The 57,671-nt window shown below is 64.1% G+C and carries 47 protein-coding genes, 1 tRNA gene, 1 other RNA gene and 2 pseudogenes; 31 read left to right on the forward strand and 20 right to left on the reverse strand.

The genetic code is table 11. The features are described 5' to 3' along the window. Positions 1 to 77: 77 nt before the first annotated feature. Entirely contained in the window at positions 78 to 539 is a 462-nt protein-coding gene (locus GTW58_RS08905; RefSeq protein ID WP_157980499.1) for a hypothetical protein, read from the forward strand. On the opposite strand, the gene mgtE is transcribed toward GTW58_RS08905, so the two are convergent. Beyond that, complete coding sequence (gene mgtE, locus GTW58_RS08910; protein WP_119933090.1) at positions 536 to 1,876, reverse strand: magnesium transporter; 1,341 nt, start codon at positions 1,874 to 1,876, stop codon at positions 536 to 538. The two genes, GTW58_RS08905 and mgtE, sit on opposite strands and share 4 nt — an antisense overlap. A gap of 143 nt (positions 1,877 to 2,019) precedes the next feature. Continuing rightward, a complete protein-coding gene (locus tag GTW58_RS08915; protein WP_119933102.1) occupies positions 2,020 to 4,053 on the reverse strand; it encodes an FAD-binding monooxygenase in 2,034 nt (677 codons plus the stop codon). A gap of 151 nt (positions 4,054 to 4,204) precedes the next feature. On the opposite strand from GTW58_RS08915, the gene GTW58_RS08920 reads away from it, so the two are divergent. From GTW58_RS08920 to GTW58_RS08950, 7 genes and pseudogenes are all read left to right on the forward strand, one after another. Then, the gene (locus GTW58_RS08920) at positions 4,205 to 4,927 is read left to right on the forward strand and encodes an IclR family transcriptional regulator (RefSeq protein ID WP_119933101.1); all 723 of its coding nucleotides are present in this window, start codon (positions 4,205 to 4,207) and stop codon (positions 4,925 to 4,927) included. A 91-nt stretch (positions 4,928 to 5,018) separates the two neighbouring features. Further along, positions 5,019 to 6,554, forward strand: a complete 1,536-nt coding sequence (locus GTW58_RS08925) for a fumarylacetoacetate hydrolase family protein (protein ID WP_119933089.1) — start codon at positions 5,019 to 5,021, stop codon at positions 6,552 to 6,554. Position 6,555: 1 nt separating this feature from the next. Beyond that, on the forward strand, positions 6,556 to 7,251 hold the full coding sequence (locus tag GTW58_RS08930) for a GntR family transcriptional regulator (RefSeq protein ID WP_119933088.1): 696 nt from the start codon (positions 6,556 to 6,558) through the stop codon (positions 7,249 to 7,251). Beyond that, positions 7,244 to 8,766, forward strand: a pseudogene (gene hpaE, locus GTW58_RS08935) (5-carboxymethyl-2-hydroxymuconate semialdehyde dehydrogenase). Before GTW58_RS08930 ends, hpaE begins: the two are co-directional and overlap by 8 nt. Positions 8,767 to 8,813: 47 nt before the next feature. Continuing rightward, a complete protein-coding gene (hpaD, locus tag GTW58_RS08940) occupies positions 8,814 to 9,938 on the forward strand; it encodes a 3,4-dihydroxyphenylacetate 2,3-dioxygenase (RefSeq protein ID WP_119933087.1) in 1,125 nt (374 codons plus the stop codon). A gap of 107 nt (positions 9,939 to 10,045) precedes the next feature. Continuing rightward, a pseudogene (locus tag GTW58_RS08945) lies at positions 10,046 to 10,522 on the forward strand (fumarylacetoacetate hydrolase family protein); the annotation flags it as partial. Next, on the forward strand, positions 10,507 to 11,301 hold the full coding sequence (locus GTW58_RS08950) for an HpcH/HpaI aldolase family protein (protein WP_119933086.1): 795 nt from the start codon (positions 10,507 to 10,509) through the stop codon (positions 11,299 to 11,301). The pseudogene GTW58_RS08945 and the gene GTW58_RS08950, both read left to right, overlap by 16 nt. Before the next feature lie 75 nt (positions 11,302 to 11,376). Here GTW58_RS08950 and GTW58_RS08955 read toward each other — a convergent pair whose 3' ends face one another. Then, a complete protein-coding gene (locus GTW58_RS08955) occupies positions 11,377 to 11,805 on the reverse strand; it encodes an LbetaH domain-containing protein (protein ID WP_198673431.1) in 429 nt (142 codons plus the stop codon). Positions 11,806 to 12,036: 231 nt separating this feature from the next. Here GTW58_RS08955 and prfB point away from each other — a divergent pair, with 231 nt between their 5' ends. From prfB to GTW58_RS08975, 4 genes are all read left to right on the forward strand, one after another. Beyond that, on the forward strand, positions 12,037 to 13,158 hold the full coding sequence (prfB, locus tag GTW58_RS08960) for a peptide chain release factor 2 (RefSeq protein ID WP_047689937.1): 1,122 nt from the start codon (positions 12,037 to 12,039) through the stop codon (positions 13,156 to 13,158). A 37-nt stretch (positions 13,159 to 13,195) separates the two neighbouring features. After that, positions 13,196 to 13,681 carry an SsrA-binding protein SmpB gene (gene smpB / locus GTW58_RS08965; RefSeq protein WP_119933085.1) on the forward strand — a complete coding sequence of 162 codons (486 nt, stop codon included), beginning with the start codon at positions 13,196 to 13,198 and terminating at the stop codon, positions 13,679 to 13,681. Positions 13,682 to 13,785: 104 nt separating this feature from the next. After that, positions 13,786 to 14,154: a transfer-messenger RNA gene (gene ssrA / locus GTW58_RS08970) on the forward strand. A 314-nt stretch (positions 14,155 to 14,468) separates the two neighbouring features. Further along, complete coding sequence (locus GTW58_RS08975; RefSeq protein WP_119933084.1) at positions 14,469 to 16,166, forward strand: AIPR family protein; 1,698 nt, start codon at positions 14,469 to 14,471, stop codon at positions 16,164 to 16,166. Positions 16,167 to 16,392: 226 nt separating this feature from the next. Here the strand turns inward: GTW58_RS08975 and GTW58_RS08980 are convergent, their stop codons facing one another. From GTW58_RS08980 to GTW58_RS08990, 3 genes are all read right to left on the reverse strand, one after another. Further along, complete coding sequence (locus tag GTW58_RS08980; protein ID WP_119933083.1) at positions 16,393 to 16,749, reverse strand: hypothetical protein; 357 nt, start codon at positions 16,747 to 16,749, stop codon at positions 16,393 to 16,395. A gap of 791 nt (positions 16,750 to 17,540) precedes the next feature. Next, positions 17,541 to 17,693, reverse strand: coding sequence for a hypothetical protein (locus tag GTW58_RS15115; protein ID WP_425338843.1), 153 nt, complete (start codon positions 17,691 to 17,693; stop codon positions 17,541 to 17,543). Further along, complete coding sequence (locus tag GTW58_RS08990; protein WP_119933081.1) at positions 17,690 to 18,106, reverse strand: hypothetical protein; 417 nt, start codon at positions 18,104 to 18,106, stop codon at positions 17,690 to 17,692. Before GTW58_RS08990 ends, GTW58_RS15115 begins: the two co-directional genes overlap by 4 nt. Before the next feature lie 199 nt (positions 18,107 to 18,305). Here GTW58_RS08990 and GTW58_RS08995 point away from each other — a divergent pair, with 199 nt between their 5' ends. Beyond that, positions 18,306 to 19,133, forward strand: coding sequence for a DUF4190 domain-containing protein (locus GTW58_RS08995; RefSeq protein ID WP_119933080.1), 828 nt, complete (start codon positions 18,306 to 18,308; stop codon positions 19,131 to 19,133). 139 nt (positions 19,134 to 19,272) lie between these two features. Here the strand turns inward: GTW58_RS08995 and hisN are convergent, their stop codons facing one another. From hisN to GTW58_RS09015, 4 genes are read right to left on the reverse strand one after another with little or no spacing between them, the layout of a single operon-like run. Then, entirely contained in the window at positions 19,273 to 20,064 is a 792-nt protein-coding gene (hisN, locus tag GTW58_RS09000) for a histidinol-phosphatase (RefSeq protein ID WP_119933079.1), read from the reverse strand. Between the two features lie 23 nt (positions 20,065 to 20,087). Continuing rightward, on the reverse strand, positions 20,088 to 21,227 hold the full coding sequence (rsgA, locus tag GTW58_RS09005) for a ribosome small subunit-dependent GTPase A (protein ID WP_119933078.1): 1,140 nt from the start codon (positions 21,225 to 21,227) through the stop codon (positions 20,088 to 20,090). Further along, the gene (gene aroA / locus GTW58_RS09010; RefSeq protein ID WP_119933099.1) at positions 21,224 to 22,639 is read right to left on the reverse strand and encodes a 3-phosphoshikimate 1-carboxyvinyltransferase; all 1,416 of its coding nucleotides are present in this window, start codon (positions 22,637 to 22,639) and stop codon (positions 21,224 to 21,226) included. Before aroA ends, rsgA begins: the two co-directional genes overlap by 4 nt. A gap of 55 nt (positions 22,640 to 22,694) precedes the next feature. Continuing rightward, positions 22,695 to 23,252, reverse strand: a complete 558-nt coding sequence (locus GTW58_RS09015) for a DoxX family membrane protein (protein ID WP_119933077.1) — start codon at positions 23,250 to 23,252, stop codon at positions 22,695 to 22,697. A gap of 514 nt (positions 23,253 to 23,766) precedes the next feature. On the opposite strand from GTW58_RS09015, the gene GTW58_RS09020 reads away from it, so the two are divergent. Next, the gene (locus GTW58_RS09020) at positions 23,767 to 24,519 is read left to right on the forward strand and encodes a sigma-70 family RNA polymerase sigma factor (RefSeq protein ID WP_119933098.1); all 753 of its coding nucleotides are present in this window, start codon (positions 23,767 to 23,769) and stop codon (positions 24,517 to 24,519) included. A gap of 9 nt (positions 24,520 to 24,528) precedes the next feature. Beyond that, positions 24,529 to 24,894 (forward strand): mycothiol system anti-sigma-R factor, encoded by a 366-nt coding sequence (gene rsrA, locus GTW58_RS14995; protein WP_119933076.1) that lies wholly within the window; start codon positions 24,529 to 24,531, stop codon positions 24,892 to 24,894. A gap of 137 nt (positions 24,895 to 25,031) precedes the next feature. Here rsrA and GTW58_RS15120 read toward each other — a convergent pair whose 3' ends face one another. The 3 genes from GTW58_RS15120 to GTW58_RS09035 all read right to left on the reverse strand — a co-directional run bounded on the left by GTW58_RS15120 (position 25,032) and on the right by GTW58_RS09035 (position 29,934). Continuing rightward, positions 25,032 to 25,106 carry a 50S ribosomal protein bL37 gene (locus GTW58_RS15120; RefSeq protein ID WP_012359748.1) on the reverse strand — a complete coding sequence of 25 codons (75 nt, stop codon included), beginning with the start codon at positions 25,104 to 25,106 and terminating at the stop codon, positions 25,032 to 25,034. 185 nt (positions 25,107 to 25,291) lie between these two features. Further along, positions 25,292 to 25,891: a DUF459 domain-containing protein gene (locus tag GTW58_RS09030; RefSeq protein WP_119933075.1), complete on the reverse strand. Its 600-nt coding sequence runs from the start codon at positions 25,889 to 25,891 to the stop codon at positions 25,292 to 25,294. A 179-nt stretch (positions 25,892 to 26,070) separates the two neighbouring features. Further along, positions 26,071 to 29,934, reverse strand: coding sequence for a multifunctional oxoglutarate decarboxylase/oxoglutarate dehydrogenase thiamine pyrophosphate-binding subunit/dihydrolipoyllysine-residue succinyltransferase subunit (locus tag GTW58_RS09035; RefSeq protein WP_342453303.1), 3,864 nt, complete (start codon positions 29,932 to 29,934; stop codon positions 26,071 to 26,073). Between the two features lie 408 nt (positions 29,935 to 30,342). Here GTW58_RS09035 and guaB1 point away from each other — a divergent pair, with 408 nt between their 5' ends. From guaB1 to GTW58_RS09055, 4 genes are all read left to right on the forward strand, one after another. Next, positions 30,343 to 31,890: a GMP reductase gene (guaB1, locus tag GTW58_RS09040; RefSeq protein WP_119933097.1), complete on the forward strand. Its 1,548-nt coding sequence runs from the start codon at positions 30,343 to 30,345 to the stop codon at positions 31,888 to 31,890. 112 nt (positions 31,891 to 32,002) lie between these two features. Then, positions 32,003 to 33,064, forward strand: coding sequence for a metal ABC transporter substrate-binding protein (locus GTW58_RS09045; RefSeq protein WP_232818047.1), 1,062 nt, complete (start codon positions 32,003 to 32,005; stop codon positions 33,062 to 33,064). Further along, a complete protein-coding gene (locus GTW58_RS09050) occupies positions 33,061 to 33,879 on the forward strand; it encodes a metal ABC transporter ATP-binding protein (protein ID WP_119933073.1) in 819 nt (272 codons plus the stop codon). The genes GTW58_RS09045 and GTW58_RS09050 overlap by 4 nt, the downstream gene beginning before the upstream one ends. Next, complete coding sequence (locus GTW58_RS09055; RefSeq protein ID WP_119933072.1) at positions 33,876 to 34,808, forward strand: metal ABC transporter permease; 933 nt, start codon at positions 33,876 to 33,878, stop codon at positions 34,806 to 34,808. The genes GTW58_RS09050 and GTW58_RS09055 overlap by 4 nt, the downstream gene beginning before the upstream one ends. On the opposite strand, the gene GTW58_RS09060 is transcribed toward GTW58_RS09055, so the two are convergent. Further along, on the reverse strand, positions 34,754 to 35,740 hold the full coding sequence (locus GTW58_RS09060) for a diacylglycerol/lipid kinase family protein (RefSeq protein ID WP_157980497.1): 987 nt from the start codon (positions 35,738 to 35,740) through the stop codon (positions 34,754 to 34,756). The two genes, GTW58_RS09055 and GTW58_RS09060, sit on opposite strands and share 55 nt — an antisense overlap. After that, positions 35,737 to 36,186, reverse strand: a complete 450-nt coding sequence (locus GTW58_RS14640) for a Fur family transcriptional regulator (protein ID WP_119933070.1) — start codon at positions 36,184 to 36,186, stop codon at positions 35,737 to 35,739. Before GTW58_RS14640 ends, GTW58_RS09060 begins: the two co-directional genes overlap by 4 nt. A gap of 264 nt (positions 36,187 to 36,450) precedes the next feature. Between GTW58_RS14640 and GTW58_RS09070 the strand changes: the two genes are divergently transcribed. Both GTW58_RS09070 and GTW58_RS09075 read left to right on the forward strand, forming a co-directional pair. Then, complete coding sequence (locus GTW58_RS09070) at positions 36,451 to 37,125, forward strand: MBL fold metallo-hydrolase (protein ID WP_119933069.1); 675 nt, start codon at positions 36,451 to 36,453, stop codon at positions 37,123 to 37,125. Positions 37,126 to 37,209: 84 nt separating this feature from the next. Next, positions 37,210 to 37,638 carry an HIT family protein gene (locus GTW58_RS09075; protein WP_119933068.1) on the forward strand — a complete coding sequence of 143 codons (429 nt, stop codon included), beginning with the start codon at positions 37,210 to 37,212 and terminating at the stop codon, positions 37,636 to 37,638. Positions 37,639 to 37,723: 85 nt separating this feature from the next. Here GTW58_RS09075 and hrpA read toward each other — a convergent pair whose 3' ends face one another. Together hrpA and GTW58_RS09085 are read right to left on the reverse strand one after the other, a co-directional pair. Beyond that, positions 37,724 to 42,019 (reverse strand): ATP-dependent RNA helicase HrpA, encoded by a 4,296-nt coding sequence (gene hrpA / locus GTW58_RS09080; RefSeq protein WP_119933067.1) that lies wholly within the window; start codon positions 42,017 to 42,019, stop codon positions 37,724 to 37,726. 37 nt (positions 42,020 to 42,056) lie between these two features. Beyond that, a complete protein-coding gene (locus GTW58_RS09085; RefSeq protein ID WP_157980496.1) occupies positions 42,057 to 42,245 on the reverse strand; it encodes a hypothetical protein in 189 nt (62 codons plus the stop codon). Between the two features lie 84 nt (positions 42,246 to 42,329). Between GTW58_RS09085 and GTW58_RS09090 the strand changes: the two genes are divergently transcribed. Next, positions 42,330 to 42,740, forward strand: coding sequence for a hypothetical protein (locus GTW58_RS09090; RefSeq protein WP_119933066.1), 411 nt, complete (start codon positions 42,330 to 42,332; stop codon positions 42,738 to 42,740). A gap of 94 nt (positions 42,741 to 42,834) precedes the next feature. Here GTW58_RS09090 and GTW58_RS09095 read toward each other — a convergent pair whose 3' ends face one another. Then, positions 42,835 to 43,077 carry a hypothetical protein gene (locus GTW58_RS09095; protein WP_119933065.1) on the reverse strand — a complete coding sequence of 81 codons (243 nt, stop codon included), beginning with the start codon at positions 43,075 to 43,077 and terminating at the stop codon, positions 42,835 to 42,837. 89 nt (positions 43,078 to 43,166) lie between these two features. After that, a tRNA-Arg gene (locus GTW58_RS09100) sits at positions 43,167 to 43,239 on the reverse strand. Positions 43,240 to 43,370: 131 nt separating this feature from the next. Here GTW58_RS09100 and argS point away from each other — a divergent pair. The 9 genes from argS (at position 43,371) to GTW58_RS15125 (ending at position 56,548) form a co-directional block, all read left to right on the forward strand. Further along, on the forward strand, positions 43,371 to 45,023 hold the full coding sequence (argS, locus tag GTW58_RS09105; protein ID WP_119933064.1) for an arginine--tRNA ligase: 1,653 nt from the start codon (positions 43,371 to 43,373) through the stop codon (positions 45,021 to 45,023). Between the two features lie 83 nt (positions 45,024 to 45,106). Continuing rightward, a complete protein-coding gene (locus GTW58_RS09110; protein WP_189587272.1) occupies positions 45,107 to 46,684 on the forward strand; it encodes a diaminopimelate decarboxylase family protein in 1,578 nt (525 codons plus the stop codon). A gap of 81 nt (positions 46,685 to 46,765) precedes the next feature. Next, entirely contained in the window at positions 46,766 to 48,145 is a 1,380-nt protein-coding gene (locus GTW58_RS09115; RefSeq protein WP_119933063.1) for a homoserine dehydrogenase, read from the forward strand. Positions 48,146 to 48,218: 73 nt separating this feature from the next. Further along, positions 48,219 to 49,328, forward strand: coding sequence for a threonine synthase (gene thrC / locus GTW58_RS09120; RefSeq protein WP_119933062.1), 1,110 nt, complete (start codon positions 48,219 to 48,221; stop codon positions 49,326 to 49,328). 43 nt (positions 49,329 to 49,371) lie between these two features. Then, positions 49,372 to 50,337, forward strand: a complete 966-nt coding sequence (gene thrB, locus GTW58_RS09125) for a homoserine kinase (RefSeq protein WP_047688155.1) — start codon at positions 49,372 to 49,374, stop codon at positions 50,335 to 50,337. Between the two features lie 338 nt (positions 50,338 to 50,675). Then, the gene (rho, locus tag GTW58_RS09130; RefSeq protein WP_119933061.1) at positions 50,676 to 52,874 is read left to right on the forward strand and encodes a transcription termination factor Rho; all 2,199 of its coding nucleotides are present in this window, start codon (positions 50,676 to 50,678) and stop codon (positions 52,872 to 52,874) included. A gap of 162 nt (positions 52,875 to 53,036) precedes the next feature. Next, complete coding sequence (prfA, locus tag GTW58_RS09135; RefSeq protein WP_119933060.1) at positions 53,037 to 54,122, forward strand: peptide chain release factor 1; 1,086 nt, start codon at positions 53,037 to 53,039, stop codon at positions 54,120 to 54,122. A gap of 6 nt (positions 54,123 to 54,128) precedes the next feature. Beyond that, the gene (gene prmC / locus GTW58_RS09140) at positions 54,129 to 55,094 is read left to right on the forward strand and encodes a peptide chain release factor N(5)-glutamine methyltransferase (protein ID WP_232818046.1); all 966 of its coding nucleotides are present in this window, start codon (positions 54,129 to 54,131) and stop codon (positions 55,092 to 55,094) included. A gap of 5 nt (positions 55,095 to 55,099) precedes the next feature. Next, a complete protein-coding gene (locus GTW58_RS15125; protein ID WP_370448277.1) occupies positions 55,100 to 56,548 on the forward strand; it encodes an L-threonylcarbamoyladenylate synthase in 1,449 nt (482 codons plus the stop codon). A 117-nt stretch (positions 56,549 to 56,665) separates the two neighbouring features. Here GTW58_RS15125 and GTW58_RS09150 read toward each other — a convergent pair whose 3' ends face one another. Continuing rightward, positions 56,666 to 57,628: an NAD-dependent epimerase/dehydratase family protein gene (locus GTW58_RS09150; RefSeq protein ID WP_119933058.1), complete on the reverse strand. Its 963-nt coding sequence runs from the start codon at positions 57,626 to 57,628 to the stop codon at positions 56,666 to 56,668. Between the last annotated feature and the right edge of the window lie 43 nt (positions 57,629 to 57,671).

Raw genomic sequence — 57,671 nt, forward strand, 5'->3', positions numbered from 1 at the left:
CCCAGACCTCACAACACACCCCTCGAGACGCCCACGCGCACACCGCTACCCATGCTCATCTGTGAAGGGCCGCTTTGGTGTCAATTGTGATTGTGATTGATGATCTCTTCCATATTCACGAGAAAGGCGGGGAATACCTGGCAGTGGCTTGGGAACTGCAGCCGGCCTTTCGACTCCGGAACGTGGACTTCGGCGAATTGATCGTGTGGGCTGCGATCGGCACGGTCCTGTTGATTCCACTGGTCACCGGCCATCTGCGGGCCAACAAGTGGGCCAGGCGCCAGTCGTGGACTCTGCTGGGCCTCCTGGCGCTGCTTGCGGTCTTTGCGGTGGGCGTGGACATGCTCATCATCATGATTTATTGGGATGTTCCCCGATTTGTGATCCGTCTGCTGGCATTGACTGAGACCGCAGGTGAGATCGTGCCCATGGCGTTGTATCTGACCTTTGTCATCAAGCTCGCCCTCATGCCCGACCAGCCCATATTCAAACGCCGTTCCCCGGCTGGAGAGCGGGGCAGTGTGGGTGCACAGACCTAAAGTCCCAGCAGCGCAATGGCCACCGTGAAGTACACCAACAAGCCGGTGGCGTCACAGAACGTGGAGATGAACGGTGTGGAGCACACCGCCGGATCCACCTTGCAAGCGCGTGCCACCAGGGGAATGACCCCGCCCACAGTTGCAGCAATGGGGCAGTTGAGCATCAGGGTCACAGCTATCACTGCGCCGATGTCCATGCCGTAAACGGCGGAGGTGATGGCAAAAGCCAGAACCGCCAGAATGGCGCCCAGCAGAATGCCTGCCCGAACTTCCTTGAGCGCGACCTTCCACACGTCGCCTGTTCCGACGTCACCCACGGCAACGGCGCGGGTGACCGTGGTGGCCGCCTGGGCGCCCGTGTTGCCACCGATACCGATCAACAACGGAATAAACAAGGCCAGGGCGACCCGCTGGGAGAGGGTGTCCTCAAAGAGTTCAAGGACCTGCACCGTCAGTGCCGCTGAGATGGCCAGGACCAGCAGCCACACCACGCGGGCACGGGCGATGGTGCGCACGGAGGTCAGCAGGTAGGGGCGGCGCAGAGGCTCGCTGGCTCCCGCACGAGCTTGGTCCTCGGCCACGGCATTGCGGTCGATTCGGGCGGCATCGGCAATGGGCAGCACGCCCACCAGGCGTTGCTCACTGTCCACCACAGGCAGCAGGAGGTCGCCGTCGTCGAGCTGCCGCCGGGCCACGTGCTCGGCGTCCTGATCGGTGAAGGCGAAATCGGGATGGTCGTCCATGACGGTCTCGACCAAGGCCTCTGGCTGCGCGGAGAGGAGGTCGGCCAGTTCCACCACACCCACCAGTTTGCGATCCGATGCGATCACCGGCAGCCGGCAGGCCATCTCCGTGTCCGTGGCACCTGGACGGATCTTCTCAAGAATGCCGGCCGCACTTTCACCCGGGGAGCAACGCACGGGGGCTGGGGACATGCGCCGCCCCACGGACTGCGGGGTGTACCCCAGCAGCGTGTTGGCGGCCTCCATGTCCTCGGCTTCAAAGGCATCCACCAAGCGCTTGGCCACCTTGGCGGGAACCTCGTCCAGCAACCACGCTTTGTCCTCGGGGTCCAGGGCACCGAACACATTGGCGATCTGGGACTGCCCGAATTCAGCAACCAGTTCGGTCTGCGCACCGGAGTCGAGTTCATCGAACACGGCCACTGATTCGTTCTTGTCCAGCAGCCGGAACACAATCGCCGCCTCCGGTGTTGGCAGCGCCTCCAACAGATCGACGACGGCGCCCGTCTCCATGGGGCGCACGGTCTGGGCGAGTTCTTTGAGGTCGCGGTCTTGAATCAGGGCATGGACGTTCGCGGGAGCTACGGCAGGCACGGCCCCGAGTCTAGGGGACCGGCGAACTGGCGCAGAGAGGGAAAGGTTGAGAGTGCCCCCTCCGATTGGGTGCGAACCCTCACGGCACCACGTCATCAGGCGCTGATGACGTAGTGCCGTGAGGGTTCGTACTGTCGTGGAACTCAGCGTTCGACTGTGAAGATCGCGCGGTAGAACTCCGCCAACCCATCATGGACACTCAGTGGCAGGACCGCGGCCACGTACTGATCCGGGCGGACCACCACCACCGCACCCTCCGCTCTGATGCCTGGAGCCTGGAAGATGCTCTCGTGGGGGTGCTCGGCGTAAACCTTCTCCCAGGTGTGCAGACCGAACGGCCCGACCTTGGGCTTGAAGATCTGCGGCACCTGGTTGATGTCGATGTCGTGATGCGACCTAGGGTAGATCACGCGGAGGTCGAACAGGGCGTCCTCGTCGGCGGTGCGGCCGAAGCCTGCGGTGTGGGCCACCACCGGGGAATCGGGAGAGGTGCCCAACCAGTCACCCAGCGCGTGGGCGGCCGGGGCTGCTGCTGCCAGGTCACGGGATGCCGGATCGGGGGCTTGCGTGGTTGGCGTTGCCGGGTCACCGCCGGCCACGGCACCCTCCGGAGCGGCAACGTTGGCGGCATCAACCACGGTGGCCCCGGCGTCCAAGGGCTGCTGAGCGGCGTCGGCGAACACGTAGATCCGCCACCGTCCATCGGCCACCGCTTGGTGCCCCAGGTGTAACGGGTTGCCGTCACTCACGCGGGAAACTTGAGCGGACTTGAAGCGTTTGCCCACCGGGAATCCCGTGGCCAGGCACTGGTGTTCGGTACCGCCGGTGATCATTGAGGGCTGGTACTCGGTCATGAAGCCGGCCGGGAACTCGGCGGTTTTCACGTAGAAGTCTTCCAAGTAGGACGGGTCCTCCAAGTCCTCGGGCTTGGTGGCCATCAAGGTGGACCATTCCTTGTCAAAGTCGATCAGGTTCTTGGCGATCACCTGACGCTCACCGGAATAGGTGCGCAACAGGGATTCCGGGGAGCGGCCCACCACCACGTGCCCCAACTTCCACGCCAGGTTCCAGCCATCTTGCATGGACACGTTCATGCCCTGCCCGGCCTTGGCCGAGTGCGTGTGACAGGCATCGCCGGTGATGAAAACCCGTGGTGTCCGGGCATCCGATCCGGAGGGGGTGTCGCCCACGTCGTCGAAAGCGTCGGTGAGCCGGTGACCCACCTCGTAGACGCTCTTCCACGCCACGCCCTTCACATCCACGGTGTAGGGGGCCATGATCTGGTTGGCGCGCTCGATGATCTGCTCAATGGTGGTGGCCCGAACCGCGGCACTGCCTTCCAGCGGCACTTCACCCAGGTCCACGTACATGCGGAACAGGTGACCGCCTTCGCGGGGGATCAGCAGGATGGAACCGCCGGATCGGGACTGGATGGCGCACTTGGTGCGGATGTCCGGGAAGTCGGTCACGGCCAGCACGTCCATCACGTCCCAGGCGTGGTTGGCCTGATCACCGCTCAGGGTTCGGCCGATGGATGAGCGCACGCCCGATCGAGCGCCGTTGGCGCCCACCACGTACTTTGCGCGGACCGTGCGTTCCTCGCCGGTGTGGGGGCCGGCCGTGTGGCGGACGGTCACCTCAACGGGGTGTTCGCCGCGGTTGTGAACCGTCAGGTCCACGAATTCGATGCCGTAGTCCGGAGCCACACGCCCGGGGGAGAGCATGGCGAATTCCGCAAAGTAGTCCAAGATGCGGGCCTGATTGACAATCAGATGAGGTAACTCGCTGACACCGTCCGGATCGTCCAGCGTGCGCGCCGCGTGCACGATGTGCTCCGGGTCGGTGGGATCCGGCTTCCAAAAGTTCATTTCGGTGATGTGATAGGCCTCGTCAATCAGGCGATTGGCGAATCCAAAGGCCTGAAAGGTCTCCACGCTGCGGGCCTGAATCCCATCGGCCTGACCGATTTCCAGACGGTGCGGCCGCTTTTCGATGATGCGGGTGTTCACGCCCGGGAACTGGGCCAGCTGAGCGGCCGTCATCATTCCCGCAGGGCCGGTACCCACGATCAGCACGTCCATGACCTCCGGCAGGTCAGCCGGACGGTCGATCCCGTGGCCGGCGGCGGGCTGGATCCTGGGATCCGTGGAGACGTAGCCGTGATGGTGGAACTGCATGGTCATTGCGGACGCCCCTTGCCAAAGGGTGTTCGATAATAGAATATCGTTGTTGAATATCGAATTGTGAACTGGATCATATACGGCCCGCGTTGAAGCAACAAGGGTCTGGTCCGCGCGTGATGCGCATCGGGAGGATGTTGTGGACGGCATGAAGGCAGGCGGAGGCAAGGCGGTTGTGGGGTCGCAGACACTGAGCCGCGGGATCCAGATTCTGGAGACTCTGGCCACTGCGGGTGGCCCACTGCGGACCGACGACGTCGCCGCTCACCTTGGCGTTCATCGCTCCGTTGCGTATCGGTTGATTCGTACGCTCGAAGCTCACGGCCTGGTGCAGCGCACGCCCGCCGGTGGACTGTCATTGGGCTTGGGCCTGGCTGCACTTGCGGCAGGTGTGGAGGTCGATCTGCGGGCCCTGGCAATTCCTGTCCTGCGCTCCAGTGCTGAGACTCTGGGATTGACGTGCTTCATGGCCATGCAGGACGGCGATGAAGCGGTGACCCTGGCCAGTGTTGAACCCCCGCGTGCCGTGGCGGTTGTGGCGCAGCGGCCCGGCACTCGGCATTCCCTCACTCGTGGCACCACGGGTCGGGCGATTCTTTCGCTGCTGCAGGACCGTGCGGGGGTTCAGTCCCTTGCGATCCCTGATGAGCTAGCCACTCAAATCCAGCAGGTCCGCAGCCGGGGCTGGGCAGAAACCGCCGATGAAGTGATCCCGGGACTGCATGCCGTGGCGGTTCCGATTCAGCTGCCGGATGGTCGGGCGGCAGCGGTGGCATCACTGTCCGTGGGGGCCGATCAGCGCACTGAACTGCGGGTTCAGGTGTTGCGGGAGGCGGTTATCAAGCTCCAAGGATCCCTGCAAAAAATGTGAGGCACGCTACTTGTTGGCCGGAATCCGATCATATACGATCCGATTTCAGAAGCTGACTCAAGCCTCATCCGTCAATCAGAAGAGGCGCATCATGGCTGAGACACCGGCACCCGTGACCCCCGGCAAGGTGATTGCGGTTCATGTGGCCTATGAATCCCGCGCCGCACAGCGCGGCCGCCGTCCTTCCCAGCCGTCCTACTTCTTGAAGACCACCAGCTCCGTGACCGGCTCCCGTTCCGGCGTGGTACGCCCGGAGGGAACCGAGCTGTTGGCGTTTGAAGGGGAGATTGCCCTGGTGATCGGCACGCCGGCACGTCGCGTCAGCGTGGATCAGGCCTGGAGCCACGTGTCCCACGTGACGGGATCCAATGACCTTGGTATTTACGCCTACCGCGCACCGGACAAGGGCTCCAACCTCCGGTCCAAGGGCAGGGACGGCTACACGCCGATTGGCCCGGAACTCATTGACGCTCGCGCGGTGGAGCCCGAGCAGCTGCGTATCCGCACCTGGGTCAACGGAAGCCTGGTCCAAGAGGACACCACGGGACCGGACCGCCTGATCTTCCCGCTGGCGCAGTTTGTTGCAGATCTCTCTCAGCACATGACCCTGGAGACCGGTGACGTGATCCTTACGGGGACACCTGCAGGATCCTCGGTGATCGCCCCGGGCGACGTCGTGGAGGTGGAAGGGGACGCCCCCGCAGCCAAGGGTGCTCCGAGTTCGGGGCGGCTGGTGACCACTGTTGTGGAAGGTCCCGGCGATTTCGATCCAGACATGGGCACGCTTCCGCACGTGGATGACGCCCAGCGGGAGGATGCCTGGGGGTCCCGGCAGGCAGCAGGTCTGGCGGAAGACCCCAACGCGTTGCCGGAGATCTTGCGTGCCCAGCTCATGGCCGCACCCACCGCGGGGATTTCGGCTCAGTTGCGCAAACGCGGACTCAACCAGGTGGTCATTGAAGGCGTCCACCCAGCCCTGCCCGGCACCAAGATGGTGGGTGTGGCCAAGACCCTGCGGTTCCTGCCCGGCCGCGAGGACCTGTTCACAACTCACGGCGGTGGCTACAACGCTCAGAAACGGGCGTTTGAAGCCGTGCGCCCCGGAGAAGTCCTGGTGATCGAGGCCCGCAATGAGCCGGGTTCCGGAACCCTGGGGGACATCTTGGCCCTGCGTGCCCACCACAACGGTGCTGCCGGGGTGGTCACGGACGGTGGCGTGCGGGACAGCGCGGCCGTCACGGAGATCGGCCTGCCCGTATTTTCTCGGACCAGCCACCCAGCCGTGCTGGGCCGCAACCACGTCCCGTGGGAGTCGGACATCGCCATTGGCTGCGGCAATACCACCGTGATCCCGGGGGACGTGATCGTGGGCGACGACGACGACGGCGTCGTCGTGATTCCGCGGGCACTGGCCCAAGAAGTGGCCGAGGAGGCGTTGACCAAGGATCACGAGGACTCGTGGGTGTTCGACCGCGTTGCCGAAGGCCACCCGGTGGACAACCTGTTCCCGCCGGCGGGTCAGTGGAAGCAGAAGTTCCAGGAGTGGTTGGCCCAGAACCCGGTACCTGAGCCCTCAGCGCAGGGAACTCAGGGAGCACAGGGAACACAGTCGGAAGGGCAGGACTGAGATGACCACCGCTGTCTCTGCCTCCGGCACACCTGTACCCGCCGCCAACCTGAGCAAGGCCCAGACCGCCTATCACTGGATCAAGGAGCGGATCTCCACGCAGGAGTACGCCCCGGGATACCGGCTGGTGTTGAGCACTATCGCCACGGATCTTGAGATGAGCGTGGTTCCGGTCCGGGAGGCCATCCGCCAGCTGGAAGCCGAGGGTCTTGTGACGTTCACCCGCAACGTGGGCGCGCACGTGTCCATGGTGGACGGTTCCCGGTACCGCGCCTCCATGGAAACTCTGGGTGTGCTGGAAGGGGCTGCCACGGCCATGGCCGCGCCGCACATCGATCCTGAAGATCTGGAGAAGGCCAGGGAGCTCAATGCACGGATGGAGGCATCCCTGACGGATTTTGATCCCCACACCTTCACGGAAACCAATCACCAGTTCCACCGCGTGCTCTTCGACCGTTGCCCCAATGAACGCCTCAATGAACTGGTCAACGCCGAGTGGGAACGCCTGGGTCATCTGCGGGACTCCACGTTCACGTTTGTCCCGGACCGCGCCCGCGAATCAGTCCAGGAGCACACCCGAATTCTGGAGCTGATCGAATCCGGAGCACCCGCGCACCAGATCGAACAAGCCGCCCGGGAACACCGCACCAGCACTTTGCGCAGCTACCTGCAAGCACAGGAGGACAGCCATGACTGAGAACAACCGCAGGCCCACCAACGCTCACGCCCGTCCGGACGGTTTGCCGGAGCGTATCCAGCACTACATCAACGGCCAATTCGTGGATTCCGCCGGTGGCGCCACCTTTGACGTGATCGACCCCGTGACCAATGAGCCCTACATCAAGGCTGCGGCCGGCCAGAAGGAAGACATCGACGACGCGGTGGCCACGGCCCAACTGGCATTCCAGGAAGGGCCCTGGCCCAAATGCTGCCGCGGGAGCGCTCCCGTGTGCTGAACAAGATCGCGGACATCGTGGAGTCCAGGGAGCAGCGCTTGGCGGAGATGGAGTCCTACGACTCCGGGCTGCCCATCAAGCAGGCCCTGGGCCAGGCTCGCCGTGCTGCGGAGAACTTCCGGTTCTTTGCAGATTTGATCGTGGCTCAGATCGACGAGGCTTACAAGGTGCCCGGCCGTCAGGCCAACTACGTCAACCGCAAGCCGATCGGTGTGGCCGGGCTGATCACGCCTTGGAACACCCCGTTCATGCTGGAGTCCTGGAAGTTGGCACCGGCCATTGCCACGGGCAACACCGTGGTACTCAAACCGGCCGAGTTCACACCGCTCTCCGCCTCCCTGTGGGCCGGGATCTTTGAGGAGGCCGGGCTGCCCCAAGGTGTGTTCAACCTGGTCAACGGCTTTGGCGAGGAGGCAGGGGATGCCTTGGTCAAGCACCCGGACGTCCCCCTGATCTCCTTCACAGGAGAGTCCGGGACCAGGCAGCTCATTTTCGGCAATGCAGCACCCTTCCTCAAGGGGCTGTCCATGGAGTTGGGTGGCAAGTCGCCCGCCGTCGTTTTTGCCGATGCCGATCTGGAAGCAGCCATTGATGCCACCATCTTTGGTGTGTTCTCCCTCAACGGCGAACGCTTCACGGCCGGGTCCCGCATCCTGGTCCAGCGAGAGATCCATGACGAGTTCGTGCAGCGTTATGCGGCCCAGGCCCAGCGGGTCAAGGTTGGTCTGCCCTCGGATCCCACCACGGAGGTCGGTGCGCTGGTGCACCCGGAGCACTTCCAGAAGGTGATGTCTTACGTGGAACTCGGCAAGTCGGAGGGACGCCTGGTGGCTGGTGGCGGACGTCCTGAAGGGTTCCCTGAAGGCAATTTTGTCCAGCCCACGGTGTTCGTGGACGTGGCAGCCGATGCCCGGATCTTCCAGGAGGAGACCTTTGGTCCGGTGGTGGCCATCACCCCGTTCGACACGGAGGACGAGGCCCTGGAGCTGGCCAACAACACCAAGTACGGTCTGGCCGACTACATCTGGACCAATGACCTGAAGCGAGCCCACAACTTTGCCCAGAACGTGGAGGCCGGCATGGTCTGGCTGAACTCCAACAACGTTCGTGACCTCCGCACCCCCTTCGGCGGCGTGAAGGCCTCCGGTCTGGGCCATGAAGGCGGTTACCGGTCCATCGACTTCTACACGGACCAACAAGCCGTGCACATCAATCTGGGTGAGGGCCACAACCCCGTGTTCGGGCGCCAGGCCTGAACAGCACCAGCACCCACCCCACCGTCAACACAGCAAGGACGCTTGAGATGACTGGGAACACCGCACCCCATCAGAGCCACAACACCATTCCCACGCCCACAGTGGCCCCGCCGGACATTCTGCGCTGTGCCTACATGGAGCTGGTGGTCACGGATCTGGCGCGCTCGCGTGACTTCTACGTGAATGTTCTGGACCTGGTGGTCACGGAGGAGGACGACCATGCCGTCTACCTGCGTTCCATGGAGGAGTTCATCCACCACAACTTGGTGCTGCGCCAGGGGGAGCAGGCCGCGGTGGCCGCGTTCTCTTACCGGGTCCGCAGCCCAGAGGAACTGGACCGCGCCGTGGAGTTCTACCAAGAGCTCGGGTGCCGCGTGGAACGCCGAACCGAAGGCTTCACCAAAGGCATCGGGTATTCGGTGCGGGTCCAGGATCCGTTAGGATTCCCGTACGAATTCTTCTACGACGTCCAACACGTTGACCGCCTGGCCTGGCGTTATGACCTATACACCCCGGGTTCCCTGGTGCGCCTGGATCACTTCAATCAGGTCACCCCGGACGTGCCCAAGGCCGTGAAGTACATGGAGGATTTAGGCTTCCGGGTCACGGAGGACATCCAGGATGAGGCCGGTACCACCTACGCCGCGTGGATGCGTCGCAAGCCCACCGTTCACGACACCGCAATGACCGGCGGCGATGGTCCCCGGATGCATCACGTGGCTTTTGCCACGCACGAAAAGCACAAGATCTTGGCCATCTGCGACAAACTCGGTGCCCTGCGGATGTCAGACAGGATCGAGCGCGGGCCGGGCCGCCACGGTGTCTCCAACGCTTTTTATCTCGACCTGCGTGATCCTGACGGACACCGTGTGGAGATCTACACTCAGGACTACTACACCTGGGATCCGGACAACCCCGTGGTGACCTGGGACGTTCGTGACAACCAGCGCCGGGACTGGTGGGGCAACCCCGTGGTTCCGTCCTGGTACACGGAGGCCTCCACCGTCCTTAACCTGGACGGCAATCCGTTTCCGTTGGTCTCCCGCACCGATGACTCGGAGATGGAGGTGACCATCGGCGCCGATGGTTCCTCCTACACCCGCCCCGAGGAGGGGCAGGACTCCATGCCCGAGTGGAAACAGGGGGAGTACAAGCTGGGTCACCAGCTCTGAGACTCACCGGTCACCGTCCGGATCTTTCACGACGACGGCGCCGCGGCCACCGGCGTCGTCGTCACACCAGGAGCGCACATGCTTGAGACCAGCACCATCAGAACGTGCGAATCGAGGTGGCGCTGGCCTTTGTGCTGAGTCAGGACCTCAAAGGCCCAGACGTGCCGGTCTTTGACGTCCTCAAGGCCACTGAGCACGTGGTGCCGGCGCTGGAGGTGGTCTCCTCCCGGATTGAGATGAAGGGGCGGACCATCGTGAACACCATCGCTGACAATGCGGCTCTGGGTGCCATGGTGCTGGGTGGCCGGCCGGTGGCTGTTGATGCCCTTGATCTGCGGTGGGTCTCGGCCTTGTTGTACCGCAACCAGACCATCGAGGAATCCGGGGTGGCTGCCGCAGTGCTGAACCACCCGGCCGCCGGTGTGGTGTGGTTGGCCAACAAGCTGGCTGCCCACGGGGATCACCTCAAGGCGGGGGAGATCATCCTGGCCGGCTTCTTCACCCGACCCATGTGGGTTGACCCCGGGGACACCGTGCACGCCGATTACAGAGAGCTGGGGTCCATCACATGCCGGTTCGTTTAGAACTCCCTCCCACGTTCGCCGATCGCCTGGCACGTGCTCAGCGCCCCTTGGTGGGTTCCTGGGTGTGCTCCGGCTCGCCCGTGGCTGCGGAGATCGCGGCTGGTTCCGGGATGGACTGGCTGCTGATCGATGGCGAACACTCACCGATCGGACTGGAAACCACGGCCTCGTTGTTGCGAGCGGCAGCGGCCTATCCTGCCACGGCCGTGGTGCGGGTACCGTCCGTGGACACCGTGCTGATTAAACAGGTCTTGGATGCGGGTGCCCAGAACATCATGGTTTCCATGGTGGACACCCCCGAACTGGCGGAGCAGGCGGCGGCAGCCATGTTCTGTCCCCCGCGTGGAGGGCGCGGGATCGGTAGTGCCCTGGCACGCTCGGCCCGGTGGAACGGGGTTCCCGACTACCTACACCGTGCCCACGAGCTGGTCCGCTTGACCGTACAGATTGAGTCCGCCACCGCCGTCGAACATGCTGCTGACATCGCAGCCGTGGAGGGTGTGGACGCAGTGTTCGTGGGGCCCTCTGACCGTGCCGCGTCCATGGGGTTGATCGGGCAGCAAACTCACCCGGATCTTCTGGAGGCCGTGGCCCACGTGTACCGGGAGGTGCATCCCACCGGCACCAAGATATGCGTCAATGCATTCGACTCCACCCAAGCCCAGCAGTACGTGGACGACGGATTCGACTACCTTGCTGTGACCTCCGACGTCACGCTCATGGCCCAGGGCACCCGCGCGCTCGCGGACCAGTGGTCAACCCAGCTCCGGGAGGGCTGACGCCGCGCGAACCCTCAGGCCACTCGCCCATCAGGGCCTGATACCCGAGTGGCGTGAGGGTTCGGCGCTGGTGGGTCACCGGTCTGTGCGGTGACCCACCAGGCGGGCGGGGTTGCCGGCCCAGATCTCGTTCTCACCGGTCGAGTTCAACAGCACGGCATTGGCGCCAACAATGGTGCCGCTTCCGACCCGGGTGACTCCTGCGCCACCCAGGACTTTGCAGCCGGGGAACAGCACGACGTCGTCGCCGATTTTCACGTGCTCGAAAGGTGACTGGTCGCGGGGAACATGAGCGTCTTTCCGGCCAATGGTGACCTGGTGGTAAATCCGCACGCGGTCCCCAATGGTCACCTCCGGATAGATCACCGTGCCGAAGCCGTAGTGCACCAGTGTCAGGTCCGATCCCACCTGCACACCGGCGGGGACGGAGAGGTTCAGAGGCATCGCGGCCAGGCGGGCAAGTTTGAACCTGCGCAGGGCAACGAGTCGTTCGGGTAGTCCCACAATACGGTCCTGTTCATCCGGTGAGAGGTGGGCAGAGCAGTGCGTTCAGCCCATCACGTCGCACGCCGGGGGCGCATCCCCTAAACGGCGGGTCTGATGAACCTCAGCCGCACCGAACCTTCACGCCACTCGCCCATCAGGGCCTGATACCCGAGTGGCGTGAAGGTTGGGGCCTGCTCAGGGTGGGCGTCGTCGTCGTCAGTTTGCGGTCATGAACTAAGCTGTACAGCTATGGCCTCCATCGACTTTCCCGCGGAAATCCGTGACCTGCGCGCGACCTACGATTCGATCGCGGAGGTCTCCGACATCGATCAGCTGCGCACGGACGTCGCTGAACTCAACGAGCAAGCCGCCGCCCCGGACCTCTGGGACGATCCCGAAGCTGCCCAGAAGGTGACTTCCAAGCTCTCCCACAAGCAGGCTGAGCTCAAGCGCCTCAATGAACTGTCCACGCGGATCGAGGACATTGAGGTCATGGTCCAACTGGCCGAGGAAGAGGACGACGCCGACACCCTGGAGATGGCAGGGGAGGAGTTGGAGTCCGTCAAGGAAGCCCTGGCCGAGCTGGAAATCACCACGCTGCTCTCCGGTGAGTACGACGAACGCGACGCCGTGGTCACCATCCGCTCCGGGGCCGGTGGCGTGGATGCCGCAGATTTCGCGGAGATCCTGATGCGCATGTACCTGCGCTGGGCTGAGCGCCACGGCTACAACACCAAGGTACTGGACACGTCCTACGCGGAAGAAGCCGGGCTGAAGTCCGCGACCTTTGAGGTCAAGGCCCCCTATGCTTTCGGCACCCTGTCCGTGGAGGCCGGGACACACCGTTTGGTGCGCATTTCCCCGTTCGACAACCAGGGCCGGCGGCAGACCTCCTTTGCAGCCGTGGAAGTCATCCCGTTGATCGAGTCCGACGACACCGTGGACATCCCCGAATCAGAGTTGAAGATTGACGTCTTCCGCTCCTCCGGGCCCGGTGGCCAGTCCGTGAACACCACCGACTCCGCAGTGCGCATGACCCACATCCCCTCCGGAATTGTGGTCTCCATGCAGAACGAGAAGTCCCAGATCCAGAACCGTGCTGCTGCCCTGCGTGTGCTGCAGTCCCGTCTGTTGCTGCTGCGCAAGCAGGAGGAAGAGGCCAAGAAGAAGGAACTTGCCGGGGACGTCAAGGCCTCCTGGGGTGACCAGATGCGCTCCTACGTGCTGAACCCCTACCAGATGGTCAAGGACCTGCGCACCAATCACGAAGAAGGCAACCCCCAGTCCGTGTTCGACGGCGCCATCGACGCCTTTGTGGACGCCGGCATCCGGTGGCGTGCGGGAGCCTTGAACAACAGCTCAAACGACTGAGCCCGCGCTGCCGGCGCGGGTCGAGAAGGCCTGGAGAATGGCAAAGAAGCAGAACGACGACGGTCGCAAGATCGTGGCCAACAACAAAAAAGCGCGGCACGACTACGAGGTCCTGGACACGTTCGAAGCCGGTCTTGCCCTGATGGGCACTGAGGTCAAGTCCCTGCGCATGGGGCGGGCTTCCCTGGTGGATGGATACTGCGGTTTTGACCGCCGGGGGGAACTGTGGTTGGAGAACGTCCACATTCCCGAGTACCTCCAGGGCTCCTGGACCAACCACTCGGCCAAACGACGTCGTAAACTGCTGCTGCACCGCACGGAACTGGACCGGATCGAGCAGAAGACCCGGGAAGCGGGCTTCACCATCGTGCCGCTGAGCCTCTACTTTGTGGACGGCAAGCGCGTGAAGTGCGAGATCGCCATTGCCCGCGGCAAGCGCGAGTACGACAAACGTCAGGCCCTACGCGAAGCTCAGGACAACCGTGAGGCCCAGCGGGCCATGCGCTACCGGAACATGCGCTGAGGTGAGGACCTGGCCCTTGTACCCGACGTGGGTGCGGGGCTAGACTGTGATGTCCGGTTCGCCGCAGTTTGCGGTGCAGCCGGTGTTGGTTGACAACCACATATGGGGATGATCGGTTTCGACGGTGTGAGTTGAATCGAGAGAAGCGGGTCGAGAATGCGCAGTCATCTCGTAAACGTTCTGTGCAAACCAATAAGTGCCAATTCCAAGCGCACTGACTTCGCTCTCGCTGCCTGATACAGCGACAGCAGTCTGTCAGCCCGGGTTCGCCTTCGCCCCGGTGTCTGGCATCAGCTAGAGGGCCACTGCTTCAGCAGCACGTCGCGGGCTGCTGAGGGACTCTTACGTGACTGAGCCCGTTGGCCACTTGTGTGCATGATGGCCAGGGCTGAGAAAATCACACGCACACTGCACCCGGAGAAGTCTTGATGACACTGCACCGGACGGGGGTTCAATTCCCCCCATCTCCACTCCTGTGGCCCCTGTCAGCTCGCTGACAGGGGCTTTTCTCTTGCCGCCTCAATAACCCTGGGGAAGGGACCTGATGGCTTCGCCGGCCACCTGCCTGTCGTGCTCGCATCTGCCGATGGGTGGGCCTTCCGACTGAAGGATCCTCTGGCGTCATGCCGCCCACTATGATCCGACGGCCCCCCCACCGGGCTCCGGGGCCGGGGCCGTTCCTTGGCTCCCGAGGCTTGAATGTTCCTTTGTGGGCCGTCGTCGGGACCATACCCGTGCCTGTGACTAGAATGGGTCGGTCCGTACCCGACCTTCGAGAGGACTTCAAGTGGAGCTGCAGGAGCGTCAGGTTCGTAGGCGGCTGGAGGAAGACTTCGAGCCTCACATCGACCTTTCCGACTATCAGCACCATCCGGAGGACGAACAGGCCAAGGCGCGCACGACCCGCGCCCTGGCGGCATTGACCGTGGCGGCTCACGCGATGGTCTCCGTTGAGGATGCATGTGCCTCCGTGGTTGACGAAAGCAGTGACCAAGGAATCGATGCGATCGGAATTTCAGCGGCGCGTCGTGAGGTTTACGTCGTGCAGACCAAGACGTCCTCTGGTGGTCCCAGCCCGACTGAGGTCATGAAGTTCGCGCACGGCATTCGCCGCCTTCTCGACTGGGATTGGGATGCGCTCGGCCCAAAGGCGCGCCGCCGTCGCGGTGAAATTGAGGAGGCGCTGACGGACGCTCGAGTCATCGCCATCTTTAGTTACCTAGGTACGCAAGGGCCGAATAAAGATGCATCTCGCCTGAGCACTCAGTTGACACATGAAGTGAATTCGGCCGGCGATATTCTTGAGTTTCACTACGAAGGTCTGCGCGAAAACTACGAGCGTCGGAATATCGCAAGCGGTTTGTCGTCCCCTGACTCTGAACTGACCTTTGACAGGTGGGTCACGATGAGCGACTACAGGTCGGAGATTATGGGCATTGTTCCTGGAGAACAGTTGGCAACGATAACGGACCAGTTCAGCGAACGACTGTTCGACAAGAACATCCGAGCGATCCTTCGTTCAACCGAAACAAATGAAGTCCTCGACGAGACTCTTCGCAACTCTCCGTCAGACTTCTGGTACTACAACAACGGCATCACGATTGTCGCAAACTCGATCGGCTGCTCTCGCACCAACCCGAGGTCCTCTAACGAGACCTTCTCATTGAAGGGCTTGAGTGTGGTCAATGGAGCTCAGACTTGTGGCGCCCTTTCGCGAGCACTTCGTAGCAACTTACCCCTAGACGACGTTCACGTCACCGTCCGTGTCATCTCGACCGCAGGTCACCCTGAGGATTTCGAGAAGCAGGTCACTCGATACACCAATACCCAGAATCAAGTTAGCAACCGCGAGTTTGTAGCCCTGGATCCTTATCAGCAGGAGTTGAGCGACATTCTCTTGGCTGAGGCTATTCAGTACTCATTCCGCACCGGGCAAGCACTTGATGACGAGGAGTACGACTTCGCATTCGACCTCGAGGAGGCCACGCGTGCGCTCAGTTGTTGGTCCGGCGTGGACAACGCGACGCGAGCCAAGCGCGAAATCGGTCGCATGTGGGCAGACTTGAACGCTAGTCCGTACCTCGAACTCTTTCCGCGGGATCTAAATGCGGCCACAATGTATAACGCGGTGCGCTTCTGGCGATATTTCCGAGACTCCTATAATGCGTACGGTCGAGAGCGCGAGCATCGCGTGAAGAATATTGTCAAGAACTCTGAGTTCATGGCTACCGCGCTTTTCATGCAGTGGGCCCGGGCCAATGGTGCCGAATTCACGAATATCGATTGGGACGTGGCGACGTTCATCGATGGGTGCGCGGAGCAAGTTCGCGTCTTGTCAGAGTGCGTAGTCGACCGGCATGAACGCGAGAATCCAGGTGGCTTTGCTATGTCATTCTTCAAGAACCAGCAAAAGGTCGAGCATTTTGCTCGTACAGTTCGCACTGATTTTCAGAGCCAACTCGGGGTGTCAGCGAGCAGCGCATAGGCCCGCTGTCGAGCCGACTGGCGTGTGCGGCATGTCCAGCTGCGGACTTGCACTCGTTCGCGCTATGCGTCAGTAGGACTTCCCTCTACGAGGATGGAGCGCGGAAACCGCTGAGAGCGGCCTTTGGCGCAATTCACTCACTCCGTGAGCACCTTTGGTTTGGTGCACGAGTAGCCACGCGCGTGCCCCATTCCGCCGCGAGTGACGTACTCTCATGCCGCGAGGTTCAAGCGCGTATGGAAACCGACCAGTCGTGCCCAACAACGTAGAGGTCGATGCTCAACTCCCTGCGAACCCCCGCGGGCACCCCTTCCGCCGCAGCCGATGCATGCGTGGGCACGACAACGGCCAAGCGAGTGTCGGGGCCGGGACACTCGTCACGCATACGGCGGGGCAGTTGCCCGAACATCGTGTCCTCGTCCAAGCCGATCGCGACCGTACGTCCCTTCGCTTCTGCGAAAGTTCGTTGACCGTCCTTCTGCGCAACCGCGTCAACGAAGCCGATCTCGCGCTCGGTGACCCACTCCTGTTCGTCTAGGAACGCGCAGAAGGCTTGGATGACCCGCTCCTCGTTGCCCCTCATTGGAACAACCTAGGGACGTTGAACGTACGGATCTGCCGCGATGAGGGTAAGACCTGACTTAGGCCATTTTGCTCGGATTCGGACCTTGATAGGGGTTTGGCTAGGGAGTCTGTTGATTGGGGTGTGCACTAAGCGGGTCTGGTTCTAGCCTGTGGGTGTGTCTCCCTATGTACGGACGGTCAAGACGGCGAGCGGTGCGACCGCGGTTCAGGTGGTGTGGTCCAACCGGCTCGGGTCGAAGCGGATGGACCACATCGGCTCGGCCCACACCCCAGAGGATGTCGAGATCCTCAAGGCCGTGGCGCAGCAGCGGATGGCTGAGGGGCAGGACGAGTTGGACTTCGGCGGCGGTCAACCCAGGGGGCGGGCCTTGACGATCCGTGGCTCCCGCGCCGAGCATCTGTGGGAGGCGTTGTCTGCCGGTTATCGGGCGGTGGGTTTGGACGGCACCAGTGGCGCCGACGCAGTGTTCAAGCAGTTGGTGCTGGCCCGCATCATCGAACCGACCAGCAAGCTCGAATCGATCCGTGTCCTCGATGAGGTGGGGATCAAGCCACCCAGCTACCGCACTATCGAGCGTCGGCTACCGGTCTATGCCAAGGACCCGTGGCGACGCCAGCTCGCGGCCGGGTTCGCCGGTCATGTGGGGCTGGGGCCGGCGACGCTGGTGCTCTACGACGTGACCACCCTGTATTTCGAAACTGACGAGGGTGACGGGTTCCGCGAGTCGGGGTTCTCGAAGGAACGCCGCCTGGAGCCGCAGATCACCGTCGGCCTCCCGGCACTAACGATCAGTTGTCACCGATCCGTTCCTCACGCCCCACCCAGGACCACGCCACAATCACCAGCAGCACATAGCCCACACGGCGCCATCTACCGGCGATGGTGCAGGCCAACAAACCAGTGACGGCTGCCAGTCCGTAACTGAATCCCACGTTCGTCACGTGGACGATCGACTGCGGCAGGAAGCCCTCAGTGATGCCGTGAACCAGCAGCGGGCCACAAAGAGTGTGGCCAGCAGGTGACCCACCGTGATGGTCACCAACAAGGGGAGTCGCCCCAGTCTGTGCTGGGCCACGGCAAAGGCGATCACCAGAACAGGCAAGAGCAACAACCCGGTGGCTTTCTCCACCACAAAGGCGCTGTAGAGCAGCACCGTGAACGTGTCTACCTGCAGATTGTCCAGATTGGTGCTGGCCGCGGCAATCACGGAGTCGCGCAGCGCGCCGCCGTCGTAAACCCGGATGAAAACAAAAACTCCCAGAACCACGGCTGCGTAGCCCAAGGCAATGTCACTGGTCAGAGCGTCTCGGAGGAGGCGTTCGGCACCGGACCGAAATCGTGTTGATGCGCTCACATGATGATTGAACCACCGTTGGAGTGAGTCGCGGCCCGGTATCAGCTGTGAGAACGCTTGCTGTGAACGTCGTGAAGTTCGCTGGGCCTTGCCGGGCCAACGTGTCAGCGTGCTGTGGGACCATGGGAGCAGAAACCTGCTAGCGCTGTGCGACCTTGCACCGTTACTGAGAATCGACGAGTCCGGGAGGGCCCACCAGGTGAGCTACGAACGTCCCCAGAACACCAACGATCCCAACGCGCCGTGGTCATCGGATCAGGGCGGGCAGGGGGCCGATCCCAACGTGGGCGGACAACAGCCGGTTCGCGATGGCGGCCCCAAGGGCAACGTGTACGACCCCACCTCTGAGCCGCCCCGATACGGTGTGCGGGTCCCGGAGGGGCAGGGCAACGGCCAGCCCGCCCAGGACGGTCAGCAGCAGCCCTGGAACTCCGGCCAAAACAACTCCGGCCAGAACAACTACGGCCCGGGCCAGCAGGGACAGAACCAGTACGGCCAGAACAACTACGGCCAGAACCAGCAGGCGGCGCAGCCGTACAACCCAAACCCCTACGGGCAGGGCTCCTACAACCAGAACGGCGGTCAGGACTTCTACACCGCCCAGGGTGGGTCGAACCAGAACCCCTACGATCAGCCCTACGCAGCCCCGCCCGTCACTCCCGGCCGCGGTCTGGCCGTTGCCGCCGTTGTCCTGGGTGCCTTGAGCATTGTCCTGTTCTTCTTGGGCCTCACGGTGCTCCTGGCGGTCCTGGGCCTGATCTTTGCCATCGTTGCCCTGGTCAAGGCGCGCAAGGTGCCGGGCGCCCGCAGGGGCATGGGCATCACGGGTTTGGTGCTCAACATCATCGGTCTGATTCTTAGTGGCATCGCCCTGGTCTTCTGGATTCTGGTGGGCGGCGTGGCCTGGCAGATGTTCCAGGACCCGGCGGTCCAGCAGTGCGTCTCCCAGTACATGGATGACCAGAACCAGGCCGCCTACGAGCAGTGCCTGGAAGACAACTTGCAGGTCCCCGGTCAGAACAGCTGATCTTTCCGCGTTTCAGGTGATCTGACGGACCCCCTTGCACGACGACGGCGCCCCACCTCCCAGGAGGATGGGGCGCCGTCGTCGTGGGAACCGGGGTGTGGTTCCAGGCCGCGTTGTTGCGGGAAGTCGGGATGAAGGCTCAGTCGCCGATCAGGTCCAGGACCTGTTCGTGGAGCAGGCCGTTGGTGGCGGCCGCGTTGCCGCCGAAGGGGCCGGGGGAGCCGTCCAGGGCCGTGAAGCGGCCGCCGGCTTCCTCCACAATGGGCACCAGGGCGGCCATGTCATGCAGGCTCAGTTCCGGCTCGGCGGCAATGTCCACTGAGCCTTCGGCCAGAAGGCAGTAGGACCAGAAGTCGCCGTAGGCGCGGGTGCGCCAGACCTGGTCCGTGAGTTCCAGGAACTCGTTGCGCCGCCCCAGTTCCTTCCATCCGGACAGGGAGGAATAGGACAGGGAAGCGTCCTCCAGACGGTCCACCTGAGAGACGGAGATTTGCTCCGCCTTGGCCAGGGACCGCCCGGTCCAGGCACCGGATCCGCTGGCAGCCCACCAACGGCGGGACAACGCAGGGGCAGAGACCAGACCCACCACGGGCTGGCCGTTGTCGATCAGCGCAATCAGCGTGGCCCACACGGGCACACCGCGGACAAAGTTCTTGGTGCCGTCGATCGGGTCAATCACCCATTGGCGGGCACCTGCGCCCGTGGTGCCGAACTCCTCACCCAGCACACTGTCCCTGTTGCGCGCCCGCCCCAACTGGGCGCGGATGATCTGCTCGGCCTCCCGGTCAGCATCCGTGACCGGAGTCAGGTCCGGCTTGGTCTCCACCTGCAGGTCCTGGGCCTTGAAACGGCGCATGGTCAGGGCGTCAACGGCATCCGCCAGCACGTGGGCCAGGCGCATGTCATCGGTGTAGGTGCTGGGAGATCGCATGGCCTTCAGACTAGTCGATTCGCTCAGGAGCCCAGGAGTTTTTCGGACAGCTCATCGTCACGGCCGGAGCCCAACAGGCGCCGCAGCGACTCCAACCGGGCGGCCCCAGCAGCTCCGGCCTTGCCCTGTTCAACCCATGCATCCAGCGCACAGCCGGGGGCATCTGCCCCATGCGTGCAACCCTTGGGGCACTGCGCAATCGCCTCGCCGAGATCATCAAAGGACTCCACAATCCGGTCCGGGTCCACATGGGCCAGACCGAAAGACCGCACGCCGGGGGTGTCGATGATCCACGTTCCCGGCCCGGTGTCCGGCACCCGCAGCGCCAGGGCAGAGGAGGAGGTGTGCCGTCCCCGGCCCGTCACCGCGTTCACCCCACCGGTGGCGCGGTCAGCTCCGGTCAAAGCGTTGACCAGGGTGGATTTCCCGACGCCGGAATGGCCCAGCATGGTGGAGACCTTGCCGTCCAGGTGTTCGCGCAGTGTCTCCACCATGCCCGGTTCCAAGGGCAGGGAATCATCTGTTTGCGCTGATTCAGGAGTCGGTGAATCCTGTGCCGTATGAACTCCACCTGCCGCTTGGACTTGCCCTGCCGAGGTCAGAACCGTCAGATCCAACTCCCGGTAGTGCTCGATCAACCACGTGGGATCAGACAGGTCAGTTTTGGTGATGCACAACAGGGGTTCAATGCCGGCGTCGTAGGCGGCAGCCAAGGAGCGGTCGATGAACCCGGTGCGTGGCGTGGGGTCTGCAGCAGCCACCACAATCACCAGTTGGTCGGCATTGGCCACCACCACCCGTTCCACGGGATCGGTGTCATCGGCGCTGCGGCGCAGCAACGTGGAACGTTCCTGCAGCATCACCAAACGAGCCAAGGTGTCCGGGGCACCAGAGGTGTCACCCACCAACCCCACCATGTCACCGGCAACAATCGGTGTACGGCGCAAGGACTTGGCCCGCACCGCTGTGACCAGACGTTCGTCCTGGGTGTCCTCAGCCACCACGGCGGTGTAGCGTCCGCGGTCCACGGTGACCACGCGGCCAGTGACGGCGTCGTCGTAATCCGGGCGTTGCCGGGTGCGCGGGCGGGAGCCCTTCTTGTTGGCGCGGACTCGGACGTCGGATTCATCCCAGTCGTAGTCCACGGAGGTGCGTCGACTCATGCAGTCTCACCGGTGGTGCGGGTGGATGAGCCGCTGACCAGGTCTTGCCACATGGTGGGGAACTGCGGCAGGGTCTTGGCGGTGGTTTCCACGTTCTCCACCTGGATGCCGTCCACCACCAGTCCGATCACGGCACCGGCAGTGGCCATGCGGTGATCGTCGTAGGAGAAGAACGTGGCGGCGTGCAGGGAGGCAGGCTCAATGACCAGCCCGTCCTCGGTTTCCGTGGCCCGGCCACCCAACCGGTTGATCTCCGTGGTCAGGGCGGCCAGCCGGTCAGTTTCATGTCCGCGCAGATGGGCAATTCCCCGCAAGCGGGACGGCGTGGTGGCCACAGTACAGATGGCAGCCACCGTGGGCGCCAGCTCACCGGCCAAGGACAAATCTAGGTCAACGCCGCGTACGTGGCGCGGTCCCGTCACGGTGAACACTCCGTCCACCAGCTCAACCTGGGCCCCGAACTGCGGCAGGATCTCCCGCCAGTGGGCACCACCCTGGGTGGTTTCCAGGGGCCAGTGGGGGACTGAGACCTGACCGCCCGTGACCACGGCCGCTGCCAAGAACGGGCCCGCATTGGACAGGTCCTGTTCCACACGAATGTCAAAAGCCGCAACGGGACCAGGGGAAACCACCCACCGGGCCGGCTGGGAGTCATCCACCACCACGCCCACGTGACGCAGCGTCTCCACGGTCATGTCCACGTGCGGCATGGACGGCACACCACCACCGTCAGGGGAGTGGTGGACCAGTGTCAGCCCGTTGCGGAACTGGGATCCCACCAACAGCATGGCGGAGACGAACTGGGAGGAGGCGGAGGCGTCAATGCGCAACTCGCCGCCCACCAGGGATTCACCGGCAGACGGGCCGTGAACAGTGAACGGAAGCGCTGCATCGCGGTTGTCACCGTTCAGTTCAACAGTGACCCCGAGAGCCTGCAGGGCCTCCACCACCGGGCCCATGGGGCGTTTGCGGGCGTGGGGGTCGCCGTCGAACTGCGTGCTGCCGGCAAGGAGTGCCGCCAGCGGCGGAACAAAGCGCATGACGGTTCCGGCCAGCCCACAATCCACGCTCCGATCTCCGGAGCCGGATCCGGCATCGAATGGCCGGGGTATGGGAGTGATCACCAGATCAGGGCCGAAGGGAGAATCGCCGTCCACCTCCTGAACGTGGGCACCAAGTTCCTGCAGAGCCTGGATCATGAGCCGACTGTCACGTGAATGCAGCGGCGCACGCAAGCGGCATGGGCCATCGGCCAAGGCCGCCAGGACCAGCCACCGGTTGGTCAGCGACTTGGAACCGGGCACGGTCAGGGAAGATACAACGGGGCTGGCACCGACGAACGGAGCCGACCACAGGGAATTCCCCGTGGTCGGCTCCGTTGCCTGAGTGCCCCCGGAATCCGGGTGGGTCACGAACACTCCAAAGGATCTGAGGAGACAACCTGGCGGCGGCTGCACCCCGTGCAAATCAGGAAGAAACGGACTTCTTGGTCTTCTTGGCCTTCTTGGCAGCAGCCTTCTGTGTCTTGTCCCAGCGCTTGGAGGCGTCCTTGCTGAGATCCTGTGCCTGCCTCTGGACGTCGCTGACAAAGTGCTCGGCACGCCACATCAGGGACGGGCTGCCATCGGTGTCCACGGCGGCCAGCATGGTGGCACCCACCAGGGAGACGTTCTTCAAACCGGAGTTACGGCGGGCTGCGCGCTCCTCCTTGGTGCCGTTGTCAGCTGCCCGGAAGTCCAGGTAGGCGTTGACGGCGGTGGTGGAGATCAGCACGGTGGAGGCCAGACGCGGTGCCTTGCCCAGTGCAAACAGGGCAGCAGCGCCAACCTGCGCAGCAGCGAGACCCTGTGCCACCACGGCGGAGTTCTGCAGAGCCGGTGCAGCCTGCGGAACCGCACGGCGCACGGTCTTCAGTGCGGGGTCCAGGTGCTCAGCGGCAGTGGATGAATTACGGAAGCTGTCGATGCCGTTGACGATGTAGCCGGTGGCCAGCAGCGGACGGGCAATGCGGCGAACGATGCTCATGTGGGTCCTCCTAGACGTTTGAGTGGGCCACTCGGGACCTATACGCACGTTCACGGTGCGGATGTGCCCCGGGTTACGGGCCTGTTCCATCCTAACCAGGTGAGGGCGGCTTGCGGTGCCTGCGCCCACAGTTGGTGCTCAGGGCACTGATTTTTGTGGCCGCATCCTGCCCAGTGCGGTCTCCGGTGAAGCTCTGTCTGCCCAGAAGTTGCCGCGGCACCGGAACAATCCCGGTACCTGGCCTGTTGCAGCCCCGTAGACAACCGCCCGGCACCCCGGGCCCTGGACCGCCCCGCTTTCAGGAGGTGACATGCAGGTTCTGGACCGTGTTCCGCCCTCGGAACTGCCCGTACCATCCGGGCCTGTGGCCCTAGAATTGACCACGATGAACGACGACGACGCCACACGCCAGCCCTCCACTCCGCAACCTTCTGGGCGCCCGACCGACCATCAGGAAACAGCGCTCGGTACACATGATCCGGCGGATCAGGACGACCACGTCCTGGACACAGAAATGGACGAGGATGCCGCGGAGGACTCCGGCGAGGAGTTCGTGGACGTGGCCAATGAGACCCCTGCGCAACGGGCGGTGCGCTTTGAGCGTGAAGCCATGGTCTACATCGATCAGCTCTACGCCGCAGCGCTGCGGATGGCACGCAACCCGGCTGACGCCGAGGACTTGGTGCAGGAGGCTTACACCAAGGCGTTCTCCTCCTATCACCAGTACCGGCCGGGGACCAACCTCAAAGCCTGGCTGTACCGCATCCTGACCAACACATACATCAACCTGTACCGCAAGCGTCAGCGTGAACCACAGCAGTCCAACACGGACACGGTGGAGGACTGGCAGCTGCACCGTGCGGAGCAGCATTCCTCCACCGGATTGCGCTCCGCCGAGGTGGAGGCACTGGACCACCTGCCGGACTCTGACGTCAAGCGGGCACTCCAGGACTTGCCGGAGGAGTTCCGGCTGGCCATCTACCTCTCCGACGTCGAAGGCTTTGCCTACAAGGAGATCGCGGAGATCATGGCCACCCCCATCGGCACGGTCATGTCCCGGCTGCACCGCGGCCGCAAACTGCTGCGCGAAAAACTTGCCGACTACGCCACCGACCGTGGGATCGACACCACGGGTACCGGACGCCGCAAAACATCCACCACACAGAGCGCCACCACGGACGCCAAGGCCGCTGCCACCGCAGCCGCCGCGGGGGAGACCCCCAATCGTTCGTCACGCGCCACACACTCAACACACCAGGAAGGGTGAGGATCCGGCATGACTGATCACGCCACTCGTACCGATTCCACGTCACCGACCACACCACAGAGCCAGACGCCGAATGCACAGCAGCCTCAGGACGCACCGCAGAGCACAGACGCGTCAGAGGCACCCTGTGGTTGCAGCGGGGAGCAGGTGGAGCGCATTTACGAATACCTGGATGGTGCCCTGACGGTGGAGGATCTCAAGAAGATCGCAGCGCATCTGGAAACCTGCGAGGACTGCACCCACGAAAGTGAACTGGAGCAGGTGATTCGCACCGTGGTCAAACGCTCCTGCAGTGAAACCGCTCCGGAGACCTTGCGCGCCAACATCATGGGCCGCATCCACGAGCAGTGTGGGGAGTCCGCCACCAAGCGCTGAGCCGCTGGCGCTGGCCGGATCCGGGAACACAAGAAGTCCGAAGACAAGAGAACGGGCCGCATTCCTTGAATCAAGGAATGCGGCCCGTACTTTCTAAGTTCCTCAACGAGTGAGCAACCACGCCGTGGCGTGAGAACTCATGCGTTGGGGCGCTTGCCGTGGTTCGCCTTGTTCTTACGGCGATCCTTACGCTTACGTCCGCGCTTGCTCATGCGAACCTCCTGTATGACTTCAGATCGTGGATGACGTTTCTTGACTCGGGTTCACCCCGGGTCAAGGCACTGCCTACCATTCTCGCACACTTGCTGCGTGAACCGTGCCGTGCCTGGTGGTGAGCGTGCTCGCTCGGGGGGCTACGGGCAGACCTGTCATCACTGCTGCTCGGGCAGAGCCATCATCACTGGGGCTCGGGCAGGTCCAGCCACGAGTACCAGCCACGGTGCAGCACCAACCAGGCAATCAGGCCATAGCCTGCCTGACCCGGCTGACCGTCGTTGGCGGAGAGATCTTTGCGCCACTGCTCGTGATGCTGCAGGGGGTTGAATGTGTCCACGTAGATGTGGTTACGCCGGGTGACCACGTCAGCGTAGGCCGCGGAGAGATCGGCGATCTTGCGGTTGCGGTCCGCATCCAACGTGGGGGGCGGGCCCACCACCAACACCTTGATGTTGTTCTGTGAAGCCGTGTCCACAATGTTGGCCATGTTCAACCGGGACCGCGCCGTGGTGATCCCCAGATCCACGTCTGCGGTGGAGGGGGCAATGACCACGCGGTTGTCCGCACCGTTGGCAAACCGCCGTGCGGCCTCGCCGAACCAACGTTCGTTGAGGGTTTCGCTGCCTTCACCGGGGGCTGCCAACACGTAGGAGGAGATGGGAACGACGTCGTGCGGGGTGCGGGCCAGTACGCGCCCGTACCAGCCGAGGGCGCGGGGGTCGCCCGTTCCGGCCAGCAGTTCGTCACCAACGGCAACAATTCTGATCCTGCGTTGATCCACAGCTTTCCTTCTTTGACATGTTCTGAACGGTGGTGCGGGTGCGGTGGTGGCACCCGCTGAGTAGCGCGTGGGCGGCCCCGCAGGACGGGGCTGGGGGAGCACGCGGCCAGTTGGTTCACCTCAACGGTACACGGCGCCGCGCACGGGTTTGTGCGCGGCGCCGTGGGGAGCTCATCGGCTCATCGGTTCTCGAACAGTTCCTCCAGGAGGGTTTCGTTCTCCAACGCGTGGCGCTTGGCCGATCCGTTGGCCGGCGAGGCGGAAGCCGGCCGGGAGATCAACCGGATGCGGCGGTCCACCTCGGGCGCCAGGTTGACCGCCATGAACGGCCAGGGGCCTTGGTTGGCGGGTTCATCCTGTGCCCAGTGCACGTTGGCCTCCGGGTAGCGGGCAAGCTCTGCCTTGATCTCCTCCAGGGGCAGCGGGTAGAGCTGCTCGACCCGGATGATGGCCGTGGTCTTGTCCTCACGCTTGGTGCGCTCGGCCACAAGGTCGTAGTACGGGCGACCCGAAACCAGAACGACGTCGGTCACGCCCTTGGGGTCCAATCCACCCTGGTCCTCGATCACCGGACGGAATGCACCGGAGGTGAACTCCTCGATCGGGGAGCTGGCTGCCTTCAGGCGCAACAACTGCTTGGGCGAAGCCACGATCAGCGGCTTGCGCGGACGGGAGTAGGCCTGACGGCGCAGCAGGTGGAAGTGATTGGCCGGTGTGGAGGGCTGAGCCACGATCATGTTCTTCTCTGCGCACAGCGTCAGGAAACGCTCAATGCGTGCGGAGGAGTGATCCGGGCCCTGGCCCTCAAAGCCGTGGGGCAACAACATGACCAAGGAGGAACGCTGGCCCCACTTCTGCTCGGCGGAGGAGACGAACTCGTCCACAATGGTCTGGGCGCCGTTGATGAAGTCACCGAACTGCGCCTCCCACACGGTCAACGCGTCCGGGCGCTCCACGGAGTAGCCGTACTCAAAGCCCAGTACACCGTATTCGGAGAGCAGGGAGTTGTAGATGGCCAACGGAGCCTGGTCATCCATCAGGTGGTTCAGCGGTGTCCACTCGTCCCCGTTGACGTAGTCAAAGAACACGGCGTGGCGCTGGGTGAACGTGCCGCGGCGGACGTCCTGGCCGGTCATGCGGACCGGGATGCCCTCCATCATCAGGGAGGCAAAGGCCATGATCTCGCCCATGCCCCAGTCCACGCCTCCGTCAACGGTCATCTTGGCGCGGCGTTCCAACAGCTTGGTGAGCTTGCGGTGGACCGTGAAGCCCTCCGGGACGTCCATGTGGGCTTCGCCGATGCGGCGAGCGTTCTCCGGGGAGATGCCCGTGGAACGCGGCACGGAAACACCGGAGTCGGTCTGCTGGGCAGAAGGACGTTCGATGTTGGAGATCGCAGCGGCGTCGCCGGTGACCAACGGAACGTCAGAGGTCTGGGCCTCGTGCGTTTCCGTGAACACCCGCTCCAGACGCTCCTGGTAGTCCTTCAGGGCGCGGTCCGCCTCTTCCTGGCTGATGTCACCACGGCCCACCAGGTTGGCGGTGTAGACCTTACGGGTGGAGCGCTTCTGCTCGATCGTGTGGTACATCAACGGCTGGGTCATCGACGGGTCATCCCCCTCGTTGTGACCACGACGCCGGTAGCACACCAGGTCGATCACCACGTCCTTGTTGAACCGCTGACGGTAGGCGAAGGCCAGCTGGCCCACGTGGGTCACGGCCTCCGGGTCATCGGCATTGACGTGGAAGATCGGGGCCTGGATGGTGCGGGCAACATCTGTTGCGTAGGTGGAGGTGCGTCCGGCCTCGGGTGCGGTGGTGAAACCGATCTGGTTGTTGACCACCACGTGCACGGTGCCACCGGTCTTGTAGGCCGGCAGCTGAGACATCTGCATGACCTCGAACACGATGCCCTGACCGGCCATGGCGGCATCGCCGTGGACCTGAATGGGCAGCACGGGGTAGGAGCCATCGCCTTCCGGTCCGGCGCCCAGCACATCGGTCTTGGCCCGGGCCACACCCTCGATGACCGGGTCAACGGCCTCCAGGTGGGACGGGTTGGCGCCCAGGTAGACCTGAGTCTGGTTGCCGGCATCCGAGGTGAAGGTGCCTTCCGTGCCCAGGTGGTACTTGACGTCGCCGGAGCCCTCGGTGCCACGGGCGTCCTGGCTGCCTTCGAACTCACGGAAGACCTGCGCGTAGGACTTCCCGGCAATGTTGGTCAGCACGTTGAGGCGACCACGGTGAGCCATGCCGATGACCACACCTGCCAGGCTGTCATCGGCGGCGTCCGAGATCACGGCATCCAGCAGCGGGATCAGGGATTCGCCACCCTCAAGGGAAAAGCGCTTCTGACCCACGTACTTGGTCTGCAGGAAGGTTTCAAAGGCCTCTGCCGCGTTGAGTCGGCTGAGGATGCGGAACTGTTCGTCCCGGGAGGGCTTGGTGTAGCCCTTCTCGAGTTCGTTCTGGAACCATTCGCGCTCGGCGGGGGTCTCCAGGTGCATGTATTCCACACCCACGGTGCGGCAGTAGGCATCACGCAGCAGCCCCAGGATGGTGCGCAGGGTCAGGCGGGGGGAGCCACCGAAGCCACCGGTGGGCCATTCGCGGTCCAGATCCCACAGGGACAGCCCGTAGGTGCGGATGTCCAGGTCCGGGTGGGTGCGCATGGTGTAACCCACCGGGTTCGTGTCAGCCATCATGTGGCCGCGCACGCGGTAGGCGTGGATCAACTGCTGGATCCGGGCAACCTTGTTGACCTCGGTCTCCGGGTTGACCTGGTTGTCCATGGCCCAACGAACGGGCTCGTAGGGGACCTTCAGGCCCTGGAAGATCTCATCCCAGAAGTCATCACCCAACAGGTAGGAGTCCACCAGCTTGAGGAACTCACCGGAACCGGCACCCTGGATCACGCGGTGATCGTAGGTGGAGGTCAGGGTGATGATCTTGGAGATGGCGTTCTGGGAGAGCGTGCGCGGTGAGGAACCGCGGTACTCGGCGGGGTAATCCAGCGCGCCCACACCAATGATGGCGGCCTGGCCTTTGGACAGGCGCGGCACGGAGTGAACGGTGCCGATACCGCCCGGGTTGGTCAGGGAGACCGTGGTGCCGGCGTAGTCCTCCATGGTCAGCTCACCCTTGCGGGCGCGGCGCACCATGTCCTCGTAGGCATCCCAGAACTGCCGGAAGTTCAGTTCCTCGGAACCCTTGATGTTGGGCACCACCAGGTTGCGGGAACCATCCTTGTTGGGCAGGTCAATGGCCAGACCAAAGTTCACGTGGACCGGGTGAATGACCACGGGCTTGCCGTCCTGGACGTCATAGGTGACGTTCATGGAGGGGAAGTTCTTCAGCGCCTTGACCACGGCGTAGCCGATCAAGTGTGTGAAGGAGACCTTGCCACCACGGTTACGGGCCAGGTGGGAGTTGATCACAATGCGGTTGTCGATCAGCAGCTTGGCGGGAACCGCACGCACGGTGGTGGCGGTGGGCACGGTCAGGGAGGCATCCATGTTGGCAGCCACTGCCTTGGCCGGACCACGCAGCTTCACGATCTGGTCCTGGGCTTCCTCAGCCTTGTCCTCACCCTTGGTGGAATCGGTCTCAGGTGCCTTGGGCTCTGCTGCCTTCTTCTGAGCCGCAGGCTTGGGCTGCGTCTTGGCCGCGGCCTGCTGGGCTTCCTTGGGCGGGCCCGGCTTGGCCGTGGAGGCCTCGTCCGTGCGGCGAGTGGTCTGGGACGGGGAGCCGGGTTCCGCAATGGAACGGTCGTCCTTGGAGGCCCCGCCGTCCGAGTGAGCAGCGTTGCGCGTGGAGGTGTCCGCCTTGGCGGAGTCCTTGCCGGAATCCGCTGCGGAGTCGGGGCTCTTGCCGCCCGCCGAATCACCGCCACCCTCTGAGGCATCGTCCATGGCCTCGAAAATGGGCCACCAGTCCTTGTCCACCGTGTTCTTGTCAGCTCGGTACCTCTTGTAGAGGTCCTCGACGAGCCATTCGTTGCCCGCGAATTCGTCGGGGATCAGGTCTCGTGGTGTGCTCGGCACGTGCCTACGCCTCATTCTCTCGTCTAGATCCGGCAACCGTCATTGGTTGCCCTCAAGCAGCTGCGCGGCCCACCGACTTCTCGGCCTGCGGTCTCACGGCGAGCCCCTTGACCTTCGGCTTCTCCCGCCCCATGAACTGGGACGGAGCAGTCAGGTGGGCTCGGCCGAGGTGGTCACGGCCTGGCTCCAAGGGTTCGCAGCAGATACCGGCTGCCGGCGGTCAGCGCATGGTCGCACTTCGCGTCAGTCTAGTGTTCCAGGCAACAGACGGCCAACAGGTGCGGCCCTCACACTTCATGATTGTCTGCCACCAGCGGGCTCCGTTGATCTCGACCGCCTACGGATTGACGACGAGGGCGTCAGGGCCAGGTGTCCGCGAGCAGATGCCGAGCATTTAGAGTGGGGCGTGTGCGTTTTCTGAACACCCCCGTGACTGATTTGACCTACAACGACGTCTTCCTGGTGCCATCCTCCTCCAGGATCACCAGCCGGTTCGACGTCGATCTGAGCACCAGCGACCCCACCGGTTCCACCACTCCGCTGGTGGCGGCCAACATGACGGCGGTCACGGGCAAGCGCATGGTGGAGGCCATGGCCCGGCGCGGTGGTTTGGGGGTGCTCCCGCAGGACATTCCGGCGGATGTGGCGGCGCGGGAAACCGCATGGGTCAAGAGCCGCTCGCCACAGTTCGAGTCGGTGCGCACCATGAAGCCCACGGAGACCGTTCATGACGCCCTGGCCAAGATGCGCCGTCACTCTCACGCCTCGGTGGTTGTCACAGGCGACGACGGTCGGTTCCTGGGGCTGGTGCTGGAAATCGACTGCCGTGAGGTGGACCGCTTCACACAGCTGCACGTGGTCATGCGCCCTGAGGTCCCGGTGTTCACTGTTGAGGAGCTCAACGGTCTGCAACTCCACGGCCAGGAATCAGATGGCCGAAACTCTCACGGTGCGAGCGCAGACGGCAATGACGCCGCCGGTGCCGCATCCGGGCCGGCGGCGCTGCGGGAATCCATGGCTCACGTCAGTGCTCGCATGGAACGGGCACGCGTGCACGTGGCTCCCGTGGTGGACGGTGAACGTGTGGTGGGTGTGATCAGCCGCCAGGGTGCTGTGCGCTCCACCATTTACGTACCCAACGTGGACGCCAACGGTGCGCTGAAGGTGGGGGCCGCCGTCGGAATCAACGGAGACGTGGCAGGCAAGACCCAGCAGCTGATTGATGCCGGGGTGGACGTCTTGGTGGTGGACACCGCGCACGGGCACCAGCGCAAAATGTTTGAGGCGCTCTCCACGGTCCGCAAGGTGGCACCCAACCATCCGATCGTGGTAGGCAACGTGGTCACGGCCGACGGTGTGCGGGACCTGGTGGATGCAGGGGCCGATGTGATCAAGGTGGGTGTAGGTCCCGGGGCCATGTGCACCACCCGCATGATGACCGCAGTGGGCCGCCCGCAGTTCTCCGCCGTGCTCGAATGCGCGGCAGCAGCTGCCGAACTCGGGGCGCACGTGTGGGCCGATGGCGGTGTGAAGTACCCCCGTGACGTCGCTCTGGCACTGGCGGCCGGGGCCAGCCAGGTGATGGTCGGATCCTGGTTCGCCGGCACCTGGGAAGGTCCGGGGGAACTGAACCAGGACGCCAATGGCCGTTACTACAAGGAGAGCTTTGGCATGGCCTCCACCCGTGCGGTGCTCAACCGCACGCAGGGGCAGGAAGCCTTTGAGCGGGCCCGCAAGGCGATCTTTGAAGAGGGGATCTCCAGCTCCAAGATGTACCTGGACCCCAGGCGGCCTGGTGTGGAGGACCTGATTGACCACATCACCGCAGGTGTTCGCAGCTCCATGACCTATGCCGGTGCCACCAACACCCGCCAGTTCGCGGACCGTGCCGTGGTGGGTGTGCAGAACACCTCAGGATATGAGGAAGGTCGCGCTCGCGGAGAGAGTTGGGCCTGATGATTTGCGCGGGAGCTCTGCTAAGCTCCCAACGCACATGAAAATCATTATCAAGAACAGTTGTGGTTCTTGATGCTTCTGCGGCGCTGGCCGCTTAGATCGGATTCTTGACGTGAACCCACGTTTTGCGCGCTTCCGCCCTGCTGCCGGGGCTGCCGGCTCCTGTGCTTCCGGGGTGGCCACCATGGCTGTGGCCGGTGTGGCTGCCCTGGTCCTGGCCGGATGCACCGGAGGGTCGAATGACTCCGGTGCTGATGACGGCCACCTCACCGTGGTCACCACCACCTCCGTGTACGCAGATGTTGTCCAGCAGGTGACCGGGGATTCCGGCGGTGCCGGGGACGTTTCCGTTGAGGCTTTGATTGATTCCGCGGCTCAGGACCCGCATTCCTATGAGGCCACACCCACGGACCGCCTGATGGTTCAGGACGCGGACCTGGTGGTGCTCAACGGCGGCGGCTATGACGTCTTCATGGAGGAACTGGCACAGGATGCCGGCGTGCCCGTGGTCAACGCCGTGGAGGTCTCCGGGCTGGAAGGTGCTGCGGATGCCGGCCACGATCACGGCTCGCAAGATTCAGCCACCCAGGATTCATCGGCTGAGGCCGGCGATCATGACGGCCACGATCACGGATCCTTCAACGAGCACATCTGGTACAACCCGGCCAGCATGGGAGCGGTGGGGCAGGCCGTGGCCCAGGAGCTGGGCTCTTTGGATGAAGCAAATGCCTCCACGTACTCGCAGAACGCCGCACAGTTCGCTCGTGAGACCCAGGACATTCAGGACCGGGCAGAGCAGTTGCACCTGCACGGGGACTACGTGGCCACGGAGCCCGTGGCTGACCACCTGCTGGAAGCTGCCGGGTTGCACAACGTGACCCCCACGGCATTCACCGTGGCGGTGGAAGACGGAACCGACGCCGCACCGCTGGTCTATGACCAGGTCAGATCCACGCTGGAAGATGATGCAGCGTTGTTGGTCTACAACGAGCAGACCTCGACCGGGCAGAGCCAGGACCTGCGAACGGTGGCCGAAGCTGCTGATCTACCCGTGTTGGCGGTCTCTGAAACGTTGCCGGAGGAGATGAACTACCTGCAGTGGATGGATCAGAACATCCAGGACCTGCAGGCGGTTGACGGTCTGGAACGCACCACGGAAAGCCACGATCATTGAGTGCTGTACCGGCTGCGTCCTTCCGCGATGCCGAGCTTGCTTTTGGCCACCGCACGTTGTGGTCCGGGCTGAACCTGGAGATTGAACCCGGGGAGTACGTGGCTGTGCTCGGCGGCAACGGCACCGGCAAGACCTCCTTGCTGCGAGTGCTGTTGGGTCTACAGCCTCTGAGCTCCGGAACGGTCCATGTGGCAGGCCAAGCCGTGCGCCGCGGTTCTGCTGAAATCGGGTACGTACCCCAGCAGCGGGCCTTTGATGACCGCACGCCATTGCGTGGCCGAGACCTGGTGGGACTGGGAATCGACGGTCACCGGTGGGGCCCACGCATCCTGGGGCGCAAAGCGCACAGGGAGCGGGTGAACACGCTGGTGGAACGGGTGGGTGCCCTGGAATACGCGGATGCACCCATCGGCCAGCTCTCCGGGGGCGAGCAGCAACGGCTGCGTGTGGCACAGGCACTGGCCATGGACCCCAGTCTGCTGCTCTTTGACGAGGCACTTCTGTCCCTGGACCTGCACCGCCAGTCACAACTGGCACAGTTGGTGGCCGAACAACGGGATCGCACGGGGGCCGCTGTGTTTTTTGTGACCCATGACGTCAACCCGATCATCGACGACGTCGACCGCGTGCTCTACCTGGCCAACGGCTCCTTCCGGGTGGGTACACCCGCCGAGGTGTTGCGCTCGGATGTGCTCTCCGAGCTCTACGGGGCGCGCGTGGAAGTCATGAACGTGGCAGGCCGGGTGCTGGTGGTGGGCGCGGAAATCGTGGACCACTGTCACCCACCCACAACTCCGGAGGAGGTGACCCGATGAGCTGGGAGATGGTCATCGACGAAGTCTTCGTGTTCGAGCGCTATGGAGATCTGCTGGTCCTGCTGCAGAACTCGATCTGGGCCGGTGCTCTGATCGGTCTGGTGGGTGGATTGATCGGCACGTTCGTGATGATGCGGGACATGGCCTTCTCCGTGCACGGCATTGCAGAGCTCTCCTTTGCAGGCGGTGCCATTGCCCTGCTGATCGGATCTGACCTGGTCACAGGTTCCCTCATGGGCTCCATCATTGCCGCCGTGATCATCGGAATCGTGGGCGCCCAGTCACGGGAGTCCAACTCCGTGGTGGGGGTGCTCATGCCCTTCGGCCTGGGTGTCGGCATCCTGGCCTTGGCGCTCTACCAGGGGCGCAGCTCCAACCGCTTTGCCCTGTTGACCGGTCAGATCGTCTCCGTCAATGACGTCCAGTTGGTGTCCATGGCTGTGCTTTCCGCGGTGGTGATGGCCGGGCTGTTGATCATCTGGCGGCCGCTGAGTTTTGCCAGCACGGACCCCTTTGTGGCACAGGCCCGGGGACTCCCGGTGCGCACCCTCTCCATTGTGTTCATGCTGCTGTTGGGTGTGGCGGTGGCGCTGTCCGTTCAGATCATCGGCGCTCTGCTGGTCCTGGCACTGCTGATTTCACCGGCCGCAGCGGCCATGAACTTCAGCGCATCACCGGTGAAGATTGTGGTGCTCTCCGTGGTGTTCGCAGAAACCGCCATGGTGGGCGGAATCCTGTTGGCCCTGGGCGGTGCACTTCCCATCAGCCCCTACGTGACCACCATTTCTTTTCTGATCTGGGTGGTGTCCTGGGTGGCCCGGCGTCGTCGTCGCTCGCGGGGAAGGGCAGTGGTCTCTGAGAGTGGGTCAGGCGATCACAGCACCACGGGCAGTGCCCCTGGACGCACGGTGACCGTGGCCGGCAACTGACCCAGCGGTTCGCCATCGGCAAAGACCACGTGGCTACCCCTGATCCGGACCCTGGTGACCGGCTGGATCTGCACGGCCTCCAACCGGACGTGAGCGCCGGTGTAGATGGAGGGGAACAGGCGCAGGAACCGCAAGCGGGTCAGCGGAGCCACCACAAACAGCTCCATGGCGGCATCTGTGGCATCGGCCCACGGGACAATGCCCAGCCCGCCACCGATGGAGGACGAGTTGGCCACGTTGACCATCAGCGCCTGCAGCTCACGCCGAGTCGAGAGCCGCGAACCGGGTTCTGTGATCTCCAGGTGGTAGGTCTGAGCGCGGTGCCGCAGCAGTTCCACACCCAATGCAACTACGTATTTGGCCGAGCCACGCGGCCACCGGTACCGGTTGGCACGCTGGTTCACGGCGGCGTCGATTCCAGCACACAGGGCGGTGGCGAACCAGGCGGTGGAACCGTCCTCAAAATCCACCTGACCCACGTCCATCACGGTGGGACCGGTGTCCAGGCACCGGAGAATCCGCCCGGCACTGCGTTCCGGATCATCCCGCGGGCTGGCCCAATGCCGGGCCAGGTCATTGCCCGAACCGCTGGCGATCAACCCGAAAGCTGTGTCCTGCGCCGGGTCTTGCCCCTGCGCCTGATATTGGCGGTGTTGGAGCAGCACGTTGAGCACAACGTGGGCGGTACCGTCCCCACCCACGGCCACCACGGCGACCGGGGGAGCTGCCACCGTGGAGGTCAGATGGCGGCGTAGGGATTCGCCCCAGCCTGCGGGGTCGGAGGGGTCATGATCCGGTGAGTCCGTGGAGAGCAGCACGGTGGTGTGCCCGTTGGCCTGGAACACAGCCGATGCAGCTGTTGCGGCCCGCTTGATCCGCCCGCCCGGTGCGCTGAGGTGGCCCACCAGGACCACGCTGCCGCGCGTGGTCATGCTGTGCTCTCCTGGCGGCATCGTGGGCACAACCCCACGATTTCAATGGTGTGGTCCAGATCCGAGTAGCCGTACGCGCTGGCGGTCTGTTCCGCCCAGGCCTCCACCGTGGGGGCCTCCAACTCGACTGTGGCGCCGCAGCGGCGGCAGACCAGATGGTGGTGATGGTGCTCGGCTTCGCATTGACGGTAGATGGCCTCGCCGTCGTCGTTGCGCAGGGTGTCCACCTCACCGATCTCAGCCATGGACTGAAGGACCCGGTAGGTGGTGGCCAGGGAAACCTTTTGGCCGTCATCTTGGAGGCGAGCGTGCAGTTCCTGGGTGGTCACAAAGTCGGACTGCGAGCGCAGGGCTGCTCGCACGGCACGCCGCTGTTTGGTGTTGCGGACCTCAGCCCTGGGCCCCGGGTCGGGGGCCGGATCTGCGGGGGATCCTGCGGAACTCACGGACGTCACTCCTGAAACTGTGGCGGGCTTGAGCACACCCGGTGAGGTGCCGGGCTGAGACCTCCCAGCCTGCTGGGGCTTGCCAGGGTGCTGAGATCTCCCCAGAGTGCTGGAACTTCCCCGAATTGCTGGGACGTCCCCAGAGTATCGGCAATCAGCGGCCCGGCGGGTGCAGTCTCGGTAGGGTGGGCAGTGTTGCAGGTCGGCCGGGGCGCTTCCGTTCCCGGTGCCCGGCCTGAGGTTTGCAACCGGCAGGAGGAGCACGTGCAGCTGACCAAGTTCACCCACTCATGTGTACGGGTTGAATCTCAGGACGTCGTGATTGTGATTGACCCCGGAAACTTCTCTGAGGTGGAGACCGCCATGCAGGGTGCGGATCATGTCCTGATCACCCACACCCACCCCGATCACCTGGACCCGGAGCGGGTTCCGCAGCAGCTGCGTTCCCAGCCGGACACCCAGGTGTGGGCCCCTGCCAGTGTGGCCCGGGACCTGCGTGAAACCCTGGGGGAGGCCGCCCAGGACTCGAAAGGTCAGCAGCGAATTCACGACGTCGAACCCGACTCCCAGCTGGACCTGGACGGTGTCCCGGTGCAGACCTTTGGCGGTCAGCACGCCCTGATTCATCCCTTGATCCGTACCGTGGAGAACGTGGGATACCTGCTGGAGGGCAAACTGTTCCACCCCGGTGACTCCTTTGTGGTGCCCCACGGGATTTCACCCACCACGGTTCTGGTTCCGCTGCATGCACCCTGGTCCAAGATGTCCGAGGTGATCGACTTCTTGATCGCCGTGGGAGCACCCACCGCGTACCAGATTCACGATGCCCTGCTGTCCCAGAACGGATTCGGGATTGTGGAGAAGCAGGTGAAGAACTTTGCCGGGAAGTACGGCACGGACTACATCCACCTGGAGCCCGGCACCACCGTCCAGGTGTGAGTTCACAGCCGCCCAGAATTGCGGGCCCACACCGCCCACAAGAGTGGCGCTGAGATCGCGGCGCAGATTCGAGAAGGAGCACCCATGGACACGATTTTCACCAAGATCATTGACGGCCAGATCCCGGCCCGGTTCCTGTGGAAGGACGAACACTGCGTGGTGTTCCTCTCCATTGCACCCCTGTCCCAGGGCCACGCGTTGGTGGTTCCGCGGGTGGAAGTGGACCACTGGCTGGATGTGGACCCGGATCTGGCAGCCCATCTGATGAAGGTCTCCCAGATCATCGGACAGGCGCAGAACACCGTGTGGCAGCCCAAGCGCGTGGGGCAGATGATTCAGGGCTTTGAGGTCCCGCACTGCCACATCCACGTGTGGCCCACCAATTCCATCGATGAGTTCGATTTCGACAAGGTGGACCAGAACCCGGATCCGGATCTCATGGACCGTTCAGCGGCCAACATCCGTGAACAGTTGGTGGCAGCAGGTCACGGGGAGTTCGTGCCGGAGAGCTGAAATCGCTCTCTTGCCGTGGCACGGGATTGCCGCAGTAGGGGGTGGAGGAATGGGCGGCGCCAACACGATCTGGCGCCGCCCCTTCTCATCCCCGGGCCTCTCGCAGGGCCTTGCGGATGCGTTTGGCTGACACGGTGTGGGAAGTTCCCAGCTCCTGGGCGAAGAAGGAGACCCGCAACTCCTGGATCTCCCACTCGATCCGATTCAGAGCCGCAGGGACGGGCAGGCCCACGGGAACCGCATTGACCGCCGCATCCAGCTCATCCTCCAGCGCTTGAATCTCCAGCATGTGGGTGGTGTCGCGCTGGATGGCGGCCGTGCCCACCAGCTTGTCCACCCTGACCTGCATGGCCTTGACGTAGCGGGGGAGGTGCTGCAAGTTCTCCCACCCGGTGCGGGTGACAAAGTTGGGGCTGACCAGTCTGTCCAGCTGATCCCGAACATCGGCAAAGGCATTGACCGCTGCCATGGAGCCAGGCTTCTTGACCAGTTTGCGCACCGTGTTGGCATCTGTGAGCACCTGGGCCACCAGGGAGGTCACCCCAAAAACGGTGTCGATCAGGTCCGCCCTGACGGAGTCAAAGACCTGGTTGTAGTCCTGGCGGGTCCACGGTGGCTCCGTGGGCACCAACTTGTCCACGGCGGCCAACGTACAGTCCTGGATCAAGGAGTCCACAGAACCGTGTGGGTTCTGCGTGAACACGATCTTTTCCCGGTTCTCCAGGTGATCGGAGATGTAGCGATGCGTTGACGGCAGCCGAGTCTGCAACAGTGCGATGGTTCCTCGCCGTTGGGCCGCGCGCTGGTCCTCGGCATTGGAGAACACGCGAACGCTGGCCGTGGAGGCGGCCGTTGAAAGACCACCCGCAGCTTTTCCGGTCCTGGAGGCAACCGATCCGGCGTCGAGTGCAGGCCAACCCGTGATCCGCTGGCCGGCCACCACCGTCTCCACCTTGCGTGGCAGATCGGCCTCCGGCCAATCAGTCAGTCCGTCACGTTCCAGCACAGAAGTGGTGCCGGATCCCCCCGCACCGGTGCCCTGACCAGGCGCCGCTCTGGACTGCGGGCCAGGTTTGCCGCTGGTGGCATGGGCACGGGTGGCATTGGCGTCTGTGTTGCCTGCGGCACCCTTCCGGTCGCCCTGGCGTGATGAAGCACCGGGGACGGATGCGGCACTCACAGCCGAACCAGTGGCGCCCAGAGCATCTGCTGTGGTCCCCAAGGACTCGGCCAGCGCTTGGCGTACGTGATCACGCAGCTGGACCTGCAGGACCTCAAGATCCTCACCTTCGGCCAGGACTCGGTTGCGGGAATCGCGGACCTGGAAGTGCATCCGCAGATGCTCGGGCACCTTGGTCCAGTCCCAGGAGCCCGGTTCGATGATCACGGAACGCAATTGCCGCAGCGCACGTTCCACGGCTGTCTCCAGGCTGTCCCGGGAGGGATCGGCCTGTTGGTCAAGAATGGCCACCGCTTGGCGGGCAACATCCGGTGCCGGCACCACGTTCTTGCGTACGGCCTTGGGCAGGGATTTGATCAGTGCCGTGACCAGTTCCGTGCGCAGGCCGGGGATCTGCCACTGGAAGGGCTCGGGGGAGAGCTGGTGCAGGAACAGCACGGGTACTCGCACCGTCACCCCGTCCGCGGGATGGGCACGGCCAGAAACACCACGCGTGCCACCCCCACGGGCACCGGCACCCTGATGACCACCGGGTTGGCTGCCCGGGGCAAAGGTGTACTCCAGATCCAACGTCAGCTCGCCGCCGTCGGTGCTCTGGACCCACTGGCGGGGGAAGGCGTCGTCGTCCCAGTCCTGGGTGTCCGAGTCCAGGAGATGCTCCGGGTCAAAGTCCAACAGGTGTTCGTCACGTTGCCGGGCCTTCTTCCACCAGGAGTCGAAGTGACGTTGGGAGACCACCTCAGCAGGGATCCTGGCGTCAAAGAACTCGAACAGGGCTTGGTCATCGGCGCGCAGGTCCTTGCGCCGCAACCGGTTCTCCAGTTCCTCGACCTGCGCGATCTTGGCGCGGTTGCGGGCCACAAACCGGTGGCGGGTCTGCCAGTCACCCTCCACCAGGGCATGCCGGATGAACAACTCGCGGGCACCGGCAGGATCCACCCGCCAGTAACCCACCGGACGGTCCACCACCAAGGGCACACCGTAAAGCGTCACCCGCTCCTTGGCCATCACGGCACCCCGGGAGCGGGACCAATGGGGTTCGGCGTACGTGCGCTTGAGGAGGTCTCCGGCCACTTCCTCCACCCAGGTGGGGTCCACGGCCGCATTGGTGCGCGCCCACAGGCGGGAGGTTTCCACCAGTTCTGCCGAGACCACAAAGTCAGGGCGATTCTTGAACAGATCGGATCCGGGGAAGATGGCAAACCGGGTTCCGCGGGCGCCCTGGTAGTCGCGGGTTTTCTCCTGGTGCACGCCAATGTTGCTCAGCAACCCCGTCAAAAGGGCCTTGTGAACGTCATCCGAGGCCGAGGCCGGATCAATCTCCCGGGACCTGCCCACAGTGATGTCCACTGACTGACCCATCTGGCGCAACTGCGCGTAGAGGTCCTGCCATTCCCGGATCCGTAGGTAATTCAGGTATTCCCGCCTGCACATCCTGCGAAATGCCGAGCCAGAGAGCTGGCTCTGCTGCTGCTGGAGGTACTGCCACAGCAGCAGGTAGCCCAGGAAATCGGAGGTCTTGTCCTTGAACCGTGCGTGGAACTCGTCAGCCACCTGCCGCTTTTCCAACGGGCGCTCGCGGGGGTCCTGCACGGTCAGGGCGGCAGCCAGCACCATGACCTCCCGTGCACAGCCCCGTCGTTGGCCCTCCACGATCATCCGCCCCAGGCGCGGATCCACGGGCAGCGCTGCAAGAGAGCGTCCCGTGGGTGTCAACGGTGACGACGACGCCCGTCCCCGACCCCGTTTCTTGCCGTTGCGGTGGCGCTGGGCTCCGGTGCGCGTGTCCGGCCCGGTCTTCAGGGCACCAAGTTCGCGCAGCAGTGCCACACCGTCCTTGACGGCACGGGTTTCCGGTGGTTCCACAAAGGGGAACTGGCTGATCTCCTCAGGGCTGTGGACCACCCCTGCTGCGGTCATCTGCAGGATCACTGAGGCCAGGTTGGTGCGTAGAATCTCCGGATCCGTGAACTCGGGCCGGGCCTGGAAATCCTCTGCGGAGTAGAGGCGGATGCAGATTCCGTCCGAAACACGCCCGCACCGGCCAGAACGTTGGTTGGCGGAGGCCTGGGAGATGCGTTCAATCGGCAGCCGCTGCACCTTGGTGCGGGTTGAATAACGTGAGATGCGCGCCGTCCCGGTGTCGATCACGTACTTGATGCCCGGCACGGTCAGGGAGGTTTCCGCCACGTTCGTGGCCAGCACGATCCTGCGCTGCCCACCGCGGGACGGGGCGAACACCCGGTGCTGTTCGGCCATGCTGAGCCGCCCGAACAGAGGGCGGATCTGGGTGCCTGCCAGCCCGGGGCGCGTGGTGATCAGCGCCTCCAACGCCTCCTGGGCATCGCGGATCTCCCGCTCGCCGGCAAAAAACACCAGGATGTCCCCGGGGGACTCCCGGGAGAGCTCGTCCACCGCGTCCAGAACACCGTCAATGGGGTCCCGGTCCTCCTCCTGGGTGTTCTCCTTGGGGCTCGGGTGGGCAGCGGGGGAGTCGTCGTCGTAGTCCTGGTCATCGGCAAAGGTGACCGCTTCGGTGCTCAGCGGCCGGTAGCGGATCTCCACCGGGTAGGTGCGCCCGGAGACCTCGATGATCGGCGCAGGCTCCGGGGTGGCTTCTGGATCCGCACCTTCTGGCAGCGCCTGGTGGAAGTGTGCTGCGAAGCGTTCGGGGTCAATGGTGGCGGAAGTGATGATGACCTTGAGGTCCGGGCGCTGCGGCAGGATGTTTCTGAGGTAGCCCAGCAGGAAGTCGATGTTGAGGGAGCGTTCGTGAGCCTCGTCCACAATGATCGTGGAGTACTTCTTGAGCAGGCGGTCATGCTGGATCTCAGCCAGCAGGATGCCGTCAGTCATCAATTTGATCCGGGAATCGGCGCCCACCTCTGAGGTGAAACGGACCTGGTAGCCCACCGTCTGGCCGATCTTCTCTCCCAACTCCTCCGCAATGCGCTCGGCCACGGAACGGGCAGCGATGCGCCGCGGTTGGGTGTGCCCGATCAAACCGTGCTCCGCCAGGCCCATCTCCAGGCACATCTTGGGGATCTGCGTGGTTTTGCCTGAGCCCGTTTCCCCGGCGATCACCACCACCTGATGATCCTGAATGGCAGCCTGAATGTCCTCCCGGCGGGCAGAGACCGGCAACTGGGAGGGATAAGTGATGGTGGGGGTGGTGTCGGCGGTGTTCTGGGCACTGGTCATGACCGGCCCAGTCTACGAAACCGCCGCATGGCCAGGCTCAGGCACTCCAGAGGTTCAGCGCTGAGCGTGCCGCCGGCACCGGGCCGTCGGCCAGTCGCAGCAGCTCGGCAGCTTGCAGAGCGAGGGGGCTCGGACGGGGCTGGGCGTAGCTCTTGAGGAATGCGTGGGGGGCGATTCGGGCACCTGGAGGAATCGGGTCATGTGGAGCCTCTGGTGCGTCCTGCATGGCTGCCCGTCCTGCAGCTGCGTCACGGCCCGTAGAATCGGGGTTCCCACCGCGCTGCGCCCAGATTGGATGATCACCCACCTCATGTCCGCCTCACCATCGAATGACTCCCACTCCGTTTCCGCGGGCCACCTATCGGACCCGGACACCGTGGAACCTGAGCGGGAGCACAAACGCGCCCGGCGCCACCGCCTGGCCGGAGCCATGTTCGGTGTGGGAATCGTGCTGTTGTTCGTGGCCTCCTGGGCTTTCCCGGAGGGGCTGATTCATGTGGCCCGCGCCACGGCCGGGGAGTATGCCACCCCCATGAGCACGCGTGGTTGGGTGACTGCCATCTTGGGGCCCATCGCCCTGGTGGTCAGTGGTGCACTGCTGGTGGTCGGGTTCTGGATGCGTCAGCGCAACAAGGAAGCGGTCTCCTATGAGGACCGAGCGTTGGACCATGCCTGGGGTGATGAAACTTTCACCGACTACAACCCGCAGGACTACCGCTGAGCTGTGATCGTGGGCCACTGTGGTGGTGTCCGTGGGCGCCTGTGGCGGGTGGCTCCGCCATCACTTTCCGGTGAGAACGCCTTTTACCACGTGCTCAGCGACGTGCACCGGTGATGTCCGGCCTGAAGTGGACTTCCCCAGTATCGTCGTCTTCATCAAGACCATGGCCCAGTGCCACGTAGGCGGTGCGAACAAGGCCAGGGCCTTCCTGCGCGACCCTCTGCATCCCCGGGGAGTGGTCACAGCCCCTGACCTGGACCAGGGGTTCCTGGGTCCGGGCGAACTCGCGCTCCTTGGCCAGTCTGAGCAACCGTGATTCCAGCGATTTCCACATCATTCGACAGGCGATTGATGAAACTCCACACCCTACGGTGCCGATGAATTTCCGGGGCCAGGTGATGTACACCACCCAGAGGACGTAAGAAGTGCCCGAGATAGGATTCGAACCTACGACTTCTTGCTCCGGAGGCAAGCGCTCTATCCACTGAGCTACTCGGGCATGACCGCCCCGGGATCGCCGCGACGGACCCCAAGACTGTACCACCGCGGCGAGCATGGTCATGACATCCATGACCTCCCACCGAGATCGATCGGACCGGCTGGAACGCATACAACCGCTAGACTGTCCCGGTGACTCCCGAAGAATTGACTGCCGTTGTATCCGCATGTCTGCGTGAGGCCGTGACTCAGGGGGAGTTGTCCCTCCTGGAAGGTACAGAGCTGCCTGACGTCAAGGTTGAGCGTCCCAAGAACCGTGACCACGGGGATTGGGCCACCAACATCGCCATGCAGCTGACCAACAAGGTCGGCAAGCCGCCGCGTGAGGTTGCCGCTGTGCTGCAGCGGCGGTTGCAGGCGCATGACGGCGTCGCTTCCGTTGACATCGCAGGTCCGGGTTTCTTGAACATCACTCTCGACACGGCTGCTGCGGGTGAGCTGGCGCGCACTGTTGTTGAGGCCGGCCGTGACTACGGCCGCAGTTATTCATTGGCTGGGACCACCATCAACTTGGAGTTCGTCTCCGCCAACCCCACGGGTCCCATTCATCTGGGCGGTACCCGGTGGGCCGCCGTCGGCGATTCTCTGGCGCGGGTGTTCCAGGCGCAGGGTGCTGAGGTGACCCGCGAGTACTATTTCAACGATCACGGTGCGCAGATCGACCGTTTTGCAAGCTCTCTGCTGGCCGCGGCTCGCCATGAGCCGACTCCTGAGGATGGCTACGGCGGTGCGTACATCGCGGAGATCGCTGACCGGGTGCTGGCCGCCAACCCTGACGCGCTGCAGGCAGAGGACCCGCAGGAGGCCTTCAGGGCAGCGGGTGTGGACTTCATGTTCGGCGACATCAAGGAGTCCCTGCGCGAATTCGGCGTGGAGTTCGATGTCTGGTTCCACGAGAATTCGCTGTTCGAGGACGGCGCCGTGGAGACCCTGTTGGAGCAGCTGAAGTCCCAGGACTCCCTGTACTTCAACGACGGCGCCTGGTGGCTGCGCTCCACTGACCACGGGGATGACAAGGACCGCGTGGTCATCAAGTCCGATGGCAACGCCGCCTACATTGCCGGAGACATCGCCTACTTCAAGAACAAGCGCGACCGCGGCGCTGATCTGTGCATCTACATGCTGGGTGCGGATCACCACGGTTACGTGGCCCGTCTGAAGGCCGTGGCGGCCAGCTTGGGGGATGACCCCGCCAAGGTGGAGGTCATGATCGGCCAGATGGTGAATCTGGTGAAGGACGGCGTGGCGGTGCGCATGTCCAAGCGGGCTGGAACCGTGGTCACCATGGAGGACTTGGTGGGTGCCGTGGGCGTGGATGCCGCACGGTACTCTCTGACTCGGTATTCGGTGGACTCCAACATCGACATCGACCTTGACCTGTTGGTCAAGCGCTCCAATGAGAACCCCGTGTTCTACGTCCAGTACGCCCATGCGCGGACCTGCGCGGTGGACCGCAACGCGGAGGCCGCCGGTGTCACTCGGGACGGTTTTGACGCATCTCTGCTCTCGCATGAGACGGAGGGCGAGTTGCTGGCCGCACTGGGCGCCTACCCCTCCGTGGTGGCTGAGGCCGCGCAGCTGCGCGAGCCCCACCGTGTGGCCCGCCACCTGGAGGTACTGGCCGGGGCCTATCACCGGTGGTATGCCGCATGCCGTGTGACCCCGCTGGCTGACGAGGAAGTCTCTGACACCCACCGCACGCGCCTGTGGCTCAATGACGCCACACGTCAGGTGCTGGCCAACGGCCTGGAGTTGCTGGGCGTTTCCGCACCCGAAAGGATGTGACCGTGAGCAAGTTCGAGCAGTTCGACGCCTACGACGACGCCGACGACGTCGTCACCACCGGCTTCCGCCTCCGCCCCGTTCCTGTGGTTGAACCGCAGCAGGAGGACACCTGGCAGACGGGGCCCAGCACCTTGGCGCCGTCATGGTTGAGCGTGCCGAGTGACTGGCAGGAGTTGGACCGCAAGATCTGGCCGGATGCCTTTGGGCGGGGGACCAACGGGCAGCTGACGGTCTGCGGGATCAGCATGGCCAAGCTGGCCGAAACCTACGGAACCCCGCTGTACGTGATCTCGGAAGACACCTTCCGTGATCGCGCCCGCGGCTTCCGGGAGGCTTTCGAGTCGGCCTTTTCCCGGGTGGGCACGGAGGTTTCCGTGTACTTTGCCGGTAAGTCCTTCCTGACCCCGGAGGTGGTGCGCTGGGTCCGTGAGGAAGGACTGAATCTGGACACCGCATCCGGTGGGGAAATGGCCTGTGGTCTGCGCGGTGGCATGGACCCGGCCCGCATGGCCCTGCACGGCAACAACAAATCGGCTGCTGAAATCACTCGGGCACTGGATGCCGGTGTGGGGCGCATTGTGGTGGATTCCCTGCCGGAGATCGAACTGGTGGGGCGTCTGGCCCGCACCTTGGGCGTGACGGCTCCGGTGATGCTGCGGGTGACCCCCGGTGTGCACGCCGAAACCCATGACTTCATTGCCACCGCCCATGAGGACCAGAAGTTCGGAATGTCCCTGGCCCCGGCACGTGCCACGGATGCCCAGGCAGCGGACGCATTGGCTGACGACTCCAGTGTGAGCACCCAGGATGTTGCAGATGGGTCCGCAGCTGCTGAACTTCCGTCGGCGGCCATGCGTGCTGTGAGTGCTTGTGTGGCTCACCCCAACATTGATCTGCAGGGCATTCATTGTCACATCGGATCCCAGATTTTTGCGGCCGAAGGCTTTGCCCAGGCCGCCGAGCGAGTCCTGACGTTCATGGCTGAGGTCAGGGAGAAGTTCGGTGTTCAGCTGCCCCAACTGGACCTGGGCGGCGGTTACGGGATCGCCTACACGGAGGCGGACACACCGCGGCCTGCCCAGGAGATTGCCGATGCCCTGGCACAAGCCGTGCAGGGTACGTGCCGGCTGCTGGACTTCCCCGTCCCACACCTGTCCTTTGAACCCGGGCGAGCCATTGTGGGCCCAGCCGGAATCACCCTCTACACGGTGGGCACGCTCAAGGCCGTCACGGTGGAACCGGGCCAGGCCCGCCGTTACGTCTCCGTGGACGGTGGTATGTCTGACAACCCACGCCCGGTGCTCTACGGCGCGGACTATTCCGTGGTGGTGGCTGATGCCAAGGGTGGGCTCAGTACCGGGGACCCGGTGTTTTCCCGCGTGGTGGGCAAACATTGCGAATCCGGGGACATCGTGGTCAACACCACCTACTTGCCCTCCGACCTGACCGCAGGTGATCTGCTGGCCGTGCCGGCAACGGGCGCTTACTGCTGGGCGCTGTCCAGCAACTACAACTGGTTGCCGCGCCCCACGGTGGTGGCTGTGCGCACCGTGGACGGGGAAGGACAGTCCCGCGTGATTGTCCGGGGGGAAACCGAGGACGACCTTTTTGCCCGCATGTCCGTGGAGCCTGCAGATTCCCCTGATGTTCCAGGTTCCTGACCACCAGCATCCGTTTGACCACGGGCAGATCACATCCGCCCTGACCCATTGCCTTTCACGCACTACGTCTTGGAGCACCCTGTGACCAATTCTTCCCAGAGCCAGAGGCCGGCAAGCTCTGCTTCTGAATCATCCGTTCCCACCGTGCGCGTGGCCCTGTTGGGTGCCGGCAACGTGGGCGCGGAGGTGGCCCGGATTCTGCTCACGGACGCCGTTGAGCTGGGGGAGCGGATCGGCGCCCGCCCTAAGTTGATCGGCATTGCTGTTCGCGACGTCGATTCTCCGCGCACCGTCACGCTGCCCCTGGAATTGTTCACCACGGATGCCGACGCCCTGATCGATGACGCCGATGTGGTGGTTGAACTCACCGGTGGCATTGAGCCGGCCAAGACTCGGATCCTGCGTGCACTGAATGCAGGCAAGCCCGTGATCTCCGGTAACAAGGCACTGCTGGCCCAGCACGGTGAGCAGTTGCATGCCGCCGCTGAGGCCGCTGGGACCAGCATTTCCTACGAGGCCGCTGTGGCAGGTGCCATTCCGATTGTGCGCCCCATGTTGGACTCGCTGTCCGGGGACAAGGTCAAACGGGTGCTGGGCATCATGAACGGCACCACCAACTACATCCTGGACCAGATGGACACCACGGGTGCCAGCTTCGATGACGCCCTGGCTGAAGCACAGCGGTTGGGGTACGCAGAGGCTGACCCCACGGCCGACGTCGAAGGTCATGACGCCGCATCCAAGGTAGCCATTCTGGGTGGGATCGCGTTCCACTCGTCCTACACGTTCGACGACGTCTACTGCCGCGGGATCACCGGGGTCACGGCAGAGGACGTTGAAGCTGCACGCCGGTCCGGTTTTGTGATCAAGCTCTTGGGTGTGGCCGAGCGGGTCACCGAGGGTGAGGGTGATCAGGCGCAGGAAAAGGTGAATCTGCGCGTGGTGCCCACCATGCTGCCGCGCAAACATCCCTTGGCCGGTGTGCACGGCGCCTTCAACGCCGTGTTCGTGGAGGCGGAAAACGCCGGTGAACTGATGTTCTACGGACCTGGCGCCGGTGGCGCGCCCACAGCTTCCGCCGTCATGGGGGACCTGGTGGCAGCACTACGCCGCTCCGTGGCAGGTGGTCCCGGCGTGGGTCCCACCTTCCACGCAGGCTTGCCTGCCACAGGCATGGACGGGGTCAAGACCAGTTTTGCTCTGACCCTGCTGTGTCCGGACCGTACCGGTGTTCTGGCGGAGATCTCTTCCGTGTTCGCCGAGCACGGGGTGTCCATCTCCACCATGCAGCAGCGCGACCTTCCGGAAGACCCCGCCCATCCGGGCCAGGGTCAGGCCGAACTGAGGTTTGTGACCCACCGGGCGCGCAATGCCGACCTGGTCCGGACTGTGGAGGCCATCCGCCAGATGGACGTGGTCCTGGACATGCGCGGGCTGATCCGCGTGGAGAACGACAACTGAATCAGCCCCATCAGAGCAACGGAGCCCGGAAACGGAGCTCCACACCGATGTTGAACAGACTCAGGAGAGAACCATGGCGCACTTGTGGCAAGGCGTGATCAACGAGTACCGAGACCGCCTGCCGGTCACCGATTCCACCCCTGTGGTGACCATGGGGGAGGGTGGCACACCGCTGATCAAGGCCCACGCCCTGTCCGAACTGACGGGCAATCATGTCTGGGTCAAGTTCGAGGGCATGAACCCCACGGGTTCCTTCAAGGACCGTGGCATGACCATGGCCATCACCCGCGCCAAGGAAGAAGGTGCCAAGGCCGTGGTGTGTGCCTCCACGGGCAACACCTCCGCTTCAGCTGCCGCCTACGCCAAGCAGGCCGGCATGCGCTGCGCGGTCCTGGTGCCGGAGGGCAAGATCTCCATGGGCAAAATGGCTCAGGCCGTGGCGCACGGGGCGGACATCATCCAGATCGACGGCAACTTTGACAACTGCTTGGAGGTGGCCCGCAAGCTCTCCGATTCCTACCCGGTGTTCCTGGTCAACTCCGTGAACCCGTACCGTATCCAGGGCCAGAAGACCGCTGCCTTTGAGGTGGTGGACGCCTTGGGCGATGCCCCGGATTACCACATCCTGCCGGTGGGCAACGCCGGGAACATCACCGGTTACTGGAAGGGCTACACGGAGTACGCGTCCACCTTCACCAATGACGCCGGGACAGACCTGCCCGCTGTGGCCACCAAGACCCCCGTCATGTGGGGTTTCCAGGCCGAAGGTGCAGCACCTCTGGTGGCGGGGCACCCGATCGATCAGCCGGAGACCATTGCCACGGCCATCCGGATCGGCAACCCGGCCTCCTGGGACACCGCCATTGCCGCCCGGGACGAGTCCGATGGGTTGATCGAATCCGTCACGGATGAGGAGATCATCGAGGCCCAGCGTTTCCTGTCCTCCCGTGACGGGGTGTTTGTGGAGCCTGGTTCGGCTGCAGGTGTGGCCGGTCTGCTGAAGAAATTCCGTGCAGGGGCTGCACCGTCCGAGGCCACCATTGTGATCACGGTGACCGGCCACGGGCTCAAGGATCCTCAGTGGGCCATCAAGGGTGCTGAAGCAGAGGACCCCACGGCAGCTGAGCCCCGGCGGGTGGACTTTGACGTCGTCTCCGTGGCGGCGGCTCTGGGACTGGAGTGATTCCTGTGGTGTCTGCACGGATCAACCAGGAACGGGGCATGTGATGCAGTGGCGTGAGGTCTTGACGCCGGACCGAGCGGTCACGGTGGAGGTTCCTGCCTCCAGCGGCAACGTGGGACCTGGTTTTGACAGCTTGGGCCTAGCTCTGAGCCATGACGACACCGTGCGGGTGGAGATCCGGGAAGCGGGACTGGAGTTCGATCTCAACGGGGAAGGCAGCGAATCCGTGCCCCGCACGGAGGACCACCTCTTGGTGCGCGCCATCCGCGCAGCCTGGACCGCAGCCGGGCTTGAGGATCAACCGGGTCTGCACCTGACCACCAGAAACCGGATCCCTCACGGCCGCGGCATGGGGTCATCAGCCACATGTGCCGTGGCGGGGGTGGTGGCGGCCAACGCTTTGCTGCCGGAATCCGCGCAGTTGGATGATGACCAACTCCTTCAGGTCAGCGCTGCCATGGAGGGTCACCCGGACAACGTGGCGCCCTCGCTCAACGGTGGCCTGACCATTTCCTGGGGGGAGCCGGGAACCTGGCGTTGCGCACCGGTGGAGGTCCACCACGACGTCGTCCCCGTGGTGGCCATTCCCAATTACGAGGTCTCCACAGCACTTGCGCGCTCCCTGCTGCCCGGTGAAGTTGATCACCGCACGGCAGCCGTCAACGCTGGACGCGCAGCCCTTCTGGTGGAGGCTCTGACCCGCCGCCCCGAGCTGCTTCTGCCGGCCACCCATGACGGTCTGCACCAGCCGTTCCGGGCACCGGCCATGCCTCCCAGCGCTGCCCTGGTGGCTCACCTGCGGGAGCACGGCCATGCGGCCCTGATCTCCGGGGCGGGTCCCACTGTCCTCACTGTGGCGCCGTCCACCGCGGCTGCCGATGAGGCGGAGGCTGAGATCGCGCGGTTCGTGGCTGATCCGGAAGCTGACCGTGAACACGTCACCTGGCGTGTTCTGCGGCTGACCGTACCCAAGCAGGGTGCTAGGGTGGTCGAGTACCTCAACATGTGATCTGATCCAGGTCACTCAGGTACATCCCGACTCCGTGAACAATCACCGGGCGGTGCGGCATTGCATCGTCTCAGTGGTGAACAGTTCAGGGGTTAGGCGGTTCAACGACCATCGGAACCCTGTTGTGGGTCTCCGGTATCACGGTCAACCGTGACGTTCATCAGCTTCAGCCAACGGTGCGGTGTGCCCGTACCACTGCTGGGCTGACCCACGAACCGCCGCTGACCACACCCCGTCTGATCGGGTGTGGGCGGCCCGCTGTGTGCGGCCCGCACCAACAGTCAAGGCAACCGGCGTCTGAGTGCCGATTGCCCCAATCGAGGGAAAAGGAAACCTTCGTGACCGAAACCACCGACCTGAACACCGGGACGGACCAGGACACTTCATCAACCAAGGGCACCGGTCTCTCCGGTCTGAAGCTTGCACAGTTGCAGGCTCTGGCTGCCCAGCTGGGGATCACCGGGGCGCGCCGCATGCGCAAGTCCCTGCTGGTGGACGCCATTGAGGCCCACCAGCGCGGTGGCAGCGTGGCCGCCCGCGACCGCAAGGTCACCGAGCAGATCGAACAGACTGCCCAGCGTGCCTCCGCCAAGGCAGGCATCAACGATGCCCAGGGTTCAGCCGGATCTGAAACCGGTACCGACGACGACGCCCCCGTGGTGGCTGCTCGTACCGGACGCGGCCGGACGCGTCGTGCCTCCAGCGCTGACACCAACGCTGCAAACAATGGGCCTGATGCTGAGGGCAACAGCTCCAACGCCGCGCCTGCTGCAGACTCCGGTGCCTCCGCGCAGACCGGCGAGCAGCAGGAGAACAACTCCCAGGGTGCCGCCACCGCAGGCGACTCCGAGCGCAACGGCGAAAACTCCAACCGCGAGCGTCCTTCTCGCTCCCAGCGTCGCGGCCGCAACCGCGATCAGAACAAAAATGACAACGCCGGGGAGAACACCGGTCAGGCCGGCAACGACGACTCCTCCGACTCCGAATCCTCCTCTGGCTCGGAGGAGAACCAGAACGAGTCCGGAAACCGTCGCAACCGTCAGGGTCGCAATCAGGACGGCCAGAAGAACGACCGGAACAACCGCAACGGCGGTCGAGACGGCAACAATGGCCGAGACGGTAACAACGGCCGGGACAGCAACAACGACGACTCCGGCAACAAGAACAAGCAGAACAAGAACAAGCAGGGCGGCCGCAACGACAACCAGGGCGGCGGCCAAGGCAACAGCGGCAATCAGGGTAATAACGGCCCCGATGACGACGGCGGATCGCGCCGCAACCGCCGTAACCGCAACCGCAACGACCGCAATGACCGCCGCAACCGGCGCAATCGCAACAACGGCCCCGAGGTGGATGACACGGAGCCCACGGAGGACGATGTCCTGCTGCCCGTGGCCGGTATCCTGGACGTGCTGGACAACTACGCCTTCGTCCGTACCTCCGGTTACCTGCCCGGTCCCAACGACGTCTACGTCTCCTTGGCCCAGGTCAAGAAGCACAACCTGCGCAAGGGCGACGCCGTCGTCGGTGCCATCCGAGCACCCCGTGACGGTGAGGACAACAGCCGCAACCAGCGCCAGAAGTTCAACGCGCTGGTCCAGCTGACCAGCGTCAACGGCAAGAAGCCGGAAGAACTCACGGACCGCGTGGACTTCTCCAAGCTGGTTCCCCTCTACCCGCAGGAGCGCCTGCGCCTGGAGAACGAGCCCAAGAAGATCGGTCCGCGCGTGGTGGATCTTGTGGCTCCCATCGGCAAGGGCCAGCGTGGCCTGATCGTCTCCCCGCCCAAGGCAGGCAAGACGCTCATGCTGCAGTCCATTGCCAACGCGATCACCACCAACAACCCTGAGGTGCACCTGATGATGGTGCTGGTGGACGAGCGTCCGGAAGAAGTCACGGACATGCAGCGCACCGTCAAGGGTGAGGTCATCGCCTCCACCTTCGACCGCCCCGCCGATGACCACACCACCGTTGCCGAGCTGGCCATCGAGCGTGCCAAGCGCCTGGTGGAACTGGGGATGGACGTGGTGGTCCTGCTGGACTCCATGACCCGCCTGGGACGCGCCTACAACTTGGCTGCACCTGCTTCCGGGCGCATCCTCTCCGGTGGTGTGGATTCCGCTGCTCTGTACCCGCCCAAGCGGTTCTTCGGCGCAGCCCGCAACATTGAAGGTGGCGGTTCGTTGACCATCCTGGCCACCGCCCTGGTGGAGACCGGATCCAAGATGGACGAGGTCATCTTTGAGGAGTTCAAGGGCACCGGCAACATGGAACTGCGTCTGTCCCGTCAGCTGGCTGACAAGCGCATCTTCCCGGCCGTGGACGTCAATTCCTCCGGTACCCGCCGTGAAGAGTCCCTCATGTCCGGTGAGGAACTCAAGATCATGTGGAAGCTGCGCCGAGTGCTATCCAGCCTGGACCAGCAGCAGGCACTGGAACTGCTCACCAACCGTCTGCGGGACACCCAGTCCAACGCGGAGTTCATGATGCAGGTCCAGAAAACCACGCTCAACGTCAAGGCGGACGACGACCGCTAGCCCACACGACCCGGCCCCGGTGGATCCCGGGCGTCCTGACCACAGCACCCCGGTGCACGGTCACGACGCCGGACCCCGGGGCCGTCGTCGTCGTCGGTTCTTGTTTCACACCGGCGCACCGGAAAGATCCCAGGGTGCGCATCTGAAAGGACTCTGCCTTCCGTGGCTGACCCCATCCAGGCTCTGCTTGATGAGCACGCCCAGCTGCAGACGCAGCTGGCCGATCCGGCTGTGCACGCCGACCCCCTGCTGTCCAAGCGGCTGAACCGCCGGTACTCCGAGCTGAACAAGGTGGTTGAGGCTCGCAACATCCTGACCAGCCTGCGGGAGGACCAGGAGACTGCCCAGGAACTGGCCGGGGAGGACCCCGAATTCGCCCGTGAGGCCGAAGCCCTGGGCCCCCGGATCGAGGCGGCTGAGGAGAAGTTGCGGGTGCTGCTGATCCCGCGCGATCCCGACGACGCCCGCGATGCCATCCTGGAAATCAAGGCCGGTGAAGGCGGGGCGGAATCGGCGTTGTTCGCCGGAGACCTTCTGCGCATGTACTTGCGATTTGCCGAGTCCAAGGGCTGGCGCACTGAGGTCCTGAGCGACACCCCTGCTGATCTGGGTGGCTACAAGGATGTCCAAATCGCGGTTAAGGGACGCTCCGATGACCCCGCAGAAGGGGTCTGGGCGCATCTGAAGTACGAGGGCGGTGTGCACCGCGTGCAGCGTGTCCCGGCCACGGAGTCACAGGGCCGCATTCACACCTCGGCGGCCGGGGTCCTGGCCTTTCCTGAGGTGGAGGCCCCGGAGGAGATCGAGATCCAGGGCAATGACCTCAACATCGACGTCTACCGCTCTTCTGGGCCCGGCGGACAGTCGGTCAACACCACGGACTCTGCCGTGCGGATCACCCACCTGCCCACCGGGATCGTGGTGGCCATGCAGAACGAGAAATCGCAGTTGCAGAACAAGGAAGCCGCCATGCGTGTTCTGCGTGCGCGCCTGTTGGCCCATCAGGCTGAGCAGCAGGCAGCTGAGGCCTCGGCAGCGCGCAAGTCCCAGGTGCGCACCGTGGATCGTTCGGAACGCATCCGCACGTACAACTTCCCGGAGAACCGGGTGGCGGATCACCGCACGGGGTACAAGGCGTACAACTTGGATCAGGTCATGGACGGGGATCTTGGGGCCGTGGTGGCATCGGCCATCCAGATGGATGAACAAGTGCGACTGGCTGCCCTGGGGCAGCGCGGGCAGAGCTGAGAGACCATGACTGAAGCCTCCGACCAGAACCAGGGGTCCATGGACTCGGCCGTCAGGATGACCTCGCTGTCCCAGGCATTGCGATGGGCCACCGGTGAACTCACGGCTGCCGGCGTGGAGACTCCTGAGAACGATGCCGTCCTGATGGCCGGCCACCTCATGGGCCTGGACCGCGGTGAGGTGCAGGCCAAGGCCATCATCGGGGCTGATGTTCCCCAAGGATTCGAGCCGATGGTTCAGCAACGAACACAGCGTGTTCCCTTGCAGCATCTGACCGGGACGGCACCGTTCAGGGGGATCGAGCTGGCCGTGGGGCCGGGGGTCTTCATCCCACGGCCGGAAACCGAGCTCTTGGTGGAGCTGGCCACACAGCGCCTGCGTGCCGACCTGGCAGAAGGCATTGGTCGGCCCGTGGTCATGGATCTGTGCACCGGTTCCGGCGCCATTGCAGCGGCTGTGGCTCACGAGGTCCCGCAGGCTCGCATCCACGCCGTGGAACTCTCAGATGAGGCCTTGGTCTGGGCACAACGCAACCTTGCCCCGTACAAACGTGTGGAGCTACGTCAGGCGGATGCCACGGAGGTCCCCGGTGACCTGGTGGGCCGCGTGGACGTGGTGGTCACCAATCCGCCGTACGTCCCGGACAGTGAGCCGCCCGTGAGCCCCGAGGTGACGGATCACGATCCCGCCATGGCGCTGTGGGGTGGCGGAGCAGACGGGATGCGGCTGCCCGTGGCCATCATCCGAGCCGCAGCCCAGGTGTTGCGCACCGGGGGATACATGGTCATGGAACATGCAGAATCTCAGGCCGATGCCGTGCATCAAGCCTATGAGGGCAACGGCTTCACCTCCGTGGAACTGCACCACGATCTCACCGGCCGCCCGCGAGCCACCTCTGCAGTTCTTGCCGCAGGGGAACCTGAATCAGACGGTCCGGATGTGAACCACCACCAGCATGGAGTGCAACAATGACCGGCGTGAACCAGACACCCCAGGAGAACTCCCAGCAGGATCTGCAGGCACAAGACGCGCAGACCCAAGAGATCGGCGCCGTCGTCTACCAGTGCACGCAGGAGAATCAGCGGGCGGTGGCCATCAAGCATGCACAGCAGGCTGTGGCCTCGGACGAGTGCGTGGTCATGCCCACGGACACCGTGTACGGAATTGCAGCCAACGCTTTCTCCGCCGCGGCCGTCCAACGACTCCTGGAGGCCAAGGGCCGCAACCGCACCATGCCACCGCCCGTGTTGATTGCGCATTCCGGGGTCCTGGACGGCTTGGCGGATCAGGTTTCGGACGAGGCCCGTGCACTGGCCCAAGCGTTCTGGCCCGGCGGCCTCACCCTGATCTGCCACTCCCAGCCCTCCTTGCAGTGGGATCTGGGGGAGACCCAGGGGACGGTGGCGCTGAGGGTGCCCGACGACGACGTCGCCCGGGAACTGCTGACCCAAACCGGTCCGTTGGCGGTGTCTTCCGCCAACCGGACAGGCCTGCCGGCTGCCACCACCGTGGAGCAGGCACGGGAGATGCTGCAGGACAAGGTCTCCGTGTACCTGGATGCAGGTGCGCGTGGGAAGGTCAGTTCCAGTGGCTCGTCTGCTCACCCCGTTCTCACGCGAGCACCACAGGCCTCCACCATCGTGGACTGCACCGGCGCCACACCGTTGGTGGTCCGTGACGGAGCCATCACGTTGGCCCAACTGCGTGAGGTGGTGCCCAGTGTCATCGGTACCGGTGGCGGTTCTGAAACTGTCGCCCAGAACTCCGACCCTGCCGACCCGAACACCGCATCTGCGGCCCAGCAAACCACTGAATCTGCCGCCAAGGACACGCTCCAAGCTGGAGGGCAGGGTGAGCCGGTGGATCAAGGAGCCGGTGAATCTGTGGGCGATGGCCGCAGCGAGTCCGGGGCGGCCCAGAACCTTCACGCACCGTCTCAGGCCGACGGCACGGAAGAACACCTAGAAGCGTCGGGGGACTCTGCGACAACGTCCGCACACTCTGACCCTGCCGCGGCCCATCCTGGTACGCATGGCGCATCGACTGAAGGGGTGACCGACTCACCCGAGGGCGATCGCATCAGCACAGACCGTGTGCCTGCGGACCAAGGCGGTCTCGACCACGGCCTTGGCGCCCGTGCCGGTGTGAGCGGTGTCAGTGTGGATCGTCGTCAGGCGGAGGTCCTGGTGGCCAGCGGGGCGGGCTTGGCGGTCAGCACCACTGCAGAACAGACGGATGCCGCGCAGGCAAGACCCCGAACGCAGCATCACCCGGGACCGGACCAGAACCGGCGCCGGACCGGTCGAAGCCCAGCGGCGGGGCAGCCGCAGCCTGTTGACCGGCTCACGGCAGCAGCCCTGGTGGCCCGCGGCAGTGACGACGGATATGACTCCGGGCCGGGAGCCGGCGACCAGAGCCGCAGCTGAACAGAGGAACTGCCCCTCACCGCGCCGCGACCTGCGGTGGGTGAGGGGCAGTTCTTGTATGAGGCTCAAAGGATGTGCAGCGGATGACAGACGCCCACGGCGCTGCCCATCAGGAGCTCACGCGCGCTTGGCATGCACTGCGCGCAGCAGCTCACCAATCTTGGGTGTGGGCAAAAGGCCCTGCTCACGGCCCCATCCCGGGACCTGGTTCTGACCGAACCATGTGACCTCAATGCGCCGCACCGCCCCGTGCCACCGGTTCGCGGCCATGCCTGAGAGAAAGTATCCGGTGGCCACAGCAGCTTTGCACAACGCAGTGGGGAGTTTGACGGGGTGGCGGCGGCCGGCGTCGCGCAGAATGGAAGCTGCCGTGGCACCTTCCCAGGGCAGCAGCACGATCTGGGGCACGGAATCCTTGTGGGTACCCACGGTCACCGTGAACTCAGCCAAGGCATCAATGGAGGTCACCGGCGTGTGAGCGCTGCCATCGCCGGCCACCGAACACAGCGGGGAAGATGCAAAGGCAGCCAAGCGCTTGGTGGTGCCGCGGGTCGGACCCTGGACGGATGTGGCACGCAGAATCACCAGTTCGGGGCGTGCAGGTCGGTCCTCGCGAGCGGCCATGCGCTGCAGCGCGGATTCGCCCAAGGCCTTGGAGAACGAATACGGGGAGAAGGGAGAAGTCCGCGCAGACTCGTCCAGATACGGGGTCTTGCCTTGAACCGCGGCCGAGCTGATGTGCACCACACGTTTGACTCCGGTGCGCTCAGCTGCCGCCAGGATCAACACGGGAAGCATGGCGTTGGCGCCCACCAGGGCATCCTGATCGGTGCCGTCAGGTGTGGCGATACCCGCGGCGTTGACCACAACATCTGCTCCGGCAAAGGAGTCGGCCAGATAGTCGATCACGGACTCCAGGTCCTTGGCCCGGCCCAGCAGATGATGTACGGTTCGGGCGCCGCTGGAGAGCCTGGGAGCCGATACAGCTTGGACGGTGTGACCCTGCGCTCGCAGTTGCCGGGTCACCGCGGAACCCACGAACCCCGTGGATCCCACCACACGCCATGCTCTGGACGTCACAGACCTTCTCCTCTCGGTCGGGCTGGGCAAATGCAGATGCCCA

The organism is Kocuria subflava (assembly GCF_012163155.1).
Classification (GTDB): domain Bacteria; phylum Actinomycetota; class Actinomycetes; order Actinomycetales; family Micrococcaceae; genus Kocuria; species Kocuria subflava.

Excerpts from the sequence above, each read along its gene's own strand:
- GTW58_RS09015 (WP_119933077.1), bottom strand. The coding sequence starts at position 23,252 with ATGAGCATCGTTCGCCGCATTGCCCGTCCGCTGCTGGCCACCGGCTAC.
- GTW58_RS09095 (WP_119933065.1), bottom strand. The coding sequence starts at position 43,077 with ATGATGTGGAAATCGCTGGAATCACGGTTGCTCAGACTGGCCAAGGAG.
- GTW58_RS08920 (WP_119933101.1), top strand. The coding sequence starts at position 4,205 with ATGAAGGCAGGCGGAGGCAAGGCGGTTGTGGGGTCGCAGACACTGAGC.
- hpaD (WP_119933087.1), top strand. The coding sequence starts at position 8,814 with ATGACTGGGAACACCGCACCCCATCAGAGCCACAACACCATTCCCACG.
- GTW58_RS08925 (WP_119933089.1), top strand. The coding sequence starts at position 5,019 with ATGGCTGAGACACCGGCACCCGTGACCCCCGGCAAGGTGATTGCGGTT.
- GTW58_RS09020 (WP_119933098.1), top strand. The coding sequence starts at position 23,767 with ATGGACGAGGATGCCGCGGAGGACTCCGGCGAGGAGTTCGTGGACGTG.
- prmC (WP_232818046.1), top strand. The coding sequence starts at position 54,129 with ATGACTGAAGCCTCCGACCAGAACCAGGGGTCCATGGACTCGGCCGTC.
- GTW58_RS09090 (WP_119933066.1), top strand. The coding sequence starts at position 42,330 with ATGTCCGCCTCACCATCGAATGACTCCCACTCCGTTTCCGCGGGCCAC.
- thrC (WP_119933062.1), top strand. The coding sequence starts at position 48,219 with ATGGCGCACTTGTGGCAAGGCGTGATCAACGAGTACCGAGACCGCCTG.
- GTW58_RS09060 (WP_157980497.1), bottom strand. The coding sequence starts at position 35,740 with ATGACCACGCGCGGCAGCGTGGTCCTGGTGGGCCACCTCAGCGCACCG.
- GTW58_RS08980 (WP_119933083.1), bottom strand. The coding sequence starts at position 16,749 with ATGAGGGGCAACGAGGAGCGGGTCATCCAAGCCTTCTGCGCGTTCCTA.
- GTW58_RS09075 (WP_119933068.1), top strand. The coding sequence starts at position 37,210 with ATGGACACGATTTTCACCAAGATCATTGACGGCCAGATCCCGGCCCGG.
- smpB (WP_119933085.1), top strand. The coding sequence starts at position 13,196 with ATGGCAAAGAAGCAGAACGACGACGGTCGCAAGATCGTGGCCAACAAC.
- prfB (WP_047689937.1), top strand. The coding sequence starts at position 12,037 with ATGGCCTCCATCGACTTTCCCGCGGAAATCCGTGACCTGCGCGCGACC.
- hrpA (WP_119933067.1), bottom strand. The coding sequence starts at position 42,019 with ATGACCAGTGCCCAGAACACCGCCGACACCACCCCCACCATCACTTAT.
- rsgA (WP_119933078.1), bottom strand. The coding sequence starts at position 21,227 with ATGAGTCGACGCACCTCCGTGGACTACGACTGGGATGAATCCGACGTC.
- GTW58_RS08930 (WP_119933088.1), top strand. The coding sequence starts at position 6,556 with ATGACCACCGCTGTCTCTGCCTCCGGCACACCTGTACCCGCCGCCAAC.
- GTW58_RS08915 (WP_119933102.1), bottom strand. The coding sequence starts at position 4,053 with ATGCAGTTCCACCATCACGGCTACGTCTCCACGGATCCCAGGATCCAG.
- rsrA (WP_119933076.1), top strand. The coding sequence starts at position 24,529 with ATGACTGATCACGCCACTCGTACCGATTCCACGTCACCGACCACACCA.
- hisN (WP_119933079.1), bottom strand. The coding sequence starts at position 20,064 with ATGCGATCTCCCAGCACCTACACCGATGACATGCGCCTGGCCCACGTG.
- thrB (WP_047688155.1), top strand. The coding sequence starts at position 49,372 with ATGCAGTGGCGTGAGGTCTTGACGCCGGACCGAGCGGTCACGGTGGAG.
- GTW58_RS09085 (WP_157980496.1), bottom strand. The coding sequence starts at position 42,245 with ATGCAGGACGCACCAGAGGCTCCACATGACCCGATTCCTCCAGGTGCC.
- GTW58_RS08950 (WP_119933086.1), top strand. The coding sequence starts at position 10,507 with ATGCCGGTTCGTTTAGAACTCCCTCCCACGTTCGCCGATCGCCTGGCA.
- GTW58_RS09055 (WP_119933072.1), top strand. The coding sequence starts at position 33,876 with ATGAGCTGGGAGATGGTCATCGACGAAGTCTTCGTGTTCGAGCGCTAT.